The organism is Streptomyces sp. JJ36, from assembly GCF_021696945.1.
GTDB lineage: Bacteria > Actinomycetota > Actinomycetes > Streptomycetales > Streptomycetaceae > Streptomyces.
Genome location: NZ_JACYHE010000044.1, coordinates 1 through 47,659 on the forward strand (window position 1 = coordinate 1; position 47,659 = coordinate 47,659).

Sequence of the window (47,659 nt, forward strand, 5' to 3'; positions counted from 1 at the left end):
CCGGGAGCCCGCGGGCGCCCCGGACGGGACACCCCCGCCCGCGGACCGGCCCGGTCCGGCCGGCTCCCGCTCCGGCGGCGCGCCGCGGGCGGCGGCCGCGGACGGGTACACCGTCGTCGCCGGGGACACCCTCTCCGGCATCGCGGCCCGGTATGCGGTCGCCGGCGGGTGGCGGTCGCTCTACCGCGCCAACCGCGGTGTGGTCGGGCCGGATCCCGGACTGATCCACCCGGGCATGCGCCTCCGCCTGCGGTAGCCCGGAACCCCCGGTGCGGGGTTCCCCGTCCCCGCACCGGGCCCCGGCCCGCTGGCCGTCACCCCAGTTCTCTGACTAGAGTCAGAGAATGGATGCGGCGCAGATCGAGCAGGTCCGGCGGTTCAACCGCACGGTCACCGAGCGGGTGGGCGTGCTGCACGACCACTACCTGGGCCGGGACCGGCCCGTCGGAGCGGCGCGGCTGCTCTGGGAGATCGGGGACGACGGCGAGGAGGTGCTCCGGCTCCGCGAGCGGCTCGGGCTCGACTCCGGGTACGTCAGCCGGCTGCTCCGCTCCCTGGAGCGCGACGGCCTGGTGACGGTGGAGCCGGAGCCCCGGGACCGGCGGGTGCGCACCGTCCGGCTCACCGGCGCGGGCCGCGCCGAGCGCGAGGTGCTGGACCGCCGCAGCGACGAGCTGGCCGGCACCCTGCTGGAACCGCTCAACCCCGGCCAGCGCACCCGGCTGGTCGCCGCCATGGCCGAGGTCGACCGGCTGCTGACTGCCGCCACGGTCACCCTGGACGTGGTCGACCCGGACCACCCCGACGCCCGGCGCTGCCTCCGCGCCTACGCCGCCGAGCTCCAGCAGCGGTTCGAGACCGGCTTCGACCCCGCACGGAGCCTGCTGCCCGACCCCGGCGGCCTGCGCCCGCCGCGCGGGCTGTTCCTGGTGGCCCGGCTGCACGGGGAGCCCGTCGGCTGCGCCGGCCTGAAGCTGCCGCCGGACGCCCCGGCCGAGATCAAGCGCATGTGGGTGGCGCCGAGTGTCCGGGGCCTGGGCCTCGGGCGCCGGCTGCTGGCCGAGCTGGAGCGGCGGGCCGCCCGGCACGGCCGGGACGAGCTCCGGCTGGACACCAACAAGACCCTCACCGCCGCGATCGGCCTCTACCGGTCCTGCGGCTTCGAGGAGGTGCCCGCCTTCAACGACGAGCCCTACGCCGACCACTGGTTCACCAAGCGGATCCCCCGCCCGCCGTCCCCGTGAGTCCGCGGTCCCCGTGAGTCCGCGGTCCCCGTGAGTCCGCCGTCCCCGTGAGGACGGCGCGCCGCGGGGCGCGCCGCCCGGCCGGGCCGGGGGAGTCCCGGGCCCGGCCGGGAGCCGTGCCGTACGGCCCTCACCCCGCGGAGGGCAGGGCATGGGCGAAGCCGCGCCGGTGCCACAGCAGCCCGCCCGCACTGCCGGTGTCCCCCTCGATCCCGGTGACCCGGCCGATCAGGACGGTGTGGTCCCCGCCGGCGGCCAGCTCCCACCGCGCGCAGGTCAGCCGCAGCGCCGCCGCGGCGAGCCCCGGTGGGCGGTGCGGGTCCGGACCCGGCCCCGGCGCCAGCCGGACGCCCGCGAAGCGCTGCTCGGCGGGACCGGAGAATTGGCGGGCGAGGCTCTCGTCCCCGGGCCCCAGCACGTTGACGCAGAAGGCCGGTGCCCCGGTCAGCGCGTCGTGCGTGCGCGAGCCGTGGTCGAGACAGACCAGGAACAGCGGCGGCGTCAGCGACAGCGACGACACGGCGCTCGCGGTCAGGCCCCGTGCCCCGCCCTGTGCGTCGTACGCGGTCACCACGGTGACCGGGGCGGCGAGCGCGGACATGGCCGCGCGGAAGTCGGCAGCGGGCGCGTCCGGCGCGTCGCAGGGGTCCGGGGCGGGCCACCCGTACGGGCCGGCAGCCGGGCCGGCGGAGCCGAGTACCGCGGTGCTCATCGGGCCACCTCCATGCGCTCGCGAAGCCGCGGGGCTCCGGCTTCCCGGGCGGGACCCGCGGAGAGCCGGCGCCCCCGGGGCTCGCCGACCACACCCCGGCCGGCCTCCCATGCGGGCCGTCCCGAGGTCAGCACCGTGGTGAACCGCCCGGTGAACAGCCATCCCTCGTACGCGGACCAGCCGCAACGGGACTCCACATGGGCGGCCGAGAGCTGCCAGCGCTCGTCCGGGTCGAAGAGCGCAAGGTCGGCGTCGGCGCCCGGCACCAGACGGCCCTTGCCGGCCAGCCGGAAGAGCCGGGCCGGGCTGTCGCCCATGAGCCGTGCCAGGTGCCCCGCTGCGGTGTCCGGCTCCGTTCCCCGGGCGCGCAGGCCCGTCCAGACCGCGGTCGCCAGCTCCTGGACGCCCGGCAGCCCGGGCGGCGCCTCGGCCGGCGGCAGGTTCTTCTCCGCCACCGTGTGCGGTGCGTGGTCGCTGCCGAGACAGGCGGCCTCGCCCCGCAGCACGGCCTGCCACAGCCGTTCCTGGTCCCGCGGGGCGCGGATGGCCGGCGACAGCCGGGTACGCGGTCCACGGCGCGCGGTGTCGTGGTCGGTGAACGAGAGGTGGTGCCCGGTCACCTCGAAGGTCACCGGCAGTCCCTCGCCGGCCGCCGCCACCAGCAGGTCGGTCTCCTCGGCCGAGGAGACGTGCAGGACGTGCACCGCCGTCCCGTACCGGCGGACCAGGCGGACCACCTCGGCCACGGCCACGATGCCGCCCGACCGCGGACGGTGCGGCTCGTACTCGCCGTACGAGCCCGGCTCTCCGCGCCGGGCGTCCAGCAGGTCGAACACTGCCTGGTCCTCGGCGTGCAGCACCAGGCGGACACCGCCCTCCGCGGCGGCGGCGAAGGCGGCCTCGAGCTGCCCGCGCTCGCGGAAGACCACCGGTGCGGTGTGGTGACCGGCCATGAAGATCTTGGCCGAGGTGGCGACGTCGGGGGCGAGGTCCGCCAGCGTCTCCGGGTGGTCGGGGTCGGCGCCGATGTGGAAACGGTGGTCGACGCGGGAACGCCCCTCGACGAGCCGGGCCTTGTCCCGTAAGGACCGTGCGTCCAGGGACGGCGGCCGGGTGTTCGGCATGTCGAGGACCGTGGTGACGCCGCCGGCGAGTGCGGCGGCGCTGCCGTGCTCCCAGTCCTCCTTGTACTCCAGGCCGGGGGTGCGGAAGTGCACGTGCGCGTCGATCAGGCCGGGGAACACGTAGCGGCCGCGGGCGTCCAGGCGCGGTCCCGCGGGCAGCGGCGCACCGGCCGGTGGCAGGGCGTCGACGCGCCCGTCACGGACCACGACGGACCCCTCGCGCACGCCGTCCGGCGTGACGAGACGGCCGCCCTCGACGACGAGATCGGCATGGCGGGGCATCAGGGTGTCCACGGAAGACTCACCAGTTCCTTGCAGAGGTCGTTGGTCGGTCCCATCAGGGCCACGGCGCGGACGTCGCGCCGGTACCGGTTGATCGGGTGGCTGTCGACGTAGCCGGCCGAGCCGAGCATCGACTCGACCTCGCCGACGACCTCCTCGGCCGCGGAGGAGGCGAACAGTTTGGAGTGCAGGGTGGTCATGCCCGGGTCGGCGGAGGTGCGCCGGCCGGCCCGTTCCACCAGGGCACGGGCGGCCTCCACCCGGGTGGCCAGACCCACCAGCCGGTGGCGCACCGCCTGGTGCGCCAGCAGCCCGCGTCGCTCGGCGTGCGCATGCGCCGTCTCCAGCGCCGCCTGCGCGATGCCGACCGCGACCGTGCCCAGGCTCGCGCCGCTCTCCCGCACACCCGCGATGACGGCCGCTGCCGTCCCCGCAGCGCCCAGCCGGGCCCCGTCCGCGACCCGGCAGTCGCGCACCGAGACGAAGCCGGTCGCGGAGCCGCGCATGCCGGTCAGACGCAGCGAGGTGTCGGGACGCAGCCCGGGGTTGTCCGCGGCGACGAGGAAGAAGGTCTGCCCGGCGGAGCCGTACGCGGTGCGCCCCTCGTCCGGCCCGCCGGACCCGCTCTGCGCGAGTACGAGATAGAGGTCCGCCAGCCCGGCGCTGGTGGTGAACGACTTGGCACCGTCCAGGATCCAGCCTCCGTCCGGAGCCGGGCGGGCCGTGGTCGCCAGGTTCTTCTTGTCGGCGCCCGCCCCGGTCTCGCTCCACGCCGAGGCGGCCAGCAGTCTCCCCGACGCGAGGTCCGGCAGCAGGGTGCGGTGCTGCTCCGCGGTGCCGCACTCGGCGATCCGGGAGCAGACGGCGTAGTGCTGGAAGAGCATGATGGCCGCGGAGGCGTTCACGGCGGCGACCTGCTCCACCGCCGCGTTGAGTTCCACCGCGCCGCCGCCCGCGCCGCCGTACCGGCGGGGGACGACGAGGCCCGGCAACCGGGAGCCGCGGAGCACCGCGACCGCCTCCCGGTCGGGGAGGCCGCTGCGGTCGGCGGCCTCCGCGGCGGCCTCCAGCCGGTCCCGGGTGTCCTGGTCGAGCAGAGTGGCGGGCGACGGCGCGTCCGGCCCGGCGGCCCGGGTCGCGGCAGGGGGCACCGGCCCGGCCCGGCCGGGCCGGGCGGCCCCGCGGGCCGGGGCCGTGGGGGAGGGGCCGGCCGGCACGGCGGTGGTCAGACTGTCAGCGGAAGGCATGCGTGCTCCTCGGGAGGTTCGGTGACGGTGCCGGACGGTGCCTGCGCCCGGGCCCACGCGAGACGGCCGCGGTAGTCGACCCGTTTGCCGCCCACCGAGACCCAGGCCAGCGCCGCGGGGCCGGGCGCGGTGCCGTCCGCTGCAGCCGTGCGGGCGGCGCCGTTCGTGCCGTTCGTGCCGGCCACGGCGCCGGCGTACGCGGCCTGCGGGGGAGCGGCGCGGGACGCGGCCACCTGCACCACCCCGCCCGGGGTGCGCAACCGGAGCAGGCCGTGCCGGTGCCCGGACCGCAGCGCCAGTTGATGGGCCACCGTGCCCTCGATACCGGCGGCCGCGCCGAGGCAGATGGCGCCGGTGAGCGCGACCGTGGGGTGCCAGGAGGGCACCGACACCGCCCGTACGGCGAGTCCGCCGGACGCGCCCGGCAGCAGCGCGGCGATCTTCGGGAAGGCCCCGGACGGATCCCAGCCCCGGACCTCGCAGACGGCACGCCGCAGCCGCCGCATGGTGTCGAACAGGTCCTCGCCCGCGGTGAAGAGCTCCTGTTCGGTGGCGGCCCCCAGCGCGTGCGCGGGCACCAGGATGTAGGGATTGCCCATGGACACCAGGGACACGGTCACGTCCCGCCCTTCGAAGGGCACCCGGGTCACGGCCTCCCCGGTGAGCAGCAGATCCGTCAGCGGGCGGGGCGGCGAGCACAGGAAGTGGGCCGTGAAGCGCGTGCCCCCCTCCGACGTCTGCTCCGTCTCGCAGACCACGTTGTCGCCGTTGTTCAGCACGTTGACCCGCACCCGGCAGCCGGGCACCAGCGGCTGGATCATGCCGGTGCGGGCCGCCGCCTCCACCGCTGCCAGGATCGAGTGGCCGCAGGAGCCGCGCACGTCGAAGCTGTCGACACGCTGCGGCAGCGACTGCACGAAGCGGTAGTCGAGGTCGAAGAGCGGGTGCCGGGAGGGCGCGACGATGGCGTTCTTCAGGACGCCGCCCGCACCGCGCTCGGTGAGACCGGCGCGCAGCTCGGCCAGGGCTGCCAGCAGCTCCGGTTCGGTCTCCGGCAGCGTACGGCCGTCCAGCACGGCGGTCGGGCAGGGCGCCCCCTGCGCGTGGGCGAGGGCCGCGGTCATACGGCCACCCCCTGCGGCTGCGCGTGACCAGAGGCGACCGGCACCGCGCCTGCCGCCTCCGGCGGAGCCCCGCCGAAGAAGCTGCGCTGCCACAACCGGTGGCCCAGCAGCGCCCACAGCGCCAGGGCGCTCCGGTCGCCGGGGTGCGCGGCCTGCTCGGCGAAGAGCGCCTCCACCGCCTCCGGGCGTATCCGGCCGTCAGCACGCAGCGAGCCGGCCGACAGCTCGTCGCGCGCCATGGCCCACAACGCCTGGCCCGGGGCGAGCATCGCCGTGACGGGCAACGTGAACGGCTGCTTGGGCCGGTTGAGCACGCTGGCCGGGACCAGGCCCCCGGCAGCCCGGTACAGGGCGCGCTTCACCCCGTCCGGCCCGATCCGGTGCCGGTCGGCCAGGGTCGCCGCGTACCGCACCACGGACGGCTGGCAGAACGGCAGCCGGACTTCCACCGAACCGGCCATCGACAGGTGGTCGACCCGCCGCAGGTGGTAGGAGGGCAGCCGGTACCGCTGCTCGACGGTGCAGATCCGCTGGAGCCGGCTCCCGTGGCCGTTCCGCAGTGTCCCGGTGAGCCCGGCGGGCAGTGCCGGGCCGCGGGCCCGCAGCGCGGCGGCGTACTCGCCGGTGTAGAGCCGCTCCCGCAGGCCGCGCGGGACGGCGGCGAGACTGTCCAGGTACGGCCCCACCCAGTCGGCGCCCTCCGGCGCCGCCACCGCCGCGCTCATCCTGGCGTACCCACCGAACAGCTCGTCGGCGGCGTCACCCGTCAGGGCCACCTTGAACCCCGCGTCCCGGACCGCGGCGAACAGCGACAGGGTGCTGAGGGTGATGGGGTCGGCGTTCGGCTGGCCGACGTGGCGGGCGACGTCCTGGAGCAGCCCGGGGAACGTCGCCGGGTCCACCTCCACCTGGTGGTGCACGGTGCCCGCGGAGCGGGCGACCTCGGCGGCGAAGGCACGTTCGTCGGCGGGCCAGTTCCCGGTGTACGCGATGTTGAAGGAGTGCAGCGGGTCGGCCCCCGCGGCGGCACGGGCCCGCGCGGCCAGCGCCGTGACGAGGCTGGAGTCGAGGCCGCCCGAGGTGATGGCCGCGACCGGCGCGTCGGCGACCAGCAGCCGGGACACTTCACGGGAGAGCAGGTCGCGCAGCTCCGTGCCCGTGGCCTCCAGGCCGCGTCCCGCGGCCGGCCGCGGTTCCCGGTCCCGGTCCGCGGCACGGACGCCGACCCGCAGCCCGTCGTCGCGGGTCACCACCGCGGTGGCCGCCGGCGGCAGCACCCGGACGCCGCGGAACATGGTGGCGTCGCCGAACGGGGTCTTGGAGGTGAGGTAGGCGTCCAGCCCGTACGGGTCCTCCTCGGCGGTGACACCGGGGAAGGCGAGCAGGGCGGGGATCTCGGACGCGAAGCGGAGGCTGCGCCCGGCGGGGTCCCAGGTGTAGTAGAGCGGCTTCATCCCGGCCGGGTCGGTGGCCAGCACCAGCCGCGGCGTGGCGCGGCGGTCCATCACCGCGACGGCGAACATGCCGTCCAGCAGCTCGGCGAACCGGTCGCCGTGCGTCAGATAGAGCGCCGGGAGGACCGACCCGTCGCAGCGGTCCGGGAAGCGGAAGCCCCGCTGCTCCAGATCGGCCCGTAACTCACGGTGGTTGTACAGCTCGCCGTTGAACACGACGGTGACGTTGCCGAGCCGGTACGGCTGGGCACCGCCTTCCGGGTCCATGACGGACAGCCGGGTGTTGCCCAGCGACCAGTCGTCGCCGCCCGTCACGCTGCGGGCGTCCGGGCCGCCGTGATGCAGCAGCCCGGCGACCCTGCTCAGCTCCCGGGCGCCGGTGTGCGCGTGGAACGAACCGAAGATGCGGCACATGCTGCTCACCTGACCTCGGGGGAGACACCGGCGCTGGCGTAGAGCGCCGGATCGAACGGAGAGGGCCCGCCGCAGGTGACGAACCGCCGGGCGCCGGGGCCGGTGTGCGGGTTGCGGGCGCCGTGCAGCACGCCTGGAGCGGCGTACAGGATGTCGCCCGCCGTCACGTCGATCCAGCGGTCCCGCAGATACATCTGGCCGGTGCCCTCGAAGGCGATGAACGCCTCGTCACTGTGCGGGTGCAGGTGGACGTTGAAGGTCTCGCCGGGCTGCTGGATGCCGCAGTGGAGGCAGAGCTGCGCGCTGCCGGTGCCCGGCCAGAAGACGAAGTTCATGGTCGCGCGGTCGGCGTCCGGCGTCACCTGGCCGGTCCCGCCGAAGCCGGTGAGCTGCGTGGTGTCGTCCCACAGCGAGGAGAAGAGGACGGGGTCGGCTCCGGCCGTACGCCCGGGAGCCGGCGGCGTCCGCCACACGTAGGCCGTCATGCCGCCGCCGTCCGCGGTCAGCACCAGGGGCCGCCCCGTCGGGGCGTACACGGCGTCGCCCCGGCCGACCGCCCGGGAGGCAGCGCCGGCTGCTGCCGTGCCGCCGCCGGTGAAGACCACCGCGGTGTTCTCCTCCGCGGCGCTCGCCTCGGGGGTGAACGACTCGTGGGCCGCGATGCGGACGACGTGCAGGGTCACATGGGTCGCGCCGGTGGCCGGGCTCACCGGCGTCGCCACGGTGGTGCGGGTGTGCTGAGGGCCGTGCACCGGCTCTGACGTCAGCTCGGCCGCGCGGATGATGCGCGCGTCGGAGGGGGGTGCGGTGCTGGTCTGCATGGTGATGGCTGCTCCCTGTGGCCTGGGGTGTTCGTGCGTGTCCCGGACAGCGTCGGGCGCCGCGTTCCCCCGCCGCTCCCAGCGCGGTCCTGTGGCCGCGGCCGGCAACGGGAGAGGGAGGGGAACGCCCGTACGCACCGCCCCCTCCCGGGTCCGTACGCACGCACGACGGGCCGGGGGCCGGCCGCGGACCACCCCGTGGGGGGAGTCCCGCGGCCGGCCCCCGGCCCGCGGTGCCCGGCGATGCCGCCGGGCGGTACGTCCTCCTCGCCGCCGCCGGTCAGCAGGCCTTCTGCGCCACGGAACCGGCGGCCGGCTGCTGTTCCGGCGCCGGCGGCGCCACGGAGCCGCGCCTGGCCAGGGACGACAGCCGGCCCTCGGCCAGCGCCAGGGCCGCGATCACCAGCACACCGCCCACCGGCACGTTCCAGGCCACCGGTTCACCGAGCACGGCGGCGCCCACCGCGACGGAGAAGACCGGGACCAGGTAGTTCACCCCGGAGGCCGTGGTCGGGCCGACGTCCGCGATCAGCCGGTTCAGCAGCGCGAAGGCGAGACCGGTGGAGGCGGCGCCGAGCACGATCAGCGCCAGCACGGGCTTGACCGCGAGGTCGCCCGCAAGGGACCAGCCGGTGGTGAACGACGTCAGCACGCCGGTGAGCACCGCCGCGGAAGCCAGCTGACCACCCGTCACCGCCAGTGCGGGCAGCTTGTGCGGGGCGATGAAGCGGCGTACGTAGACGAAGCTCACCGCGTAGCTTGCGGCCGCCCCCACGCAGGCGAGCTGGCCGTTGAGGGAGCCGAAGCCGTCCGCCCGCCACGGGCCCACCACCAGCACCAGCCCCGCGAACCCGCCCAGCAGTCCGGTGACCTTACGGGTGGTCGGCTTCTCGTCGGACAGCGCGGCCGCGGCGATCCCCATGGTGACCAGCGGCGTGGCGCCCTGGATCACGCCGGCGATGCTGGCGGTCGTGTACTGCTCTCCGTAGGCGAACAGGAAGAACGGCAGCACGTTGCCGAACACGGACGCCACCGCCACATGGCCCCACACCCGGCGGGCCGGCGCCGCGATTCCCTTGAGCGCGAGGATGCCGAGGACCACGGCAGCGCCCACCAGCAGGCGGCCGAAGGCCAGTTGCAGCGGCTCGAAAGCCTCCAGGGACACCTTGATGAGCGCGAAACTGCATCCCCACAGGGCGGCCAGCAGGCCGAATCGGCCCCAGCTTGCGAGATTCATGATGTACGGACTCCTGATCGTCTCTCGGGTCGGTTCGGTCTTCTCCGGCAACGCGCAGGGCGCCGCCGGTACTCCTCCTCAGGAGGCGTCCGCCGGCGCGGCAGGCCGGGCGGCGGGGGCCGCCCCATCCCCGGTGCCGTCCGGCACGGCGTGCTCCGGCGCCGCCACCTCGAACTGGTCGTACCGCTCCATGAGCGCGACCATCTCGGCCCGGGTGGGCGTTCTGCCGTCGGCCACCAGCCGGGCCAGGCCCTGGAAGTACCCCTCCCGGTTCTCGGCCGGGGTGAAGATGATGAGCATGTCGGCGGTCTCGTCGCCGTCGTTGCGGAACCCGTGCACGGCGTTCTCCGGGACGTGCAGGAAGTCCCCGGCCGACGCGGTGCGCCATCCGGTCCCGTCGTGCAGCGACACGGTGCCGGAGATGATGTAGAACGACTCGGCGATCCGCGTGTGGTAGTGCGGCGCGGCGCCCGTGGCGCCCGGCCGCATGCGGTGGTGGAAGATGCCGAGACGACCGTCGGTGGTCTGTGCCAGGGCGATGAACCGTGTCGTCGTCGTCTCGCCGATCTGGACTGTGACGGCGTCACCGAACGCCCTGAAGGCCGCCAGGCTCACGGCACACACCTCCTTCCCCGGAGTCCCCGGAGTCCCGGAACCCCCGCGTCCACCGGGCTTTCCCCGGTCCTCCCGGACGTCCTCGCGCGTGCGCGGCCGGCCCGCTCATGCGTCCCACATGCTCAGGTAGCGCTCACCGGTGTCGGGCAGCACCGTGACCACCGTCCGCCCGGCGTACTCGGGCCGCGACGCCACCACCGCGGCCGCGTGGACGGCCGCCCCCGCGGAGACGCCGGTGAACACGCCCTGCCCGCACGCCAGGTGACGGGCCGCCGACATGGCCTCCTCGTCCGTGACGGTCAGCACCTCGTCGATCAGCGAGACGTCCGTGGTCGGGGCGACGAACCCGCCGTTCAGCCCCGGGATCCGGTGTTGCCCGGCGTGCCCGCGGGAGAGCACCGGGGAGTTCTCCGGCTCCACGGCGACCACCGTGACCGGCGCACCCGTCTCCCGCAGGTACCGCGCGATCCCGGTGAGTGTGCCGCCGGTGCCCACGCCGCACACCAGCGCGTCGGCCCGCCGGCCCACCGCGCTCAGCGATGCCGCCAGTTCGGGTCCCGTCGTGGCGTAGTGCGCCGCCACGTTGTCCGGGTTCTCGTGCTGGCACGGGAACCAGGAGCCCGGCGTGGCGGCGTGGATCTCCTCCGCCTTCTCGATGGCGCCGGGATACCCCCGGTCGCTGGGGGTCTGTACCACCTCGGCGCCGAAGGCGCGGAGCATCCGGACGCGTTCGGTGGTGGCGTTGTCCGGCAGCACGATCACACAGCGGTGGCCCCGGGAGGCCGCGAGGGCGGCCAGGGAGATGCCGGTGTTCCCCGACGTCGCCTCCACGATCGTCCCCCCGTCGCGGGGGAGCAGCCCGCGGTCCTCGGCGGACCGGAGCATGTACAGCGCGGCCCGGTCCTTGACACCGGACAGCGGATTGGCGGACTCCAGCTTGGCCAGCACCTCGGCGCCCGGGGCGAGCCCGGCCGGCCGGAGCCGTATCAGCGGCGTCCCGCCCACCAGATCCTCGATACGGTCGGCCACCGGCGGGGCCGGCACCGCGGCGGGCGGGGTACCGGCCGCCGGGTGGCGGTTACCGGGGTCCGCGGTACCGGAAGGGCTCTCGATCACATGCATGGGACTCGTCCTCACTGTCGAACGATGGGGGAGGGCCGCGGGGCTACCAGGAGCCGGCCGAGGCGATGGCGGAGAAGACGTCCTCCAGCGGTTCGGGCCGTTCCCCGACCCGCTTCACCACGGCGGTCGGCGCGAGCACCCGGGCTCCGGCCGGTACGTCCTTGTTGACCAGCGCCTGCGCACCGATGACCGCACCGTCGCCCACGGTCACCGGCCCCAGTACCGTCGCGTTGGTGCCCAGGACCACGCCGCGTCCCACGACCGGGTGACGGCGCGCGCCCGCCGGCCGTGCGTTGTCGCTCCACCAGCCGACGGCGCCGAGCGTGACCTGGTGATAGAGGGTCACGTCGTCGCCGACGACGGCGGTCTCGCCGATCACCACGGCGGCGCCGTGGTCGATGAAGGCCCGGCGGCCCAGCACGGCACCGGGATGGATCTCCACTGCCGTCGCCCGGCGGGCCGCGCGGGCCAGCAGCCTCGCCGTCAGGCGCCATCCCCGGCGGTGCAGCCGGTGTGCGGCCCGATGCGTCCACAGCGCGGCGAGCGCCGGGTGCCACACCGCCTCCCGGCGGCCGCGCACCGACGGGTCGCGTTCGGCGACCACACGCAGGTCCTCGCCCATGGTGCGCAGTACCCCCAGCACCCCGGGGCGCTCGGACGCCGGCCCGGGGGCGCCGTGGTCGGCGGCGGGCGCCAGGGCCCGCGGACCGCCGGGGCGCGTACGGGCACGGGACGGGGGCGGGGGCTGCGGCACGGGGGCCGCCGGCATGCTCTGCATAGGGCGCTCCAAGGGAGGTGCGGGGATCCGCCGGCGGCCGGGGGCGGCACCGGAACCGGCGGCCGGTCACGGGGCACACCCTGCCCGTGCCGCTTCCCGATCCCTTCCCGGCCGGTTCCCGGCCCCCGGCGGCCGGTCGTCCCGGCGGGCCCGGGAACGCCGCGGGACACCGACGGGAACGTGCCCGCGCACGCTCGGTGCAGGAGAACCGTCCGCGTGTGGCCGGGGAGGGGCGTCCGGTGCGGATGCTCCCGCGCCCGTGAGGCCCCGGCCCCGGCAGAGAGGAAGAACACCATGCCCGTCATCACCGTCGACTGGTGGAAAGGCAACGGCCGGAGCAGGCGAGCGGAGCTGGTCGCCGACGTGACCTCGGTCGTCGCGCGGGTCGCCGGCTGCCCGGAGGAAGCCGTGACCGTCATCGTCCGGGACGTCGACCCCGGCCACTGGGGCAAGGGCGGAGCCCTCGCGGACACCTCGCGGCCGGAGAACGTCTCCGCAGACTCCGGAGCCCCTCGCTGCCCGGCCGGCACCGACCCGGGCGGCGCGGGGCCCGTCTCCGGCCCGGAGCCGGGGCCGGTGGGCACCGCCCCGGCCGCCGCGTCCGCCGCGTCCGGGACCGGCACGTGACGCGGGGCACCGACCGCAGCGGCCCGCTGCCCGGCCGCCGGGACCCCCGAAGAGTCCTGCTGGTCGGTGCCGCACCGAGCCTCGCCCGGAAGGCGGCCCGGGCGGGGTTCTCGGTGTGGACGCTGCACGATTCCGGCGGCCGGACGCCCCGGCCCGCCGCGGGGACGCCCGGCCCCGCGGAATCCTCCGCCTCGGCGGACTTCGCGGACCGGGCGGCGCTGCGCGAGCGGATCGCCGCCACGGCGGTCCGCAACGACATCGGCTGGCTGCTCGCCTTCGGCGCTGCCGGCGCGCTCCCCGCCGTCCTGGAGACGGCGGACCGCTTCGGCCTCAGCCCCAGCCCTGCCGAAGCGGCACTGCTGCTGGCCGACCCCGCCGCGACCCGGGCGGTGCTGAACCGGAGCCGTCACACCCACGTCCCCTCGGCCGTCGTCGACTCCTTCGCGCGGCTGCCGGAGGCCGTCGCCCGGGTCGGTCCGCCCGCACTGGTCCGCCGGCTCCGCCCCGCGGCCCGGTGCCCCGGCACCCCGGTGTCCGCTGCCGGGGCGGACGGCGGCAGACCCGCGGACGCACCGGCGGTCCCGCCGGGAGAGGACGGGCCGTACCTGGTCGAACGTTCCCTGGAGGGACCGGTGGTGGCCGCCGAGACGCTGACGGTGCACGGCATGCACCGGGTCCTCGGGATCGCCGCGCTGCGCTGGGGCGGCCCCGCCGGGCGGGACGTCCTCTTCCCCGCCCCTCTCGCCGCGCGGGTCCAGGGCGAGGTGCGGGCCGCCGTGACCGAACTGCTCGACCTGGCGGGACTGGAGTTCGGACTGACCCGCGTCCCGGTGGTGCTGACGGCCGGCGGGCCTCGTATCGCCGGCTGCCGGCGGCTGGACGAGGAGCCGGTCGGCCGGCTGATCGAGCTGGCCACCGGCACGGACCCGGAGGCGGAACTCTTCCGTGCCCTGTCCGGGCAACGGGTCGCCACGCCCAGGCCCCACCGGTACGCGTGCGCGGCCCCGTTCCGGCTCCCCGCCGGACGCCTCCGGTCGGCGCCGGACCTCACGGAGGTCTCGGCGCTGCCGGGAGTGCACCGGGTGCACTTCCCCTACGCGGTGGGCGACGAGCTCCCCGGCCCGGACGGGGAGTCCTGCGGGCACGTGCTGGTCACCGCCGGCTCCGTCGAGGAGGCCGCCCGCCGGGCCGACGCCGCGCGGCGGCTGACGCACGTCGACGTCGAACCCGGCGCCCTCCTCGCTCCGGCCACGGCGGGAGACCCGCCCTGCCTGCGCCTTCCCGCTCCGTCACCCGGCGGCGGGAACGGGCGGTAGCGAGACCGGAACACTGCGGGAAGCCGCCCCGGCAGCCTTCCAGATGTCAGCAACCCCCGACCGAAGGCGGACTCATGAAGCGCACGCTCGCCGGACTCGCAGGCTTCGCCGCGGCCCTCGCCCTCACCCTCGCGGCCGGCTCCGCCCTCCCGGCGGCACCTGCGGACGGCACGGCCCCGGAGCACTCCGGCCGGGTGGTCCTGGCCTCCGACGAGGGCCCCAACACGCCGCAGCCCTGAACCGCACGCCGCCGGTCCGGAGGGCCCCGCACCGCCCCGGTGCGGGGCCCTCGGCGTGCTCGCCCCCGGCCGGGCCGCTCAGCCGACCCGGTCTGCCGACGCCCGCTCCGAACCCGCGCGGGCGCTCTCCGGCACCCCCATCGCCTCGAACGCCTCCGCGGCGCCCTCCCGGCAGCGGGCGGCCGCCTCCGGGTCCCCCAGCCCTTCGTACGCCTCCGCCATCCCCACGAGCGCGCGAGCCCCCTCCGCCCGGTACCGGGCCGCCCCGGCGCTCCGGCACGCCTGCCGGTGCAGCCGCAGCGCCCGGTCGTGCTCCCCCCGCCTGCCGAACAGCCGCCCGACCACGTTCGCCACCACGGCCTCGCGGAGCGGGGTCTCGCTCTGCGCGGCGGTCTCCAGCGCCCGCTCCGCCTGTGCGAGCGCCCTCTCCGGCTCGCCGAGCCGGTCGGCGGCCTCCGCGGACAGGGCGAGCACCACCGCCAGGACCGCCGGGGAGGCCACGTCGGCCGCCAGTTCCCGGGCCCGTGCGAGGGCGTCCGCGGCGGCTTCGTACTCGCCGAGATCGAGCCGGGCGAAAGCCAGGTCCGCGAGCGCGGACACCTCCTTGTCCTCGGCCCCGATGCTGCGGTCCAGCTCCACGGCCGCCAGCGCAGCCTCCGCCGCCTCGGCGTAGCGGCCCCACTCGCGGTACAGCTCGCTCAGGTTCCCCAGCGATTCGGCCTCGGCCCGCACCGCGCCCAGCTCCCGTTTGAGCGCGATCGACCGCCGCAGCCGCGGCAGTGCCTCGTCGAACCGGCCGAGCCCCATCAGCAGCAGCCCCAGCACCCCGGTGTCCTTGGCCTTGCCGTGCCGGTCGCCCCGGCGCACCGCCAGCTCCAGCGCCTCCTCAGCCGCCGTGATGCCCTCCTCGAACCGGCCGAGCTTCCAGTAGGCGACCGACAGGTTCGACAGGTTCGGCCGGAGCAGCGCCTCGTCGCCGAGCCGCCGCGACGCCGCCACTGCGCCGGCGCTGACGGCGCGGAACTGCTCGAAGCGCCCCCGCAGGTCCAGATGGAACACCACGTTCCGGGCCAGCAGCGCGCCCCGCCGATGATGCCCGTTCCGGTAGGCGAGCGCCAGCACCGCGAGCAGCATCTCCAGCTCCTGGTCGAACCAGGCGCGGGCCTGCTCCGGACTGTCCAGGCGCGGCAGCTCGGTCCGGAGACCCTGCGCGGGCTCCGCCTCGCGTTCCCGTGCCCGGTCCCGTCCGGGAAAGAGGACGTCGCAGGCAGCGTCGGTGGCCGCCAGGCAGTAGTCGAGGAGTCGCAGCACCGCCTCCGCCGTCTCCTCCGACTCCTCGCCGCCGGCGGTGCGGGAGAGGCTCTGCGCGAAGGAACGCACCAGGTCGTGGAAGATGTAGCGCCCCGGTTCCTGCTGCTGCATCAGGTGGACGTCGAGCAGATCCTCGAGCACGTCCTCCGCCTCCCGGGTACCGCTGCCGAGCAGCGCGGCGGCGGTGTGCACGCCGAGCTCCGCGCCCGGGTGCCGGCCCAGCAGCGGGAACGCCTTCCGCAGCTCCGGCCCGAGCCCCTCGTACGACAGCCGCAGCGTGACCTCCACGCTGCGTTCCCCGGCGCTCAGTTCGGCCAGCCGGTACGTGTCGTCCCGGAGCCGGTCCACCAGGTACCGCACGGTCCAGCGGGCCCGTTTGCGGAGCCGGGCCGCGGCGATCCGCAGGGCCAGCGGCAGTTGCCCGCACAGGTCGGTGAGTTCGCGCACGGCCTCGGGCTCGGCGGCGGCGCGCTCGGCGCCGATGACCTCGGCGACCAGGGCGGCGCCGTCCCGCGGCGACATGGTGCCGAGCGACACGGCGTGGGCGGCGTCCAGATCCACCAGCGACACCCGGCTGGTGATCAGTACCAGCGTGTCCGGCGAGGCCCCGATCAGCGGCCTGACCTGCGCCTCGTCCACGGCGTTGTCCAGCAGCACCAGGATGCGCCGCTTGGCCAGGAGATTCCGCCAGAGCTGCAGCCGGTCCGCCCCGTCGTCGGGGATCCGCTCCGCCGGCACCCCCAGCATGCGCAGCAGGGCCTCCGCGGCGGCCGCGGGGGCGAGTGGCTGGGCGCCCGGGGTGAAGCCGTGCAGGTCGACGCAGAGTTGTGCGTCGGGGTAGCGGTCGGCGAGCCGGTGGGCGGCCCGCACCGCGAGGGACGTCTTGCCGCTGCCCCCCATTCCGTCGATGGCGACGATCAGTGGGCCCGGCTGCTCGGCGTCGCGGACGAAGTCGAGCAGCCGCTTCAGTTCGCCCTCCCGGCCGGTGAAATCCCGCAGGTCGTACGGGAGAGTGGTGCGCGGCTCGTCCCCGGGAGCCGGTGGCGTCGACGGGGCCGCGGCGGGCTGCTCGGCCGGCGCGGCCAGTTCCGGGCTGTTGCGGAGGATGTCCTGATGCAGCTTCTGCAGCGCGGGCCCGGGGCCGATGCCGAGCTCCTCGACGAGGAGTTCCCGCACCGCGGCGTACTCCTCCAGTGCCTCCGCCTGCCGCCCGGAGCGGTAGAGCGCCAGCATCAGATGACCGCGGAGGTTCTCCCGGAGGGGGTGCCCGGCGACGAACTCGCGCACTTCGCCGACGAGCGCCGCACTCTCCCCGGACGCCAGGCGTAACTCGAAGAGCTGCTCGGTCGCGGCCAGCCGTCGCTCCTCCAGCGCACGGGAGGCCGCCTCGATCACCGGCCCGCCCCGGCCGGCCAGCAGCGGGCCGCGCCACAGCGACAGCGCCTCCCGCAGCAGCGCCACCGCCTCCGCGGTGCGGCCCGCGGCGACCGCCGCCCGCGCCTGCTCCAGCCCCCCGGTGAACCGGCCCAGGTCGAGATCGTCCCGGGGCACCATGGCACGGTAGCCGGGGCCGTCGGTGACGATCAGCTCCCGGCCGCCGGGTATCCGCTGGCGTAGCTCGGCCACCGCCTTGCGTACCTGGTGCGTCGCTGTGGCCGGGGCCTCCTCGCCCCAGACCGCGTCCACCAGCCGGGAGACCGGGAGCACCCGCCCGGGCTCCAGCAGCAGGGTGACGCAGACGCGTTCGTGGACGGGGCCGCCGATCCGGACCTGTTCATGGCCGTCCCGGCATTCGAGTGAGCCCAGGACACGGAATCGCACAGCTCGCTTCTCCCGACGCACCGACGTGACCGGCGGCTGCCCGGACCAGCCTCCCGTCTGCAGCCGGGAGGCACGGCCGTCGCCGGTGCTCGGATCACCGCCCGGAACGCCTCCGTCCCCACTGTGCCTGACGTACATGCCGAGGGAAAGTGAGGGTCTCCCTCACCCGGCCGCCTCCCGCGGCCGGCAGCTCCCGTCCGGAGGGGGTGAGCACCGCCGGGCGCGACGCCCGGTCGGACAGCCGCTCGCCGAGGAAGCGTTCGGGCCCGCCGGTCCGGCGGCCGGCTGCGACGTCCACGCGCGGCCGCGCGGCGGTGGAAGCCCCGTGCCGGCTGACGCCGGCGAACGCCCGGCATGCTCCCACCACGTCCACGTCCACGCCCGCACCCCGTGACGGAACGGCATGGAAACCGGCCGGAGGCGTGGTGGACCGCACGACCGCGGACGACCAGGCTGATCCCGTCCCGGCTACCGTGCCGGCGGCCACCTGCCCGGAGGGAAGGCCCCGGACCGTCGCTTATCCTGCCCCTGCCGACGGGGGCGGACCTGGAGGTGGAAACCCATGCAGCTCACCCGTGCCCGGGGCGCCGCGCTCGGCCTGCTCGTGCTCCTCCCGCTCGTCGGCTGCGGCACCGGCGGCACCACCTCCCCCGAGCCGCCGGCGACGGCGTCCCCGGCGGCGCAGCCCTCCCCGGACCGCGCCTTCGCCGGGCTGGAGCGTACCTACGACGCCCGGCTCGGGGTCTACGCGCTCGACACCGGGACCGGGCGGGAGATCTCCTACCGCGCGGGGGAACGCTTCGCCTACGCCTCGACGTTCAAGGCGCTGGCTGCGGGTGCCGTGCTGCGCGCCCGGTCCGTGGATGGACTGGACCGGGTGATCCCGTACTCCCGGGAGGATCTGGTCGACCACTCACCGGTCACCGAGCGGCACGCCGGCACCGGGATGACTCTGGGCGCCCTGTGCGCGGCCGCCGTCCGCCACAGCGACAACACGGCGGCCAACCTGCTGCTCCGGGAGCTCGGCGGTCCGGAGGGCCTCGACGCCGTGCTGGAGCGGACGGGCGACGACGTGACCCGTGTGGAGCGCCGCGAGCCGGGGCTCAACCGGTGGGAGCCGGGCCGGACGGCGGACACCACCACCCCCGAGGCGTTCGCCGCGGACCTGCGGGCGTTCGTGCTGGGGGATGCGCTCGGTGCGCGCGAACGCGACCGGCTGGCCCGCTGGCTGAAGACCAGCACGACGGGGGACGAGCTGATCCGTGCCGGGGTGCCCGAGGAGTGGGTCGTCGGCGACAAGACCGGAGCGGGTGGCACCTACGGCACCCGCAACGACATCGCCGTGGTGTGGCGCCCGCACTCCGCGCCCCTCGTGATGGCCGTGATGACCAACCGCCACACCAGGTACGCCGACTTCGACGACTCCCTCGTCGCCCGCGCGGCCTCGGTGGTGGCCGGCGCACTGTCCTGACCCGCCCCTGTTCCGGGAGGAGCTGTCCGTGCGGGGAGGCAGTCCGGGGTGACGGAACGCGCGGCAGCGGAGCCGCCGGTCGCCGAGGCCCCGCCGGCGCCGGGACGGGGCGCGCCCGCCCCCGGGCGCCCGGTGGGACCGGGCCGCCCGGGGGCGGGGTGTGCGAGGCGCTGCGGGGTCAGCAGGGGCCGAGATCCTCCCAGACACCCCACTCGCCGGTGGTGCCGGGCTCGTCACCCGTCACCCACCACTTGGCGCGCCAGGTGTGGCCGTTCCAGGAGACGGTGTCACCGCCGGTGTAGACGGAACCGGAGTTCCAGGTCGGTGCGGTGCACTCGCCCGGGTCGCCGGGGTCGCCCGGGTCCCCGGGATCACCCGGGTCGCCGCTCCCGCCGATGTGCACGTCGACGCAGGCGTAGAAGGCGTTGGCGGTGTCGGCGATGTTCCAGACGGCGAGCACCTTCTGCTGCCCGGAGATGCCGCCGAAGTCGACCTGGTGGGAGACGGTCGAACCGGGCTGGGCGCCGCCGTCGTCGAACTCGGCCACCTTGGTGCCGCCGACGAAGTACTGCCAGGTGCTGGTGGCGTGACGTGCCGTCAGCTGCCAGGTGAACGTGGTCGAGCTGCCGACGGGCGTGACGCGCCAGCCCTTGCTGTCGTCGTCCAGCTCCGCGAACCGCTCGTTGCCGCCGCTGCAGCTCCGCAGCCCCTTGGGGCCCTCGACGCTCTGCGGCTCCCACTGGATGGCCCCGCAGTCGACCTCTCCGGAGGCGCACTGGGCCTGACGGCTCGGCGGCGAGGACACGTAGCCGTGCGCACTGGCGGTGTTGGCCGGGAGGCACACTGCCAGGAGGGGGGCGACGCACGTGCCGATCACGGCGGCCAGTCTTCGCTTGGTGTTCATGACGATTCCTTCGCTGTCGTGGCCACCGCGCCGGGAGTGCGGCAGTACCGGCGCGGCCGCACCGGCACCGCTCCCGTGGCCTTCTCTGGTGGGGGCAAGGTGAAGGCGTGCTCGCAACCGGCGGTGGGGGTGCACGTGTCCTGGTCTGGCCGCGTGCGACTGCCGGCGGCGAGCCGGCGAGCGAGTTCACCGTAGGTCTAGACCTTAACTGTTGTCGGAGCACGGTCAAGGGGGCGCGGTGCGCGTCCCCGTACCCCGCTCCGCGGACACCCGGCCGCCCGGACCGCTCCCGCCCGCGACCCGGCCGGCGCCGATGAATTCCCCGCGCGCCGGCCGTCACACCTTGCGAGAGACCACCACACCCCTCCAGGAGCACGCGATGACCACTACTGCGCCCGCCCCGGTGACCGAACTCGACCCGCGCTACTCCAGCCCCGGAGCCGCCCCCGTCCCCTGGCAGCGCGCCCGCACCCGGCTCGCCGAGGCCGAGCTGTACTGGCTGTCGACCGTACGGCCCGGCGGGCGGCCGCACGTCACCCCGCTGATCGCCGTCTGGCACGACGACGGGCTGCACTTCTGCACCGGGCCCGCGGAGCGCAAGGCCCGCAATCTCGCCGCCGGCGCCCACTGTGTGCTCACCACCGGGTGCAACACGCTCGGCGAGGGTCTGGACGTCGTCGTGGAGGGCGAGGCCACCCGGGTGACCGGCGACGCGGCGCTGCGGACCCTGGCGGGGCTGTACGAGGCGAAGTACGGCAACGACTGGCGCTTCCAGGTGGCGGACGGCGCCTTCCACGGCGACGGCGGACGCGCACTGGTCTTCCGAGTCGCACCCGTCACCGCCTACGGCTTCGCCAAGGGAGCGCGTTTCGGCCAGACCCGCTGGCGCTTCCCGCGCTGAACGGGCCCCGCTCCCCACCCGTGACGCCGGCCCCGCATCCCCGCACGGCACCGGTTTCGGCGCCGCGTGCCCGGGCACTCGCGCGGCCCCGGCCGGGCGACGGCGCATGCCCGCCGGTCACCACGCGGTCACCGAAGGGAGCACCCGATGCTGCTCGACGCACAGGTGTGGGGCGGCCGTCTGTACACGGGCGAGTGGACCGGGACGGGCCGCACCGCGCAGGCCACGGAACCCGCCACCGGCACGGTGCTCGGCGAGGTGGCCACCGCGGACGCGGACATGCTGCACCGCTGCGCCGCCACGGCCGCCGACGCCGGCCGCTCCTGGGCGGCGTCGACGCACGAGGAACGGGGCGCGGTACTGCGGCGGGCCGCCGCGCTCTTCGAGGAGCACCGGGAGGAGATCGGCCGCTGGCTCATGCGGGAGGCGGGCAAGACGAGCGCCCCCGCGGAGATGGAACTGGCCCAGTGCGCCGGGGAACTGCGCGAGGCCGCGGCGCTCACCAGCACTTCCTGGGGAGCGCTGCTCCCGACCACCGTGGCCGGGCGCACCAGCCTGGCGCGGCGGGTCCCCATGGGGGTGGTCGCGGTCATCGCGCCCTGGAACTTCCCCCTGGTGCTGGCGCTGCGGTCGGTGGCACCGGCGCTGGCGACCGGCAACGCCGTACTGCTCAAGCCCGCCAGTGAGACGGCCGTGTGCTGCGGGGTGGTCATCGCCCGGCTGTTCGAGGAAGCGGGCCTGCCCGCCGGCGTTCTGCAGATGCTGCCCGGCCGCGGCAGCGAGCTCGGCGACGCGGTCGCGGAGGACCCGCACATCGACATGATCTCCTTCACCGGTTCCACGCCGGTCGGCAAGAAGCTGGCGGAGAGCGCGGGCCGCAACCTGAAGAAGATCGTCTGTGAGCTCGGCGGGAACAACCCGTTCGTGGTGCTGGACGACGCCGATGTGGAGGCCGCCGCCGCGGCCGGCGCGTTCGGCAGCTTCCTGCACCAGGGACAGATCTGCATGGCCGTCGGCCGCCACCTGGTCGCCGAACCCCTTGCCGACGCCTACGCCGAGGCGCTCGCCGGCCGGGTCAGGGAACTCCGCGTCGGCGACCCGGTGCAGGGCGCCGACCTGGGCCCGGTCATCAACGAGGGTCAGGCCGACCACGCCGAGCGGCTGGTCCGCGAGACCGTCCGGGCCGGTGCCCGGCAGCTCACGGAGCCGGAGCGGGACGGGCTGTTCCTGCGGCCGACCGTGCTCTCGGGCGTCACCGAGGACATGCCCGCATACCGGGAGGAGATCTTCGGCCCCGTCGCGACGGTCACCTCCTTCGCCGACGAGGAGGAGGCGGTACGGCTTGCCAACGACACCCCGTACGGCCTCGTGGCGGCGGTGCACTCGGGGTCCGCGGCGCGCGCCGAGGCACTCGGCGACCGGCTGCGGGCAGGCATGATCCACCTCAACGACCAGACGGTCAACGACGAGACGCTCGTGCCCTTCGGCGGCCGCGACGACTCCGGGGGCGGCGGGCACTTCGGCGCCTTCACCAACCTCGACGAGTTCACCACCTGGCAGTGGGTCACGGTACACCGCAGCCAGACCCGCCCCCGCCTCTGACCCGCCCGCCCCCGTCCGGGGACCCGTGCCACGCCGGACGGGCCGCGGCACGGCCTTCCGCGCCCGGCGGTCCCGGGGCGCCCGGGAACACGGCGGCGCCCGGAGGCGTTTCCCCGGCATGCCTCTGAACGGTGAATACGAGCCCGGCACCTGGGACTGGGCGACCAAGCAGGCGCAGCGCATCGAGAGCTCCGGCGGCACCGAGGGCACCACCCTGCACGGGATGCCCGTGGTGCTGCTGACCTCGGTCGGTGCCAGGAGCGGGAAGCTGCGCAAGAACCCTCTGATGCGGGTGGAGCACGAGGGCGAGTACGCCGTCGTCGGCTCGAAGGGCGGCGATCCCGCGCATCCGGCCTGGTATCACAACGTGCTCGCCAACCCCCACGTGGAGCTCCAGGACGGCCCTGTGAAGAAGGACTACCGCGCCCGCCTGGTGACCGGGGAGGAACGCGCCACCTGGTGGCGGCGGGCGGTCGAGGCCTTCCCGACCTACGCCGAGTACCAGCGGAAGACCGACCGCGAGATCCCCGTCTTCGTGCTGACCGCGTTCACGCCGTAGCCCCGTACCGGCTGCCGTGGCCGGGGTGCGGCGCGGCGGTTCTCCCGGCGCGGCGGGCGCCGGCCCGGAGCGTGAGCAGCGGAAAGGTAAGGCACGGACGGCGGAATCGTTACCTCCGGTCACCCGGCGCAACCGGGGCACGGAGGGCGGCAGCGGACATCCGGGACTTGACTCTCCCGTCACCCGCGCACGAAGCTGAACCGCCGCCCCCCACACCTCGTTCCACTGTTCCTGCCACAGGGGTGTCCACGCCATGTCTTCGCGTTACCCGAGAACCGCCCGCCTCGCCGCGGCCGTCCCCGCCGCCGCGTCCCTCCTCCTCGGAGCCGCCGCCGCGCCCGCCCTTGCGGACGACCACACCTACACCGTCGAGCTGCGCCAGGACCTGCCCCGCACGGCCGACTCCGGTCAGGGCGGAGTCCCGCGCGAGGGGGCGGGGACGTGCGGGCGCGTGCCGGCCGGAAAGGACGGCTGGCACTTCGTCCTCCCTGGCAACAGCACGGAGTTCGTGAAGCTCACAGTGACGTTCGAACCGGGCGGCCGGCAGGTCCTCACCGACTTCGGCCCGCCGTCCGACAAGCACGCCTATGTGGGCTCGGAGCCCGGCGCCGAACTCGTCGACGTGCAGGCGGAGGTGGAGGGCGGCAGCCTCGAACTGTTCAACCTCTCGCACACCTGCCCCGCGAACACCACGCCCACGGACGAGCCCACCGACGAGGAGCCCTCGGAGGAGCCTTCGGGCGGCGCCTCGGAGGAGCCCTCGGACGAGCCCTCCTCGGAGCCCACCACGGAGCCCTCCGAGGAGGCCGCCTCCGGAGGCGGCGAGGCCCCGGAGAGCAGCCCGGAACCCCAGCCGTCCGGGATGGCCGGCGGCTCCACCGGTGACGAGGACGGCGACCTCGCCGAGACCGGCACGGGCGCCCCGGTCGGCGCGCTGGCAGCCGGGGCGGCCGTGCTGCTCGGCGCGGGCGGTTACCTGGTCCTGCGGCGCCGCCGGGCGGCCGCCGGCGCGCAGGACTGACTCCGCACGCTCCGTACGGCGTCCCGGTGACTCCGGTGTCCACGACACCGGAGTCACCGGCGTCCGGGACCCGTCTTTCCCGGAACGCGCGCGCGAGGGCGACACTCGTCGTGGAAGGGTGTCCCGGAGGGAGGCGACAGGGTGCGCAGCGGTTCCCCGGACGTGACGATCGTGCCGTTGACGGCGGAACACGCCGAGCAGGTGCTGGCCATCTACCAGGCGGGCATCGACGAGGGGCATGCCACCTTCGAGACGGCCGCGCCGAGCTGGGAGGTGTTCGACTCCGCCCGGCTGCCCGCGCACCGCTTCGCCGCCCTCGACGCGGACGGGACGGTGCTGGGCTGGATCGCCGCGAGCAGGGTCTCGGACCGCTGCGCGTACGCGGGCGTCGTCGAGCACTCCGTGTACGTCCACCCCCACGCGCGCGGGCGAGGGGTGGCGGCCGCCCTGCTGAAGGCGTTGATCGACTCCACCGAGGAGGCCGGTGTCTGGACCGTCCAGTCCGGGATCTTCCCCGAGAACACCGCCAGCCTCGCCCTCCACGAACGGGCCGGCTTCCGCGTCATCGGCACCCGCGAGCGCATCGGCCGGCACCACGGACGCTGGCGGGACGTGGTGCTGGTGGAGCGGCGCAGTCCCGCCGTCACCTGACCGGGGCCGTCACTCCTCGATCACCGCCACCGCGTCGAGACCGGCGTGCCGCAGGGTCCGCTGCACCGGCCGCCGGGCGCCGCGGAGGAGGAGCGTCACGGTTTCGGGGCGCTGGGTGGCGGCCCGCAGGAGCGCGTAGGCGCATGCGAGGTCGATGCGGGTGACGGCACTCAGGTCCACCGTCCATTCCCCGGCCTCGCTCAGCGGCGGCACGGTGAGGCGCTCCTCCAGTTCCCGCAGAGCGCCGGCCCCGACGTCGCCCGCCAGGACCAGGACGGCCCGCCGCTCGCCGGTCGCGGTGACCGCCACGACCGGTCCGCCCGGCGGGGTGGGGAGGGGTGCGGCTGCCATGGCGACCTCCTGCACAGCCGGCGACGTCGCGTCTCCTTCCATGGTCCCCCGGGCACCGGGTCTCCTGCGCGGCGAGGACGGCGGGCCGGCGGCCGCCCGGCCCGGCGTGGGCCCCGGGGGCGCAGCAGGCCCGTGAGCAGACGCATGCGGTCCGCGCCGGCCTGAGCCGGTGCGGACCGCATACGGTGGCGGTGCATGTGCGGTGGAGATACACCAGCAGCGTATTCACCGTTTCCACGCAGCGAGTGGAATGTCAATGCGGAATGTTCACCCGCGGCGTATCCGCGCGGCGATGCCGTGCCCGACGAAGAGAGAGACGACGGCGGGCAGACCGTAGTTGAGGGCCAGGCGCACATGGGGGTTTTCCATGGTGAAGATGTCCTGGGACCAGCCGGCGAGCCAGGAGGCCGTCTCCCGGACGAACTGGACGAACGCATTACCCTGATTGGCGTCGAGCAGCGAGAGAACGATCCAGAGGCCCAGCAGCGCTGCGGCGACGTCGGCGACGGTGTGCACCACCAGGGCCGTCCGCCTCGACGGCGGCTCTTCCCGGGGCTCGCTGTACCTGGGGTTCACGGGGGCGGGGTGACTCATCACGGGTTCCTCTCTCGTGGGGGGACGGGTCGTGTGGCAGGACGCTCACGGCGGCGTACACCGCACTCCTGCACACGGATTCCACCGGGCTCCACCGTGTTTTCGGGCGGCCCCGTGCCCGGCTCACACGGCACTCTGCGGAATGCGCGCCGGAGGCGTTACGTGCGCGACGGCGAACCCCTGACGGGAAATATCACGGCTGTTCCACACGAGAGTCACAGGAACGCGTGACGGATTCCGTTCCCCATGGCGCAGAAAGAAATGCGGGCCCTTGCGGAGGACCGCAGAACCCCGAAGGAGGTCTCCGGGGGTGCACCACCGAGGGCACCCTTCCGCCGCTCCGCCGCGCTGCGCGCCGGAGCCCTCCCCAGGGGCTCCGGCCGGGTCCGGACCGCGGCCGGCCGGTCTCCCGTTCCCTGACACGAGAGGAATCACCCCACCATGGCATCCGACCCCGGCACCGGAGCACCCATCTACGACAGCCTCGTCGACGAGCACGGCGACGTCGCCGCCGAGGCACGTCACGCCGCCGCAGAAGTGCAGCGTTCGGCCCAGCAGGCGCTGCACATCAGCGGCCGCCACCACCCTCAGCCGGAGGCAGGCCGCCCCCGGCCTCCGCAGCAACCGGCGCCGCCGCCCCCGGAACACGGGCAACCGCCGGCAGGGCCGGGCACGCCTGCCCCGGGACCCCAGTGGCCGTCCGGTTCTCCTGACGAGCCCGGATCCCGGCGGTCCTCCCACGGCGACTGGTTCGCCCCCGGCCGGGGATGAGCCGCGCGGTGTCCACGGCGCACGGAAGGAGCGGACGGCATGGAGCCGCCGGCCCGCCGGGGCCGGGGCCGGCTACGGAAGGAGCTGGCGGGTGAGGGCGTCGGCGGCCCACTGCTGCCAGCGGGCCGCCGGCCAGCCCTGAGCGGTGACCAGCAGACCGTAGGTCTCGGGGCCGAGCAGGGTCAGGGCGACATCGGCGGCGGAGGCGGCGTCGTGGCCGTCGCGCAGCCCGCCGCCGGTCTTCCGGACGAGGGCTTCGGCGAAGCGGAGCTGGACGGTGTGCCGCTGCCGCTGGTTGGTACGCCACAGCTCGGCCATGTCCGGATCGGCGCCGGCGGCCCCCCGGACGACCTCCAGCACTGGGGCGGCGCGCTCCAGGACGGCGCGGGCGCCGGCGGCCTGGCGGGTGAGCTGGACCGCCGGTTCGGGTTCGGCGACGACGGCGCGCGCCCAGGGGCGGTCGAGGGTGGCGACCGGGTCGGCGTCGCCGGCGATGACGGTGTCCAGCACCTCGGTCAGCACCGCCCGTTTGGTGCCGAAGGTGAAGTAGACCGTCTGCACGCCCACCCCGGCGGTGCGGGCGATGTCCTCCACGGTGGTGCCCTTCCAGCCGCGCTCCGGGAACAGACGGGCCGCGGCCTCCAGCATGCGCTGCCGGGTCCGGCGGGTCTTCTCGGCGCGGGACAGGCGAGCGGTCACGGTGGCTCCCTCCGGGTTCTCCCTCGTCGGTCTTTGACTGTAGTCACACTACAGTGATATTCACTGGAGCATGACGACAACGAACGGCCGGGTCCTGGTCGTGGGCGGCCACGGGGCCGTCGGCTCGGCCGCGGCCGCCGCGCTGGACCGCTGGTTCCCCGGCCGGGTCCTGACCGCCGGCCGGAGCCGCGGCGTCCGTGTGGACGTCACCGACACCGACCGCTTCCGGCGGGTGCTGACGGACCTGGGCGACGTCCGGGCGGTCGTGCTGTGCGTCCAGCCACCGGACGCCGGGCCGGCCAGGGCATGCCTGGAACGCGGCACGTGCCTCGTCGACGTCAACGCCGACCCAGCCCTGCTGGCGGACGTGTCCCGGCTGGACGACCTGGCAGCCACCACCGGCACCCCGGCGGTGCTCAGCGCCGGGGTCGCTCCGGGCCTGACGAACCTCCTCGCCCGCCGGGCGCACGACGCCGTCGGCGGTGCCGAACGCCTGGAGCTGACCGTCCTGCTGGGCGCGGGTGAGCGGCACGGCGCCGACGCGGTGCGCTGGACCGTCGACGCGCTGGCCGCTCCCCACGGCACCGCCTGCCCGCGCCGCCTCCCGCTGCCGGGCCACGGCCGCCGGAAGGCCCACCCGTTCCCCTTCCCGGACCAGTACACCCTGCCCGGCACGCTCGGCGTGCCGGAGGTCACCACCCGGCTGTGCCTGGACTCCCGCGCCGCCACCGGCCTCCTGTTCGCCCTACGCCCCGCCGTCCGCCGCCCGGCGCTGCGGCGGGCGGCGACGTCCGTGCTGCGGCGGACCCACGTCGGTGGCGACGCGTTCGCCGTCCGCGCCGACGCCCGGCGCGGTAGCCGGCACGCCGCCTACGCCCTCACCGGCCGCGGACAGAGCCGGATCAGCGGCCTGGTCGCGGCCCACGCCACGCGCCTGGCGCTGGCCGGCAGCCTGCCCGCCGGTGTCCGGCACATCGAGGAGCTGCCGCAACTGGCCGACCTGCCCGAACGACTGGCCGTGCACGGCGTCACCCTCCACGCCTTCCGCGGGGGCGAGGAATGAGCGCCGCCTGGTCCGGTGGCGAGGGAGCCGACTACGCCGCCGCCGGCGCCGCCTGGTCCCACGCCGCGCAGGACGTGACCGCCGCCGCCCTCGCCCGGCACCGGCGGTCCGGGGGACCGCGGCCCCGGGTGCTGGACGTCGGCACCGGCACCGGCCCCGCCGCCCTGGCCGCCGCCGCGGCCGGAGCGGACACCGTGGGTCTCGACCTCGAACAGGGCATGCTGCGCCTCGCCGCCGACCGTGCCCGGCAGCAGGACCGCCGCCTCCCGGGCGCGGTGCGGTTCCTCGCCGCGAACGCCCTCGCGCTGCCGTTCCGGGCCGGGACGTTCGATGTCGTCCTGCCCACCTTCGGTGTGATGTTCGCTCCCGACCCCGCCCGCGCAGCGGCCGAACTGGTCCGGGTCACCCGCCCCGGTGGCGTGCTCGCCGTCGCCTCCTGGACTCCCGACGGCGTCATGGGCCGTATCGCCCCCACCGTCACCCGCCACCTCGACCACCCGCCCACCGCTGCGCCGCCCACCCGCTGGGGAGACCCGGCCCACCTGGCCGCATGGTTCGGCCCGCTCCCCGCCACCCACCACACCCGCACCGCCCACGTCGACGTCCGCTACCCCTCCGTCTTCCCCACGCCGTCCGCGTCTTCGAGAACAAACCGGGCCCGCTGCGCACCCACCGCTCCGCGCTGGAGGCCACCGGACGCTGGCAGCAGGCCCGCGCCGGGCTGGCCGCGCTGCTCACCTTCCGCAGCGAAGCCACCGACGGCACCCTCCACCTCCGCGCCCCCTGTCTCCTGCTCACCGCCCGCCGCGACTGACCACCCCCCCCCGGATCCGCTCACCCGAAGGGGGGACGCTTGGGGGCGTGCCTGTGGGCAGGAGACGACCATGAGGCGCGAACAGCACGTTGCCCGAGCGTTTGTGGGCCTGGTGGACACGGTGTCCGAGGAGTTCGACCCGCTTCTCCTCTTCGGCCGTCTTGCCAGGGCCTGTGTGGAACTGCTGGATGCCGAGGCCGCCGGAGTGATATTGGCCGACGCGCGCGGCTACCTGCGGACCGTGGCGGCGTCCCAGGACGGACCTGACTTCCTGGAGCTGCAGCGGCTGAGACTCGGCCCCGGCCCGTGCCAGGAGGCCTGCCGCACCCGGCACGCGCTGAGCCTGCCCGACCTCGCCCGGGAGGGGGAGCGCTGGCCCGGGCTGGGGCCCGCCGCAGAGGGCGCCGGGTTCCGAGCGCTGTACGTCGTCCCCCTCACTGTGCGTCACCGGGGGATCGGTGCGGTCAGTCTGCTCCGTACCCGGGCCGGTCACCTCCCCGAGCCGCACCAGGTGCTGGCCCAGGCGCTGGCGGATACCGCGGCGACGTCCCTGGCGCGGTGGTCCCGCCGGCCGGCCACCGCTCAGGACCTCGTCTGCCGCGTCCAGTCACGCCTCATGGCCGGGACGGCGCTGGAGACCGCCCACGGCTGACCGCCGGAGCCCCTACGCCACGCCCGCGGCTGCCACGACCGTACCGCCCCCGCGTCGCACCAGGCCGGTCTCCGGGCCGCTGGCCGGGCACCGTGTCCTGGTCCTCGGTGGCCCGCACGCGCAGGCCGCCGCACTGCGCTTTGCGCCGCACCGCCGGAGGCGGCCCGTGGCGCGTGGACACGGCGCTGGACACCCACCGGCGTGTGGCCAGGGGCCGCCTTACCTCCCAGCAGAGCACCATCCGGCCCCGAGCGGCCGGCCGAAGCCCGGCCGTCCCCCCGGCCCCGCCGCATGGCCGGTGGCCGAGCTCGCCGGCTGCGCGAAGCCGCCGCTCGCGAGGCGAACGGTGAGCCGGGTCGGGGGGAAGCCGCAGCCCGTACCGGGCCATTCCCCGTGCTGTCAGGCGCACCCGGTCGCCCGACCGGGTGCGCCTGACAGCCGGTGCCCGCCCGCCGAGCCGGCGCCGCGCCGGAGGGCGGCATCCCCGCCCGTACCGGGGCCCCGCCCCGGGAAAACCCGCAGCCCGTACCGGTCCGGGTGCAGCCCGCAGAGTCCTGCTGGCGCGAGCCTCCACCGATCCCGGGGTGGTTCGGTTGTCGGCCGGAGGTTGTCATGTCTGTTCCGGGGCTGGGTGCCGGGTGGCCCCGTCCCTTGTGGCCGTGTTGGACGTGGCCGGCTTCGCGGGGCCGGTTTTCGGTGGCGCCGTTTGCCTGGTGGGCGTGGACGGGCTCTCCACCGTCTGTTCGCCGGCGGGTGTCGTGGTGGTGGCGGGTGCCGGGTGCCGCCGCGTCATCGCGACTGCTGTGAGGATGACGGCCATGCCCAGCACGACGCGGACGTTCAGGCTCTCGCCCAGGAGGACCGTGCCGAGGAGAACGGAGGTCACGGGCAGCAGGTAGCCGACCGCGGCGGCGTTGGTGGCGCCTTCGTCGTTGATGACCCGGTAGGTGAGGTGGAAGGTGGCCGCGGTGCACAGCAGGCCGAGCACGACGGCCGCGCTCAGGGCCGCCGGGCCGGGATCGATCGGCTCCAGGCCGCCGGCCGGCATTGCGAGGGCGGTCAGGGCACTCGCGGCGATGAGCTGAGCGGCGGACAGCGAGATCGTGGGTGTGCCCTGGCCGGCCAGGGCGCGTTGCATGTAGGTGAACGCGACGGCGTAGCTGGTGGCTGCGCCGAGGATGGCCAGGGCGCCCCAGCCGGTGGCCCCGGCCGACTGCCAAGGGGCGAGGATGACGAGTGTGCCGGCGAAGCCGAGCAGGAGGCCCGCGAGGCGGGCCGGGCGCAGGCCGCGCTCTGTGCCGAGGACGAGATTGATGGCGAGCGCCCACAGCGGGGTGGTCGCGTTCAGGACTCCGGCGAGGCCGGAGCCGACGGTCTGCTGGCCCAGGCTGAACAACGCGAACGGAAGCGCGTTGCAGAAGAAGGCCGCGACGACGATGCGGCGCCAGACGGTGACGCTCCGGGGCAGGTGCCGCCCCGTCGCGTGGCAGGCGACGGTCAGGGCGAGTGCGCCGAGGACGCAGCGGACGAACGTGACCTGGAGCGGGGAGAACCCGCGCAACGCCAGCTCGGTCCACAGGAAGGTCGAGCCCCACAGCAGGGCCAGTACGGCCACCCGCAATCCGCCCCGCAGACTCCGTGTACCGCCGTTCACGATGCTCTCCTCGATTCACCTCGGCACGCGCCGGCCCAGGCACGCGGTCCGGTGAGCGGCAGGTGGTCCCTTCCGCCCCGGCACGGCGGCCCGCTCCGCCCCGGGCCCTCAGAAGGGTGCCCCGCCCAAACATTTGAGGACAAGCAAATACTCCTACCAGGTCCGTTAAGCTCTGCTGCATGCTGGATGTGAGGCGACTGCAGGTCCTGCGCGCGGTGGTCACCAGCGGCACCGTCACCGCCGCCGCTGCCCACCTCGGCTACACACCGTCCGCCGTCAGCCAGCAGGTGGCGGCGCTGGAGAAACAGGCCGGTACCGCTCTCCTCGAACGGGTCGGCCGCGGCGTGCGGCCCACCGCGGCCGGGCTGCTGCTCACCGAACACGCCGCTCTGATCAGCGCAGCGGTCGCCCGCGCGGAAACCGCTCTCGCCGACCTCCGCGCCGGACGCACCGGCAGCTTGTCGGTCCGTTACTTCGCCACGGCGGGCTCCACATTGGTGGCTCCCGCCCTGGCCCGGTTCCGGGCCGCACACCCCGGTGTGCGCGTCGACCTGGAACTCGCCGATCCCGGGGACCCGTCCTGGGAGGCGGTGCAGGACCGGGCCGATCTGGCCGTGGTCGTCCAGGCGCGTGACCGCGTCGGCGACGGCTTCCGCCTCGTCGGTCTTCTCAAGGACCCTTACGCCGCCGTACTGCCCCTCGGGCACCCGCTCGCGGGTGAAGAGGTCATCGACCTGAACGAACTGTCCGGAGAGCAGTGGGTCGGCAGTGAGCCGCCCGGACCCTGCCTGGAACCGGTGACCGACGCTTGTGCGGCGGCCGGCTTCAGCCCTGACGTCGTCATCCAAAGCGAGGACTACGCCACTGCGCAGGGCTTCGTCGCCGCCGGTCTCGGAGTCGGTCTGATGCCGAGGCTGGGGCTGCGCAGCCGGCACCCCGGCGTCGTCGTACGCCCGGTCCGCAACCCCGAACCGGTACGGCTCATCGCGGCGGCCGTGCGGGAGACCGCCCTTCAGCAGCCGGCTGCGCGCGGCCTGCTGGAGGCGCTGCGCGAGGCGGCCGCGGGTGACCTGCCCGGGGGCCCGGGGCGGCCTGAGCCAGGCCCGGACGTGCCCGGGCTCCGGACGGGCGGCAGGCCCGGCCGGGGGCCACACGCCACTGCGGCACGGGCCGGCGAGGACGGCGAGTACGGTCGCCGGGGGCACCGTGCTGGTGGGGGCTTTCCCGGTCGTGCCGCCGGGTGCCGCCCGGCCCGGGCGGGGGCCGTCAGGCGTGCGGCCCCGGCCGGGGGCGCTGCCCACGCGGCCGCGGCGCCGGACGGAGTGTGCCGGGGCCACCGCGGCGGAGGGTGCCCACCAGGCCGGCCGTGCGCTGCAGAAACGGCGGCCAGCCGGGACCGTGGTGGCCAGATTCCCGCGGTGACTCCGGTAGCGGCCTCGCGCCAGGTGGGCGGCTTGGCAGGCGGTTGCGTGCGGGAGATGCACGGGCCGCTCGGGCAGGACGGAGGGTCCGTCCCGTCCTTGCGGGGCCCGATGGTGCGGAATGAGGCCGTTGATCCTGTCAACCTCCCGGGGGGCGCCGGGGCGTCCGTAGCCGCACTTGGTTCCGGTGCGCGGCGGCCTTGAGGAGGCAGGAACAGTCGTGGCGCTCCCTGTGGGCGCACACCCGGCGTGTGCCGTGCCGCTTCCTCGCAGTGCATCGAACGCGCCTGGTCACCGTCGACCCCGGCGGACACGAGTTCGACGACTACCCTCTGCAGGGCGTCGCCGGCAACCCGCCGTATCTGACTGCGCAGCGACTACGGGCAGGTCCTCTTCCTCACCCGCATCGCCGGCACTCCCGGCCCTGGCTCCGGCGGTAATCCTTCCGCACCGGCGCACAGCCCGGTGCAACGGGCACGCGCCGTCTATGGCGCCGTCGACGCAGTGGGCACCGGCACCGGCGGCAGCGGTGCTTTCTGGAGCGAGAAGACCCGCAAGGGCACTGACCGTGTCCCCTTGCAGTATCCCTTCGGCGCTCCGCCGGTCGTGACCGCCACCGTGACCGGGGCCGGTTGGAGGGTCAACGACAACGTCCACGTTGCCGCCGTCGCCACCGACCATGCCGGCTTCCAAACCGGCGACCAGTTCGGCCAGCTCGACGACTGCCCCGTCCCCTTCCACGCCCTCGGCTGACCGCCACCGGCCCCGCATTTCGCCATCGGGCCTGGGCCGCTTGGGCCACCGGCCCGGCCTGGCCCGCCACCCGCCCGGGTGTGGTGCTTGGGCCGGAGCTCGCCGACAGCCGCCGGATGCCTCGCCCCGGGTACAGGGCCGGCGGTGTGGGCGGCGCAAGCGGGGGGCCTGTATTGCGGTGCAGGCGCCCCCTGCCGCGCTCCCCGGCTGCGCGCCTCCCGTTTTGGCGCGGGGGCCGGCGGGCAGGCCCCGGGTTGTGGCGCGAGCGCTCCGGGTTGCCGGGCGTGGTGCCGGCCGCCGGGCCGGGGCGGTCGGCACAGGCGGCCGGGGCGGCCCGGTCCTCGACAGAGCGTCTGGCCATCGGTTACGACACGTCGGTGTCGTCCGGGTGCGGCTGGGCCGGCTGCGGATGGCATGCGCTTCTCCCGGTTTCCCGGTTTCCCGGTCTTCCGGTTTTGCGGCCCGGTGGCTGGGCCGTCTGGTATGGAGTCAGCCGGTGAAGGACTGGGGGCCGAAGCGGCCCCATGCGACGAAGACGGCCAGGGTGAGATAGACCAGGTCGGGGGCGGTCGTCGCGCTCTCGCCACGGCGGAGCCGCATGGTCACCGCACCGGTGAACAGCAGCACCAGGCCCGTGGCGGCCAGCGGCACCAGGACCGGCGCGATGTCGAGCACGGCGGGGGCCACCAGGCCCAGCGCGGCCAGGAGTTCCGCGGCACCGAGGGCCTTGAGTGCGCCGGGGCTGAAGTCCTCCACCCACCGGGCGGAGGTGCCCATGCCGGCCATCGTCTCCCGGGGCACGAACATCTTGGCACTCCCGAGCAGACAGACGGCGGCCAGCAGCCCGGCGGCGATCCACAGCGCGAGGTTCATCATCAGCTCCTTGATCTGGGTACGCCCGCATCCCTGGGACGAGACAGCGGCCCGGCCTGTGACGCCATCACTCCCGGGCGGCGGGGAGAGGTGGGTCACACCCGCCGTCGTGTCACCAAACGCGGGGCTGTCTCGTCCCGGGGTGGCGGTGGCCACCGAGGCCACCGGGGCCGGGGGAGGAACCCGTCATGGACGCGCGACTGGACTACCTGGCCCAGCCGGCCGCCGGCAGGATCCTCAGCCACTTCATGTCCGCCGGCAAGGAACTCAAGGACACGCCCCTGCCCGCCGCGACACAGGAGCTGGTGGCGCTGCGCGTGAGCCAGACAGGCGGCTGCGCCGCCTTCGGCCTGCACACCGAGGAGCCGCCGCGGCCGGCGAGAGCCCGGTGCGGCTGAACCTCGTCGCGGCGTGGCGGGAGGCCACGGTCTTCACCGGGGCCGAGCGTGCCGCACCGGAGCCGGCGGAGCAGGGGACCCGGGTCACCGACGCGGGTGACGGGGTCAGCGACGAGGTGTGGGCGCGGGCCGCCGCGCACTACGACGAGGAGCAACTCGCCGCCCTGGTGATACTGGTGGCCTTCATGAACACGGCGAACCGCCTGAACATCATCACCCGGCGGCCGGCGGGGGACTACGTGGCCGGGCAGGCCCACTGACCGGTGGTCCCGGCGAGGGCCTGGCCCGGCGGTGCCGCCGGGGTGAGATGCCGGGGGCGTCCCCCATCGGCTCATCCCCGCGGCGCTGCCCGGGCGCGCACGGCCCGGCCGCCTCCCGGGCGCCGGCCCAGGACCATCCTGCTCTGCGGGCCGCGAAGCGGCCGGTACCCGAAGAAGTGCGGCCCTCTCCGGGTCCTCACCGCAGAACGTCTTCACACGCCCCGGAGCCATTCCGGCATCCGGCCCTGCTGCGCGGCCCCCCTTCGGCGCGGACCCGCGGCGGGGCCGGGTGGGGGCCGGGCCGGGGGCGTGCCGGAGGTGGGAGGGACGGTCTGCCGCCCCTTTCGGGACTTTCCTGGGCGGAAAGGGGGGGGCGGAGGTTGTCGCCGAGATCGGCCAGGGAGTTGAAAGGCGAGCCCCAGCTCGTTGTGCTCCGGGAATTCCAGTGTTGCTGAGAGATGGATGTCCGGTAGGTCGGTGAGGTTCACCTGGGCGGGGGCGTTGTGGTCACGAGTGGTGTTTCCAGCCGGTCTGGAGAGCCTTGTGATCAACGGTCATGGCGCCGGTGTTGCCGGTGCTGTCGCAGATGTCACGCTGCTTTGCCGGTCGCTGTTCGCTTCAGCGGGTGTTCTTTCTCGCTGCGGATGCGGGCGTGCGCTTTGCGCTGGTGGCGAGGTGACGGCGGTGGGTTCGAGCGCCTCGGTGCGTTGCCCGGTGTGGATTGTGTGTATGAGGGGGTCTTTTCTGCCGGTGGTTCAGGTCTGTGGGGCCAGGCGGGGCCACGGGTGGCCGTGGGCCTTGCCGGCGGCGAGTGATGCGCGTACGGCGGTGCGCCAGTGTTTGCGGGGTGTGTAGCCGAGAGTGCGGGTGGCGTGATCGTTGCGGCAGTTCCAGTTCTCGGAGACGTGGACCAGGGAGCGGGTCAGGAACGGTGCCGGTCCGGGCAGGACGGGGTGCAACGTCTCCATCAGCCAGGCGAAGGCGTAGCCGGCGGTGTACGGAACGCTGAACGCCGGCCGGGGGCTTCCGGTCTCGTCGGCGATGAACTCGATCACCTCGCGGGCGGTGGGCACGGTCGGGCCGACGATGTTGAACGATTCGTAGTCGTCGAGGTGCTCGGCGGTGGCGGCCAGGGCGAACGCCTCGCCGAGGTCGGTGTCGGCGACCAGCGGCAGCCGGGCGCGGCCACCGGCGAGCCAGGGCACCAGCCGGGTGCGCAGCCGGGGTACCAGGGCGGGCACCATGCCGAGGGCGTTGCCGGCGCCGGCGAAGTGGCCGAGGCGCATGGTGACCATCTGGGTGCCGCGGCCGCTGTGGCGGCGCATGTGCGCGTCGAGGTCGATCAGCAGGTCCAGGTGGGGCCAGAAGCCGGTGCGGCGGGTGGGTGCGAAGTCGTCGACGGGCTGGTCGCCGGTGGGCCGGGCGGCGACGGCGACGGTGCTGGTCTGGATGAAACGGTGTACGCCGCTGCTGATCGCCCGGTCGAGGAGGTCGCGGGTGGGTTGGAAGAACTCCCGGCGCTCCTGCTCGGCGTGGCCCCAGAAGGCGCCCCAGGTGCCGGCGTGGCAGATCACGTCGATGCCGTCGACCACGGCCGCCCGGTAGTCGGCGTCGCGCAGGTCACCGGCGCGCACTTCACCGGTCATCCCTGCTGGTAGGCGTTCGGGGCGGCGGCAGGCGGCGACGAGGTCGACGTCGGCCCGGGTGGCGAGCGCGGTGATGATGGCGCGGCCGAGGAAGCCGGTGGCGCCGGTCACCAGCACGCGTCTGCGGTGCGGCGGGACCGGCAGGGCGTCGCTGCCGTCTGCCCCCTCGGCACGTGCGTTCATGCGGCCGGGCCCGTCGGCCGGGCCTGGGCCTCGCGTGCTGCGTGGACCCGGGCCGCCTTCTCCATCAGCCGACCGTTCAGCCGGACGGACATCCGGCGGGGGATCGCTTTGAGCAGCGCGGAGATCACCGGCCCGGGAATGATCACCGGCCGGCCGGCCCGGAGCGCGCGCAGGGCTCGGCGCACCGCCAGGGCAGGGGGCTGCAGCGGGCCGGGCAGGTCCTTACGGTCCAGGCCGATCGCGTCGACGATCGGGGTGTCGACGTTGGCCGGGACGAGCACGGTGACGTGCACCCCCGCCGGCGCCAGCTCCTCGTGCAGCGCCTCACCGAGGTGCAGGACGTAGGCTTTCGCCGCGCCGATGTGCGCCATCCACGGCATGCCGTGGCGTCCACCGCTGGCCGAGGTCAGCACGATGCCGCCCCGGCCCCGCGCGACCATGCGGGGCCCGAGGGCACGGGTGAGCACCATAGGGGTGCTCGCGTGCAGCGTGAACGCCCGCTGCAGGTCGACGGGGTCGGTGTCGAGGAATGCCCCGGGCCGGGCGCTGCCGGCGTTGGACACCAGCAGGCCCACGTCAAGGTCGGCGACAGCCTCGACGACGGCGGAGGCCCCGGCGGGCAGGGACAGGTCGGTCACCACCACCCGATGGGAGACGCCGTGTTCGGCGGACAGCCGCCGGCCCAGCTCGTGGAGCAGGTCACCGCGGCGGGCGACGAGCACGACGTGCAGGCCCTGCGCGGCGAGGTGCTCGGCGAACGCGCGCCCGATCCCGGAGGAGGCGCCGGTGACGAGGGCCCACGGCCCATAATGCTGAATCATGGTTTGGACGCTAGTACAAACGCCGGTCCATGCCAAGTGGTAGCGTGGAACCCATGAGAACGCCACCCCCGGACCTGACCGACCGGCTCTTGAACGCCAGCGCGGAGCTGCTACGCACAGAAGACCCTCCGCAGCTGACCGAGGCCGCCCGGCTGGTGGGAGTGGCCCGGGCGACCCTCTACTACTACTTCGCCGGGCGGGAGGACCTCCTGGCGTTCATCCTGGCCGCACACGTACGCGAAGGCGGGCAGCTCATGGCGGCTGCCGACGACGAAGCACTGCCCGCCCCCGACCGGCTGCGCGCCGTACTCACCGCGATGTGCAGCTACCTGGGCACCCGCCCCTTCGTGTGCACCGGTCTACTCACCGCCGCCGGCGCGGGCGGGCGCATGCACGAGGTGCTCGCCGCCAACGACGCTGTCATCGGCGCGCACCTACGCCGGATACTCCAGGAAGGCCTGAACGCCGGCACACTCGGCGACACCCCCCAGCCCAGCCTCGACGCCACCGACATCGCCGACGCCGCCAACGCCGCCATGGGAGCCATCCTGCTCGCCGTACTCGGACGAGCAGCAGCCACGCTCAACACCACCGAGCCCGACTTCGCCACGAAGGCCGCAGCACGCGTCGTGGACGGACTACGCGCACGCTGAACAGCACAACTCGACGACAAACTCCCGCCCGAGGCGGCCGCACCGGCCGGCTACGGCATGGTCAAAGACGCCGCGACCGGCGCGCGGCCGGTCGGCGGCACGGAGACCGGCCGCGCGCAGGACGGACGGCGCTCGGCCAGCCCCCCGGCCCGCCGCGCCGTCGACGAATCTCCTTCCCGAGGCCGGCGAGCGGGCGGACGGGCACCGGGACCCGCTCGCGCCCTGACCGCGAGCGTGGGACGGATCTCCCCTGCTGCCCAAAGAGATTGCAGCACCGCCCGGGAGCCCGGCGCTGCACGCGCCGCGCCGCCCTTCAGCCCGAAGGCCCGCCCGACCCACGGACCCGCTGTGCGACTGGAGCCGGTCACCCGCGCCCGCCGGCATCGAGGTGCAGGATCCGGCCGAACTCGCCGACGCACACAGCCCCCTGACCGCAGCCCACACGCCGGCCACAGCCGGGGACGCGGGCGCCGAGGCGTCGGCGGCGGTCGTGAACCGCCTGGTGGCCACCGCGCCGGCCGCTCGGACCACGGACGTGCCCGCGGCCCCGGCCGCACTCGGCGGACCCGTCCTGACAGGCCTTCCACCTCAACGCGGCTGCGGCGGCCACCCCCCTGCCCGGCCCCAGCCTTTCCCACGCCGTCGCCCCCGCCCTCCGACTGCACCACCCCACGCCCGCCACACCGCAGGCGAGCCGGTGAAGGCAGCAGGCAAGGTGCGGAACGAAGAGGCGGTGCGCCGCTTCGCCCGGCGACGCCCTGCTCGAGCTACACGCGGAGGCCTGGCGCCGGCCTGCCGGGACTGCGGACCTCGGCGAGGAGACTGCACGGCACCCCGGCCCACCGCAGCCCGCCGCCCTCATCCGCCCCACCGAACACTCAGCAAGCGGGCAGGAGAGGGACGGCCCGCCGCCGACAGAACCCGTACGCGCCCCGGGCTGCCTGCCCGACTACGCCGCCTGCCCGGCCCGCACCGCCGGCACCATGCCCGAGGACGTCCTCAGCCTCCTCGACGCCACCCTGGCCGCGGGCGCCGCCAAGCCGCCATCGGCACCCGCCTGCCCGCCCCGCACCACCACGCCCCCGACTTCCCGCCGCCCACCCCGACGTACTCCCTCACCCCCGGCTGCCCCTCACCGACCCGCTGCTACTCGCCGCGCCGGACCGGCCCGCCGCTACTCGCCGCGCTGCGGCCCGGCGTCGGCGGCCCGGTCGAGCACCTGGCGCACCCCCTGACCGCCGACCCCTACGCCCTGGGCCACCCGGCCCCAGCTCCTCGCCGGCATCGCGGCCGGCCCAGGCCGCCCGGCCGCCGTCTCCTGGCCCCTCACAATCCTGGCCTGGCGCCTGGACCCGGCCCGGGGAGACATGACCGCTGGCTGCCTGCGCTTCACGCCCACCGCGCTGCGGCCGGCCGGGAGCCCCGCACCTCGGAAGGGATACCTCTCATGTCTGCTTCTCGTGTGAGCCGTCTGGCGGCCACCGTGTTCGTCCTGGCGGCCGTGGCCCTGACCGGTCCCACTGCCGGTACGGCCGCCGCCGTGCCCTCGGAGAAGTGCCCGGAAGGGTAGGTGTGCTTCTGGTCCGGGGGAGAACTACACCGGAACCATGAGGGTCTACAACAACCCCCGACGCCACCACTGCGACCCGGTCGAAGGCGGCCCCGCGCGCTCTGTGTGCAACAACGACGACGAGTCCTGAAGCTTCTCCCACGACACCAGCTGCCGCGCCTGGGCCTCCACCCTCGCCCCCGGCGAGGCGAACACCCGGGACCGCGTCTTCAGCTGGCAGGGACCCCCCGCCACACACCCCTGCACAGAGCCGGGCAGCCGAAGCGCACCGCTGCCCGGCGCAAGGACCTGCGCCCGCCCCGCACCCCGCCCCCCGGGCATGCGGGGCGGGCCCCCCGCCCGGTCCCCGCCGCCCGGCGCGGACCGGGCTCACGCGCGAGACCCCCCTCGCGAGGGCTGCCCGGCCCTGGCCCACCCTCGTGCGGCCCGCGCCGCTCCCGGCCCGCCACGCCCTGTTCGCGGCCGCCGCGGCCGTCGCTGCACGGGGACGCCGCCGGCCGGGCCCTGGACGCGTCCAACGGGGCGCTGATCGACCTCGTCCGCGACATCGGCACCGGCCACGCCGACGCCTACGGCGCCGCGGACCGCATCCGCTCGTGGCGCCTGCCGTAACCGAGGCCCGTGCAGGCGGGCGACCACCTACGGGGTCATCCGCTGGCCACCCCTTCTCCGCCCTTGGCCGGTGCCGCAGACGCGGCCGCGGCTCGGTGCAGGTCAGACGGAAACGGCCTCAGGCGGTATCGCGGCTCCCGGCGTCGTTCGCTGGGCCGGCCGGGGCGTGAGGGACCAGAACCGGGACAGGCACCGGGGAGGTGCACAACGTCAGCGAGGATGTGATCGCCCAGGAGGCGGCCCGGATCGGGAACGCGAAGCTGGACGAGGTTCATCAGCGTGCAGCAGGCGCACGGTGTGGTGCCGGCCAGTCACACCAGGAACCTGGAGAAGCTCTCCGACGACGTGAAGGAGCTCAAGGCCGGCGTAGCCGGGACGCAGACCGGTATCGCGGAGATCAGGGCGCTGCTGCAGGCCCGGCCGGCGTGACGGTCCGGGGCACAGGTGGTGCCCCGGGGCCGTCACGGCCGGCGTAGCCGTGCAGCTGTTCACCAGGGGCGGGCGCCCCTGGTGGTCCCGCCCCACTGCTCTTTCCCGCTCCCGCCGGCTGAGAGCCCAAGGCGCTCCGCCGCTGCGGACCACCGTTGCGGCAGTTGTGGGAAGAGGCTCTGCGCTGCACAGCAGGTGCCGCCAGGGGCCGGGGCCTGGCGCTTCACCCACGTCGGTACCGGGCCGCCATCGTGTGGAACACCTTCTTCGGTTCCCAGCGGGTCTCGTCGAGCATCCGGACAACGCCGTAGGAGCCAAGATCCTGCTCCCCGGGCCTGCTGTAACCGGCGAAGGTGAACCAGAGCGCGGTGTCCACGCCTTCCTCCTCGAAGATGTCCAGCAGTTCGGTGAAGTAGCGCACCTGCTCTTCCTCGTCCGGTACCGCGCCATGCGGCACCTGCCAGGCCATGCCGCCGCGCTCTCCCGCGCCCCGGTATGCACAGGTTCCGTACTCGGTCACCGCGACGGGCTTGCCGTGGGCGAGATGCCCACGCAACTCGTCCCGGAAGCCGCCGGCGTTGTAGGCGGCCCGGTAGGCATCGATGCCGACGAGGTCGAATGGACGCCAGTCGACGAACTCCCAGGGACCGGAGGCGTACGTGATGCGCCCGCCGAAGTGCGTGCGGACGGTCACGGCGACCTGGGCGAGGAAGTCGTTGAGGCGCCCCTGAACCGGACCGAGGGAGGACCACCATTCCCTGTCGGCGGCAGCCATGGCCCGCAGGCGGTCGCCGTAGGTCCCGCCCGGGAGGAAACCGCCACAGAACGCGCTGATCTCGCAGCCGGCAACGAACACCACCTCGGCGCCGGCCTCCCGTACGGCATCGGCCCGACGGGCGCAGTCGGCGAAGAACGGGAGCAACCCACCGGCAGGAAGATCCACGGGAAACGGGGCGAACCAGACCTCAAGGCCAACGGCCGCAGCGTGCCGCGCCGCGATACTCAACCGCTCAGGCTCGCGCCCGGAGACACGAACGGCGTCACAGCCCAGATCCCCGGAAAGCACCGCCATGTCGCGCTGGACCATCTCAGGGAGGAAGCTCTTGCGGGAGAGTTCCTCTCCGGGAAGGAACCCCGTGTCGTAGTTGATACCCCGTGCACGCACGTCAGTGTCCCTTCACCTCACCATTGCCGTGTTCCAGCAAGTCAAAGACGTGGTCGGTGTCCTTGGCCAGAGGGAAACGGCTACCGAAGGTGCCGGCGATTCTGGAAGACCCAGGAACGTACCTGACAGACGCCTCGCTCTCCAGGTCGTACCGGACGAAGCAGACCGGTCCGGCGGAGGAGCCGGGGCGGATCTCGCAAGGGCGGATCAGACGGACGACGGCGTTGCGGACGGCGTAAGGCCCTGGTCAACGCCGGCGAGATGGACATCGCCCACACCGACGAAGCCCGGCTGACCACCCCGGGCCCAGCGCGCCGCCCGTCGTGGCCGGGCTGCTCTCCCGCTGAACCAGCACCCCGCCCCGGCACCCCGCCCCTGCACCTGGACGCCTCAAGGCGGAGCGCGGCAGCTGGCCGCAGCCCCCTGCTCTCACCCCCGCACACGAAGGTGCACCATCGCCTGCGGCCGGTCACCGCCGGGCCCCCATCACCGCCTCTCACCTCTCCCACCCCCCTCCATGGACGAGAGCGGGCCGCACCTGCAGCGGTCACCTGACCCGCCACGCCCCGCCGGGACCGGGCCGGTGCCCGCCGCCGCTCCTGCCCGAGCCCAGCGACCGCCCGCCCCGCCTTCTGGCTGCTCAGGAACACCCCCAGACCGGACGTCCCCCATGTGACAAACCGAGAGCCATCGCCTTGGGGGAGTGCGGTGCCGGCCTGGTGATCCAGCGATCACTGGCCGATTCCGCCCCGGGGCGTCCCCCGCCCAGGCCTTCGCGGCCCGCCTCGGCAGGCCGGTGAGCGCAGCGGCGCCGCGCAGCCGGCGACCGTGTCCGCCCGGTTGGGCGCCCCTCCCAGGACGCGGGCTGACCACCCCATGTGCCGGAGGTGGCCGCCGTCAGGACGCGCTGTACGCCACCCGCAGCAGCACCAGTTCCCGCTGGTGCTCCGGCAGGTGCCCCAGGGCCCCGCCGACAGGGGCTTGGGGCCTCCCTCCGGGCGGCCTACGCCGGTGCAGGGCCGCGGTAGGTGCCGAAGGTCCACAGGTTGCCCTCCGGATCCCGCACCGTGCACACATACGCCGTGGCACCCGACCCGAACCGGGCCTCATGCGGCGGTTCGAGAACGTCACCACCCGCGTCGACCACTCGCCGGTGCACCGCGTCCACCTTGTCGCTCACCACGTAGACCGCGCTGGTCCCCGCCCGCATCCCCCCGTGCACACCGTCCGTGTGCCGGGTCGAACCGAACACCAGCGCACCACCGCCAGGCCAGCGCAGCTCGGCGTGCCCGATCCCGCCATGCTCATCCGGCGCGGCGACCACCTCCGCGAAGCCCAGCACGTCCACCAGAAAGCGCAGCGCCGCCCTGGTGTCGTCGTAGTGCAGGACCGGCCATACCGAGGACACAGCGGCGTCGGGTGACATGCCGCTGATCGTAGGCCCGTAAGCCGCAGCGCCCCAACAGCCCCAAGGCCCCCGGCCGCCACCTGACAGGCCTCCCCCGCTGCCCCTCCGCCCGGGCGAGTCCGAGGCCGTGCTAGCGCCTCCCGTCGCCTTCGGCGACAGCCTGGCTCGCCTGAGGATGCCGGCACTCAGGTCGTGAGCGACCTCGCGCAGGCTTTCCGTGCTCGCGGCCGGTGGGATCTCAGCGGTGGACGCGAGGAAGCGCGGCGGGCGGCGAGCGTAGTCGGGGACAGCGGCGTGGCCGTAGCCGTCGGTGACCGCAGTGAAGTGAGGCTTCCCTGGTGGACGAACGACTATCGTGGTCACACCGAGGGCGCTGTCCGCTAGGAGCGATCGGCGCAGTTCGCTGGCCAGCCCGACGGCGTCGCAGGCCGCTGGTGCGAGGACGTCGCTGCGAACGGCGGGATCTTGACGTCCTCGCGCCGCCCGAAGGCTCGCCAGGAAAGGTTCGTGGCGAGGACGGCTGGTACCGCCGCCCCGGACCAAAACTCTGTGCGTTGACGCCCTTCCCACCTTCCAATGGCTGAAGACATTCTGGCTCGTTGAACCGCGTACATCCCCCCGATGTGAACAGCGGAGCCCTGGCTCTTCACCGGGGCCCCGCACCGCAACCACCCGGCGCCCCTCCACCCCGAGCCCGTCCAGGACGCCCTGCTGCTCCTCGGTCAAGCCCGAACGCCTGGAACGCACGAGATCCAGACGCCCAGCCGAACATCGTGCTCCTGGCCTTCGTACTCGACCCGGTCTGTGCGGGCCCTGGGCGGCCTCGCCCGGCCGGTACGTTCGCGGCACTGGCGCAGCGCCGCGATGGCGCGGTCGAACGCCGCCGCCCGCGCACCACCAGGGACTGCTCCGCGACTCTGTGCGGCCTCATGTGGCCTTGGCGCAGGACGTACACCCCAACCGCTCAGCCGCTCCTGCTGCGCTGCTGTGAGCTCGCTCCAGCGTTCTCCCTGGCGCTGGAGCCAGCGACCGATGTCTTCGCCGTCGACCCTCACTCCCGGCTGCAGCTCTCCAATGCCGCCGCGCCCACGAGGAAGACCCGCCCCCTGATGTAGGCGCGTTGCCTGTCCAGAACCCAGGGCACGTTGCAGTCCGGGTCGGTGCCGGCCAGCCGCGCCGCGCGCGGCCACCCGCCCCGGGTTCATGGGCGTCAGACGGGGAACTCATCGTGCCCAGTCGAGTCCGAGTTCGGCGAGGGCTTGACGTCGGGCGGGGGTGAGCCGGGCACGGCGTGCCTTCTGGTTACTCAGGAACACCCCCGGCCGGACGGTCACCGGTGTGCCGTCGGTTCCGGCGGGATGCAACATCTCCTCGTGCCCGCGGGGGACGGTCAGGTGCCCCTCGCGGGCGAGGTACTGCTTGCATGCTGCGAGGCCGCGTTCGAAGGCGTCCAGGCCCTCCAGGCCGGGGACGGGGGCCGGCTGCTTCCCGCGCTGCGTGCCGGTCCCGGTCTCCTCCGGAACTTGGATGCCGAGTTGTTCCAGCAGCTGGCGCTGTCCGGCTGCGAGCTGCGCCCACCCGACGGGGGTGGTCTGCCGGTGGAGCCAGGTGCCGACGTCGGTCCCGTGCACCCTCACCCCGGGCGGAACCTCCGGCACACCCTCCTCCTCCTGGAGGAGGTAGGCGAGGGCCGCGTAACGGCGCTGCCAGGAGACGGGCCATGCCGGGTTCCAGTAGGGGTCGATTTCGCGCAGTGCGGAATCCCTCTTCTCTGTCACGGCCATGACGCCTTTCCGGAGATTCTCCAGCCATTGCCCGACCGGGAATCCGTCGACCACGGCATCGCGCGGGGCCGCCAGGGTGCTGAATTCCTCGAAATACGCGCGGGCTGCGGTGAGACCGTTGGTAAAGCGTGCGTCGGCGACATCCCAGATCATGCCGAGTTCGTCCAGGAGCTGGTAGCGGTGCGGGCGCAGTGCCCCGCCGGCCAGGGCGCGCCGCTGCTCGCTGACCCACTGCCCGACCGGATACCCCTCGCGCTCGTCCAGGTCGACGGCGGCGCCGGTGGGCACGTTGGCGTCGCCATGCTGGTCGACCCACTGGCGCAGGGCTTCGTAGCCGGTGAGCCAGACCTCGCTGTCGGGCTGGATCACGCGGGTGCGCAGCCAGCGCGCGATGGCGGCCGGGTCGCGTGGCTGGGAGAACCGCAACAGCGGAACCCCCGTCACCGACTCTTCCCGCTCCTCCCGCTCCTGTTCGTCCTGCTGCTCCTGGTCGTGCTCTTGGTCGCGGTCGTCGGTCCTGCCGTCCTTCGTGTGGCCGGCCGCGGTGGGCTCCGGTGTGCCGGGGTCGAGCTCGAGGACGTTGCTCGGTTCCCCCGACGCGGTGGTGGTGGCGAGCATGAGCCGCTGGACGATCCGCTCGTCGTGGGCCCGCAGGCCTTGGAGAACCTGGACCAGCGGCCGGTAGGCGCCGGAGGTCATCATGGCGTCGGGCCGTTCTCCGGGGGCGAGGTAGACGGGAACGATGATGCGGGCGACCTTCCCCTCACCGGGCTCCTGGCGCAGGGCGCGGCCGAGGATCTGCACGATCTGCACCGGCGAGGAACGGGCATCAGCCAGGACGACACCGTCGACCCCGGCCTGTCCGCGAATGTCGACGCCTTCGGCGAGGACCTGACACGAGGCCAGGATCTGCGCGTCGGCGACCCACCCGTCTTCGGTAATGCCGCCCGCGAAGCGTCCCAGCACCTCCCGCCGATGCGTGGCGGGGTGCTCCCCGGAGAGCCAGTCGGCGCCGACCCGGGCCGGATACCGGGCCGAATCACCGGAGTGAAGCTCGGCGGCCGTGCCAGGCAGGGAACGGGCCATCGCCATCGCGGCCAGAGTCGTGGAGTGGAATGTCAGCAGGGACCGGCCGCTGACGCCGTCCAGGTGCGTGAGCAGCGCGGCCTGCAGCGCAGCCAGACGCCTCCCCTGCGCCTCCTCCACGCCCTCCACGTCCTCGTCCGGGCCCGGCGCCTGAGGATCCGTGATCTCCAGCACATCGATCTCCCACCGCGCCAGCAGCCCCCGCTCCACGGCCTCCATCAACCCCAGTTCGAACAGCACCCGCCCGTACAGCGCCTCGTCGTCCATCGACGCCACCAACCGACCCTCACCGCCGCTCGCCGGCGGGGCCTCCCACAACCGCGGCGTCGCCGTCATGAACAACCTGCGCACCGCCGGCACCCGCCCCTGACACAGCGCCGCCGCCCACGACTTCCCCAGATCACCCGACGTACGGTGCGCCTCGTCCACGATCAGGAGGTCGAAAACCGGCAGAGACGGGCCTGAGAAGCCCTCACCACGCACGGCACGCTCCAGCACCCCACGCCGCGCCGCAGCGTCCTCCCCAGCCTCTTCCCGGGCACTCTGCGGCACCAGGGAGGCGTACGTCGCCAGCACCACCACGGGCCCGCACCCGGCTGCCCAACGCGCCAGCTGCGCCGGGTCAGTGGTGCACTGCACGTCCAGCGCTTCCAGCAGCGGATCGTCCTCAAGGGAGCACACGGCGGCCATCCGGCCTCGGTGCCCGGCACGCCGCCACGCCTCCGCCGTCTGCGCCAGCAGATCCAGCGTCGGCACTAGCACGCCGCACCGGCCGTGCGGCACGAGCTGGTGCGCGGCGGCCGCGGCCGTGATGGTCTTGCCGGTGCCGGTTGCCATCACCACTGTGCCCCGCGCCTCCCCGTCGCCCACGTCGGAAAGCCCGCGCAGAATTGCCGCCACAGCCTCTTTCTGATGCGGCCGGAGGATGAATGACCCGGCGGAATCAGTGCCGTTGTTCACCGCGTGATTCTCCTTTACGAGCGGGGTCGTCTTGGGTGGCCGTCGAGGGGTGCCTACGAGGTTTCCCAAAGTCTACCCGTGATGCATCAACCCCCCGGGGGACACAATTACTGGTCAGATTGGCCCTCCGCCTCCCACCTGTCAACCCGTCAAGAGGGGGGCGGACAATATGTTTCCTCAAGCTCACTTCACGGTGACTGACTCCGGTCGTCACCCCCACTCCTAGCCCGCCCGTTTGCACCTTAGCAGCCCACTACCGCAGTTTGCCGACGTGTTTTCAGCCACCCCCCTGGGGCCGGGCTTTGTGAATTGCGGAGCAATTCACGCGCAATTCGCGGAGCGAATTGCAGGCAATCCCGAAGGGATTGCTCAAAAACATTGCGGAGCAATGTTTTTGACGCCGCGTAGCGGCGTGCGTCGTTCCTGCGGAGCAGGACGCGCG

The 47,659-nt window shown here is 74.5% G+C and carries 39 protein-coding genes and 2 pseudogenes; 19 read left to right on the forward strand and 22 right to left on the reverse strand.

The window, feature by feature from the left end; all coding sequences use genetic code 11:
* Together HOY81_RS27440 and HOY81_RS17150 are read left to right on the forward strand one after the other, a co-directional pair.
* Positions 1 to 256: LysM domain-containing protein (locus HOY81_RS27440; protein ID WP_272892936.1), on the forward strand; the 256-nt coding region annotated here is incomplete at its 5' end.
* A gap of 88 nt (positions 257 to 344) precedes the next feature.
* Positions 345 to 1,244, forward strand: coding sequence for a helix-turn-helix domain-containing GNAT family N-acetyltransferase (locus HOY81_RS17150; RefSeq protein ID WP_237321306.1), 900 nt, complete (start codon positions 345 to 347; stop codon positions 1,242 to 1,244).
* A gap of 130 nt (positions 1,245 to 1,374) precedes the next feature.
* Here the strand turns inward: HOY81_RS17150 and HOY81_RS17155 are convergent, their stop codons facing one another.
* The 10 genes from HOY81_RS17155 to epsC all read right to left on the reverse strand — a co-directional run bounded on the left by HOY81_RS17155 (position 1,375) and on the right by epsC (position 12,018).
* Positions 1,375 to 1,956: a flavin reductase family protein gene (locus HOY81_RS17155; protein ID WP_237321307.1), complete on the reverse strand. Its 582-nt coding sequence runs from the start codon at positions 1,954 to 1,956 to the stop codon at positions 1,375 to 1,377.
* Positions 1,953 to 3,362, reverse strand: coding sequence for a dihydroorotase family protein (locus tag HOY81_RS17160; protein ID WP_237321341.1), 1,410 nt, complete (start codon positions 3,360 to 3,362; stop codon positions 1,953 to 1,955). The genes HOY81_RS17155 and HOY81_RS17160 overlap by 4 nt, the downstream gene beginning before the upstream one ends.
* Positions 3,362 to 4,609 carry an acyl-CoA dehydrogenase family protein gene (locus tag HOY81_RS17165; RefSeq protein WP_237321308.1) on the reverse strand — a complete coding sequence of 416 codons (1,248 nt, stop codon included), beginning with the start codon at positions 4,607 to 4,609 and terminating at the stop codon, positions 3,362 to 3,364. The genes HOY81_RS17160 and HOY81_RS17165 overlap by 1 nt, the downstream gene beginning before the upstream one ends.
* The gene (locus HOY81_RS17170; protein WP_237321309.1) at positions 4,588 to 5,733 is read right to left on the reverse strand and encodes a PrpF domain-containing protein; all 1,146 of its coding nucleotides are present in this window, start codon (positions 5,731 to 5,733) and stop codon (positions 4,588 to 4,590) included. Before HOY81_RS17170 ends, HOY81_RS17165 begins: the two co-directional genes overlap by 22 nt.
* Positions 5,730 to 7,601 (reverse strand): asparagine synthase (glutamine-hydrolyzing), encoded by a 1,872-nt coding sequence (gene asnB, locus HOY81_RS17175; protein ID WP_237321310.1) that lies wholly within the window; start codon positions 7,599 to 7,601, stop codon positions 5,730 to 5,732. The genes HOY81_RS17170 and asnB overlap by 4 nt, the downstream gene beginning before the upstream one ends.
* Before the next feature lie 5 nt (positions 7,602 to 7,606).
* Complete coding sequence (locus HOY81_RS17180) at positions 7,607 to 8,422, reverse strand: cupin domain-containing protein (protein WP_237321311.1); 816 nt, start codon at positions 8,420 to 8,422, stop codon at positions 7,607 to 7,609.
* 280 nt (positions 8,423 to 8,702) lie between these two features.
* Entirely contained in the window at positions 8,703 to 9,659 is a 957-nt protein-coding gene (locus HOY81_RS17185; protein WP_237321312.1) for a DMT family transporter, read from the reverse strand.
* Positions 9,660 to 9,737: 78 nt separating this feature from the next.
* A complete protein-coding gene (locus tag HOY81_RS17190; RefSeq protein ID WP_237321313.1) occupies positions 9,738 to 10,274 on the reverse strand; it encodes a cupin domain-containing protein in 537 nt (178 codons plus the stop codon).
* 105 nt (positions 10,275 to 10,379) lie between these two features.
* On the reverse strand, positions 10,380 to 11,396 hold the full coding sequence (locus tag HOY81_RS17195; protein ID WP_237321314.1) for a PLP-dependent cysteine synthase family protein: 1,017 nt from the start codon (positions 11,394 to 11,396) through the stop codon (positions 10,380 to 10,382).
* 43 nt (positions 11,397 to 11,439) lie between these two features.
* A complete protein-coding gene (gene epsC, locus HOY81_RS17200; RefSeq protein WP_237321342.1) occupies positions 11,440 to 12,018 on the reverse strand; it encodes a serine O-acetyltransferase EpsC in 579 nt (192 codons plus the stop codon).
* A 450-nt stretch (positions 12,019 to 12,468) separates the two neighbouring features.
* On the opposite strand from epsC, the gene HOY81_RS17205 reads away from it, so the two are divergent.
* The 3 genes from HOY81_RS17205 to HOY81_RS17215 all read left to right on the forward strand — a co-directional run bounded on the left by HOY81_RS17205 (position 12,469) and on the right by HOY81_RS17215 (position 14,356).
* Positions 12,469 to 12,801, forward strand: a complete 333-nt coding sequence (locus HOY81_RS17205) for a 4-oxalocrotonate tautomerase family protein (RefSeq protein WP_237321315.1) — start codon at positions 12,469 to 12,471, stop codon at positions 12,799 to 12,801.
* Entirely contained in the window at positions 12,798 to 14,117 is a 1,320-nt protein-coding gene (locus tag HOY81_RS27695) for a hypothetical protein (RefSeq protein WP_237321316.1), read from the forward strand. The genes HOY81_RS17205 and HOY81_RS27695 overlap by 4 nt, the downstream gene beginning before the upstream one ends.
* Positions 14,118 to 14,191: 74 nt before the next feature.
* Positions 14,192 to 14,356, forward strand: a complete 165-nt coding sequence (locus tag HOY81_RS17215) for a hypothetical protein (protein WP_237321317.1) — start codon at positions 14,192 to 14,194, stop codon at positions 14,354 to 14,356.
* Between the two features lie 78 nt (positions 14,357 to 14,434).
* Here HOY81_RS17215 and HOY81_RS17220 read toward each other — a convergent pair whose 3' ends face one another.
* A complete protein-coding gene (locus tag HOY81_RS17220; protein WP_237321318.1) occupies positions 14,435 to 17,488 on the reverse strand; it encodes a BTAD domain-containing putative transcriptional regulator in 3,054 nt (1,017 codons plus the stop codon).
* Positions 17,489 to 18,050: 562 nt separating this feature from the next.
* On the opposite strand from HOY81_RS17220, the gene bla reads away from it, so the two are divergent.
* A complete protein-coding gene (gene bla, locus HOY81_RS17225) occupies positions 18,051 to 18,959 on the forward strand; it encodes a class A beta-lactamase (RefSeq protein WP_237321319.1) in 909 nt (302 codons plus the stop codon).
* A 178-nt stretch (positions 18,960 to 19,137) separates the two neighbouring features.
* Here the strand turns inward: bla and HOY81_RS17230 are convergent, their stop codons facing one another.
* Entirely contained in the window at positions 19,138 to 19,863 is a 726-nt protein-coding gene (locus HOY81_RS17230; RefSeq protein WP_237321320.1) for a lytic polysaccharide monooxygenase, read from the reverse strand.
* A gap of 379 nt (positions 19,864 to 20,242) precedes the next feature.
* Here HOY81_RS17230 and HOY81_RS17235 point away from each other — a divergent pair, with 379 nt between their 5' ends.
* The 5 genes from HOY81_RS17235 to HOY81_RS17255 all read left to right on the forward strand — a co-directional run bounded on the left by HOY81_RS17235 (position 20,243) and on the right by HOY81_RS17255 (position 24,597).
* Complete coding sequence (locus tag HOY81_RS17235) at positions 20,243 to 20,764, forward strand: pyridoxamine 5'-phosphate oxidase family protein (protein ID WP_237321321.1); 522 nt, start codon at positions 20,243 to 20,245, stop codon at positions 20,762 to 20,764.
* 147 nt (positions 20,765 to 20,911) lie between these two features.
* A complete protein-coding gene (locus HOY81_RS17240; protein ID WP_237321322.1) occupies positions 20,912 to 22,366 on the forward strand; it encodes an aldehyde dehydrogenase family protein in 1,455 nt (484 codons plus the stop codon).
* A 118-nt stretch (positions 22,367 to 22,484) separates the two neighbouring features.
* Positions 22,485 to 22,925, forward strand: coding sequence for a nitroreductase family deazaflavin-dependent oxidoreductase (locus tag HOY81_RS17245; RefSeq protein ID WP_237321323.1), 441 nt, complete (start codon positions 22,485 to 22,487; stop codon positions 22,923 to 22,925).
* A gap of 253 nt (positions 22,926 to 23,178) precedes the next feature.
* The gene (locus HOY81_RS17250; protein ID WP_237321324.1) at positions 23,179 to 23,946 is read left to right on the forward strand and encodes an LPXTG cell wall anchor domain-containing protein; all 768 of its coding nucleotides are present in this window, start codon (positions 23,179 to 23,181) and stop codon (positions 23,944 to 23,946) included.
* A 141-nt stretch (positions 23,947 to 24,087) separates the two neighbouring features.
* On the forward strand, positions 24,088 to 24,597 hold the full coding sequence (locus HOY81_RS17255) for a GNAT family N-acetyltransferase (protein ID WP_237321325.1): 510 nt from the start codon (positions 24,088 to 24,090) through the stop codon (positions 24,595 to 24,597).
* Between the two features lie 9 nt (positions 24,598 to 24,606).
* Here the strand turns inward: HOY81_RS17255 and HOY81_RS17260 are convergent, their stop codons facing one another.
* From HOY81_RS17260 to HOY81_RS17270, 3 genes are all read right to left on the reverse strand, one after another.
* Positions 24,607 to 24,948, reverse strand: coding sequence for an STAS domain-containing protein (locus tag HOY81_RS17260; RefSeq protein WP_237321326.1), 342 nt, complete (start codon positions 24,946 to 24,948; stop codon positions 24,607 to 24,609).
* Positions 24,949 to 25,215: 267 nt separating this feature from the next.
* Complete coding sequence (locus tag HOY81_RS17265; protein ID WP_237321327.1) at positions 25,216 to 25,524, reverse strand: hypothetical protein; 309 nt, start codon at positions 25,522 to 25,524, stop codon at positions 25,216 to 25,218.
* Positions 25,525 to 26,385: 861 nt separating this feature from the next.
* Positions 26,386 to 27,012 carry a TetR/AcrR family transcriptional regulator gene (locus HOY81_RS17270; RefSeq protein WP_237321328.1) on the reverse strand — a complete coding sequence of 209 codons (627 nt, stop codon included), beginning with the start codon at positions 27,010 to 27,012 and terminating at the stop codon, positions 26,386 to 26,388.
* 70 nt (positions 27,013 to 27,082) lie between these two features.
* On the opposite strand from HOY81_RS17270, the gene HOY81_RS17275 reads away from it, so the two are divergent.
* A complete protein-coding gene (locus HOY81_RS17275; RefSeq protein ID WP_237321329.1) occupies positions 27,083 to 28,075 on the forward strand; it encodes a saccharopine dehydrogenase in 993 nt (330 codons plus the stop codon).
* Positions 28,072 to 29,541: a methyltransferase domain-containing protein gene (locus HOY81_RS17280; RefSeq protein ID WP_237321330.1), complete on the forward strand. Its 1,470-nt coding sequence runs from the start codon at positions 28,072 to 28,074 to the stop codon at positions 29,539 to 29,541. Before HOY81_RS17275 ends, HOY81_RS17280 begins: the two co-directional genes overlap by 4 nt.
* 610 nt (positions 29,542 to 30,151) lie before the next feature.
* On the opposite strand, the gene HOY81_RS17285 is transcribed toward HOY81_RS17280, so the two are convergent.
* Positions 30,152 to 31,195 carry a DMT family transporter gene (locus tag HOY81_RS17285; protein ID WP_237321331.1) on the reverse strand — a complete coding sequence of 348 codons (1,044 nt, stop codon included), beginning with the start codon at positions 31,193 to 31,195 and terminating at the stop codon, positions 30,152 to 30,154.
* Between the two features lie 179 nt (positions 31,196 to 31,374).
* Between HOY81_RS17285 and HOY81_RS17290 the strand changes: the two are divergent.
* Positions 31,375 to 32,280: pseudogene (locus HOY81_RS17290) on the forward strand (LysR family transcriptional regulator); the annotation flags it as partial.
* Between the two features lie 912 nt (positions 32,281 to 33,192).
* Positions 33,193 to 33,369, forward strand: coding sequence for a hypothetical protein (locus HOY81_RS17295; RefSeq protein WP_237321332.1), 177 nt, complete (start codon positions 33,193 to 33,195; stop codon positions 33,367 to 33,369).
* Between the two features lie 489 nt (positions 33,370 to 33,858).
* On the opposite strand, the gene HOY81_RS17300 is transcribed toward HOY81_RS17295, so the two are convergent.
* Positions 33,859 to 34,242, reverse strand: coding sequence for a DoxX family protein (locus tag HOY81_RS17300; RefSeq protein ID WP_237321333.1), 384 nt, complete (start codon positions 34,240 to 34,242; stop codon positions 33,859 to 33,861).
* A 188-nt stretch (positions 34,243 to 34,430) separates the two neighbouring features.
* Between HOY81_RS17300 and HOY81_RS17305 the strand changes: the two are divergent.
* Positions 34,431 to 34,900 (forward strand): annotated as a pseudogene (locus tag HOY81_RS17305) (carboxymuconolactone decarboxylase family protein).
* 755 nt (positions 34,901 to 35,655) lie between these two features.
* Here HOY81_RS17305 and HOY81_RS17310 read toward each other — a convergent pair.
* Both HOY81_RS17310 and HOY81_RS17315 read right to left on the reverse strand, forming a co-directional pair.
* Positions 35,656 to 36,729 (reverse strand): NAD(P)-dependent oxidoreductase, encoded by a 1,074-nt coding sequence (locus tag HOY81_RS17310; RefSeq protein WP_237321334.1) that lies wholly within the window; start codon positions 36,727 to 36,729, stop codon positions 35,656 to 35,658.
* Positions 36,726 to 37,550 carry an SDR family oxidoreductase gene (locus HOY81_RS17315; RefSeq protein WP_237321335.1) on the reverse strand — a complete coding sequence of 275 codons (825 nt, stop codon included), beginning with the start codon at positions 37,548 to 37,550 and terminating at the stop codon, positions 36,726 to 36,728. The genes HOY81_RS17310 and HOY81_RS17315 overlap by 4 nt, the downstream gene beginning before the upstream one ends.
* Positions 37,551 to 37,603: 53 nt before the next feature.
* Between HOY81_RS17315 and HOY81_RS17320 the strand changes: the two genes are divergently transcribed.
* The 3 genes from HOY81_RS17320 to HOY81_RS17325 all read left to right on the forward strand — a co-directional run bounded on the left by HOY81_RS17320 (position 37,604) and on the right by HOY81_RS17325 (position 40,814).
* The gene (locus tag HOY81_RS17320) at positions 37,604 to 38,203 is read left to right on the forward strand and encodes a TetR/AcrR family transcriptional regulator (RefSeq protein WP_237321336.1); all 600 of its coding nucleotides are present in this window, start codon (positions 37,604 to 37,606) and stop codon (positions 38,201 to 38,203) included.
* 1,447 nt (positions 38,204 to 39,650) lie between these two features.
* Complete coding sequence (locus tag HOY81_RS27450; RefSeq protein WP_272892937.1) at positions 39,651 to 39,773, forward strand: hypothetical protein; 123 nt, start codon at positions 39,651 to 39,653, stop codon at positions 39,771 to 39,773.
* Between the two features lie 891 nt (positions 39,774 to 40,664).
* A complete protein-coding gene (locus HOY81_RS17325; RefSeq protein ID WP_237321337.1) occupies positions 40,665 to 40,814 on the forward strand; it encodes a hypothetical protein in 150 nt (49 codons plus the stop codon).
* Positions 40,815 to 41,037: 223 nt separating this feature from the next.
* Here HOY81_RS17325 and HOY81_RS17330 read toward each other — a convergent pair whose 3' ends face one another.
* From HOY81_RS17330 to HOY81_RS17340, 3 genes are all read right to left on the reverse strand, one after another.
* On the reverse strand, positions 41,038 to 41,979 hold the full coding sequence (locus tag HOY81_RS17330; protein ID WP_237321338.1) for a hypothetical protein: 942 nt from the start codon (positions 41,977 to 41,979) through the stop codon (positions 41,038 to 41,040).
* A gap of 1,003 nt (positions 41,980 to 42,982) precedes the next feature.
* Positions 42,983 to 43,405, reverse strand: coding sequence for a VOC family protein (locus tag HOY81_RS17335; protein WP_237321339.1), 423 nt, complete (start codon positions 43,403 to 43,405; stop codon positions 42,983 to 42,985).
* Between the two features lie 1,205 nt (positions 43,406 to 44,610).
* A complete protein-coding gene (locus HOY81_RS17340; RefSeq protein ID WP_237321340.1) occupies positions 44,611 to 47,217 on the reverse strand; it encodes a DEAD/DEAH box helicase in 2,607 nt (868 codons plus the stop codon).
* Between the last annotated feature and the right edge of the window lie 442 nt (positions 47,218 to 47,659).

Bases quoted from the DNA above. Each gene is read 5' to 3' on its own strand.
- HOY81_RS17320 (WP_237321336.1), top strand. From the start codon at position 37,604: ATGAGAACGCCACCCCCGGACCTGACCGACCGGCTCTTGAACGCCAGC.
- HOY81_RS17245 (WP_237321323.1), top strand. From the start codon at position 22,485: ATGCCTCTGAACGGTGAATACGAGCCCGGCACCTGGGACTGGGCGACC.
- HOY81_RS17260 (WP_237321326.1), bottom strand. From the start codon at position 24,948: ATGGCAGCCGCACCCCTCCCCACCCCGCCGGGCGGACCGGTCGTGGCG.
- HOY81_RS17205 (WP_237321315.1), top strand. From the start codon at position 12,469: ATGCCCGTCATCACCGTCGACTGGTGGAAAGGCAACGGCCGGAGCAGG.
- HOY81_RS17240 (WP_237321322.1), top strand. From the start codon at position 20,912: ATGCTGCTCGACGCACAGGTGTGGGGCGGCCGTCTGTACACGGGCGAG.
- HOY81_RS17215 (WP_237321317.1), top strand. From the start codon at position 14,192: ATGAAGCGCACGCTCGCCGGACTCGCAGGCTTCGCCGCGGCCCTCGCC.
- HOY81_RS17180 (WP_237321311.1), bottom strand. From the start codon at position 8,422: ATGCAGACCAGCACCGCACCCCCCTCCGACGCGCGCATCATCCGCGCG.
- HOY81_RS17150 (WP_237321306.1), top strand. From the start codon at position 345: ATGGATGCGGCGCAGATCGAGCAGGTCCGGCGGTTCAACCGCACGGTC.
- bla (WP_237321319.1), top strand. From the start codon at position 18,051: ATGCAGCTCACCCGTGCCCGGGGCGCCGCGCTCGGCCTGCTCGTGCTC.
- HOY81_RS17155 (WP_237321307.1), bottom strand. From the start codon at position 1,956: ATGAGCACCGCGGTACTCGGCTCCGCCGGCCCGGCTGCCGGCCCGTAC.
- HOY81_RS17310 (WP_237321334.1), bottom strand. From the start codon at position 36,729: ATGAACGCACGTGCCGAGGGGGCAGACGGCAGCGACGCCCTGCCGGTC.
- HOY81_RS17300 (WP_237321333.1), bottom strand. From the start codon at position 34,242: ATGAACCTCGCGCTGTGGATCGCCGCCGGGCTGCTGGCCGCCGTCTGT.
- HOY81_RS27450 (WP_272892937.1), top strand. From the start codon at position 39,651: ATGTCTGCTTCTCGTGTGAGCCGTCTGGCGGCCACCGTGTTCGTCCTG.
- HOY81_RS17315 (WP_237321335.1), bottom strand. From the start codon at position 37,550: ATGATTCAGCATTATGGGCCGTGGGCCCTCGTCACCGGCGCCTCCTCC.
- HOY81_RS17335 (WP_237321339.1), bottom strand. From the start codon at position 43,405: ATGTCACCCGACGCCGCTGTGTCCTCGGTATGGCCGGTCCTGCACTAC.
- HOY81_RS17195 (WP_237321314.1), bottom strand. From the start codon at position 11,396: ATGCATGTGATCGAGAGCCCTTCCGGTACCGCGGACCCCGGTAACCGC.
- HOY81_RS17170 (WP_237321309.1), bottom strand. From the start codon at position 5,733: ATGACCGCGGCCCTCGCCCACGCGCAGGGGGCGCCCTGCCCGACCGCC.
- HOY81_RS17185 (WP_237321312.1), bottom strand. From the start codon at position 9,659: ATGAATCTCGCAAGCTGGGGCCGATTCGGCCTGCTGGCCGCCCTGTGG.
- HOY81_RS17275 (WP_237321329.1), top strand. From the start codon at position 27,083: ATGACGACAACGAACGGCCGGGTCCTGGTCGTGGGCGGCCACGGGGCC.
- HOY81_RS17165 (WP_237321308.1), bottom strand. From the start codon at position 4,609: ATGCCTTCCGCTGACAGTCTGACCACCGCCGTGCCGGCCGGCCCCTCC.
- HOY81_RS17230 (WP_237321320.1), bottom strand. From the start codon at position 19,863: ATGAACACCAAGCGAAGACTGGCCGCCGTGATCGGCACGTGCGTCGCC.
- asnB (WP_237321310.1), bottom strand. From the start codon at position 7,601: ATGTGCCGCATCTTCGGTTCGTTCCACGCGCACACCGGCGCCCGGGAG.
- HOY81_RS17280 (WP_237321330.1), top strand. From the start codon at position 28,072: ATGAGCGCCGCCTGGTCCGGTGGCGAGGGAGCCGACTACGCCGCCGCC.
- HOY81_RS17250 (WP_237321324.1), top strand. From the start codon at position 23,179: ATGTCTTCGCGTTACCCGAGAACCGCCCGCCTCGCCGCGGCCGTCCCC.
- epsC (WP_237321342.1), bottom strand. From the start codon at position 12,018: ATGGGCGAGGACCTGCGTGTGGTCGCCGAACGCGACCCGTCGGTGCGC.
- HOY81_RS17235 (WP_237321321.1), top strand. From the start codon at position 20,243: ATGACCACTACTGCGCCCGCCCCGGTGACCGAACTCGACCCGCGCTAC.
- HOY81_RS17160 (WP_237321341.1), bottom strand. From the start codon at position 3,362: ATGCCCCGCCATGCCGATCTCGTCGTCGAGGGCGGCCGTCTCGTCACG.